The sequence below is a fragment of the Ruegeria sp. CDSA034 genome (assembly GCF_059612275.1).
In genome coordinates this window covers 1-55,097 of the sequence record NZ_JBXWQH010000020.1, presented here as the reverse complement: position 1 = coordinate 55,097, position 55,097 = coordinate 1, and the positions used below count along the sequence as shown (strand labels likewise).

The following is a 55,097-nucleotide window of genomic DNA, read 5'->3' as shown; positions in this document are numbered from 1 at the left end:
CGTCTCCACCGTCTCTCCGATGCGTCCGGCCGTCTCTCCGACCCGTCAGCGCCGCCTCAGCAGCGCCGGTGAAGGGGTATTTACGGATTAGGTCTGGGACCTGCAACCCCCATTTTGAAAAAACTTCACATTTCTCTGCTGAAACTCGCCCATATTAATGAAAACAATAAGTTAGCTTAATAATTTGGGTAAGAAACTCGATCGGGCGCTGCGTGATGCGGGGGTTTGTCAGAGCTTTAGGCGGAATCGTACCCAATGGTTGGTATGCCTGCGGGATCCGACCCAAAGAAAACGCCGCCCGAGTCCCCTCGGGCGGCGCTATCTCTGCGATGATCGTCGATTTACTTCAGATCAAAACGATCCGCGTTCATCACCTTGTTCCAGGCCGAGACAAAGTCGCAGACAAATTTACCCTCGGCACCCGTCTGACCGTAGACCTCGGCGAGCGCCCGCAGTTGCGAGTTGGAACCGAAGACCAGATCGACGCGTGTACCGGTCCATTTGACCTCACCGCTGGCGCGGTCACGACCTTCATAGACGCCCTTGCCGGCCGGTTTCCACTCGGTGTCCATATCCAGAATGTTGGTGAAGAAGTCATTGCTGAGTACACCCACACGATCCGTGAACACCCCATGCTTGGCGTCACCGAAATTGGCACCAAGAACTCGCAGGCCACCGACAAGTGCCGTCATCTCTGGTGCGGACAAGGTCAACAATTGTGCGCGATCGACCAGCAACTCTTCGGGCGAGACGGTGTAGTCGGCCTTTTGGTAGTTGCGGAAACCGTCTGCTGCGGGTTCCAGCACTGCGACACTGTCCACATCGGTCTGCTCTTGCGATGCATCGGTGCGGCCCGGGGTGAACGGAACCTCAACATCCTGACCGCCAGCTTTGGCAGCCTGCTCGATGCCGACGGCACCGGCCAGAACGATCAGGTCGGCCAGCGACACTTTCTTGTTGCCTGACTGCGCGCCGTTGAACGCCTCTTGAACGCCTGCCAGCGCATCCAGCGCCTTGGACAGTTTCATTGGCTCGTTGACGTCCCAATCCTTCTGAGGCGCAAGACGGATACGGGCGCCGTTGGCACCGCCCCGCTTGTCCGACCCACGGAAGGTCGAGGCCGAGGCCCATGCGGTCGAGATCAGCTCGGACACCGACAGACCGGATGCAGCGATCTTGGCTTTCAAATCCGCTACATCGGCATCATCAACCAGGTCGTGATCCACCGCAGGCACGTTGTCCTGCCAGATCAACTCTTCGGTCGGGGCTTCCGAACCGATATAGTTCGAACGCGGACCCATGTCGCGGTGAGTCAGTTTGAACCAGGCGCGTGCGAAAGCATCTGCGAACTCTTCCGGGTTCTCGTGGAAGCGTTTCGAGATCGGGCCATAGATCGGATCCATGCGCATCGCCATGTCGGCGGTGGTCATCATGGTCTTGACCTTCTTGGTCGGATCACCGGCCGCCGGGGCCATGTCTTCTTCTTTGACGCCGATTGGTTCCCAAATCCATGCGCCTGCGGGGCTTTTGGTCAGATTCCACTCGTATCCGAACAGCAGATCGAAATAGCCGTTGTCCCATTTGATCGGGTTTGCGGTCCATGCGCCCTCGATGCCCGAGGTCGTGGTATCGTCACCCACGCCCGAGCCGAACTTGTTGATCCAGCCAAGGCCCATCTCTTCGATCGGGGCCGCTTCGGGTTCGGGGCCGACCAGATCAGGATCGCCCGCGCCGTGCGCCTTACCAAAGGTGTGGCCACCAGCGACCAATGCGACGGTTTCTTCGTCATTCATCGCCATCCGGCCAAAGGTGTCGCGGATATCACGGCCCGAGGCCAGCACGTTTGGTTCACCATCCGGGCCCTCGGGGTTCACATAGATCAGGCCCATCTGAACGGCGGCCAGTGGGTTTTCCATGTCGCGCTCACCAGTGTACCGGCTGTGCGGGTTGTCGGTGGGGGCAAGCCACTCAGTTTCGGAACCCCAATAGATGTCTTCTTCTGGCGCCCAGATATCTGCGCGACCACCAGCAAAGCCAAATGTTTTGCCGCCCATGGTTTCAATGGCGCAATTGCCGGCAAGGATCATCAGGTCGGCCCAGGAAATCTGGTTGCCGTATTTCTGCTTGATCGGCCACAGCAGACGGCGCGCCTTATCAAGGTTGCCGTTATCCGGCCAGCTGTTCAGTGGCGCAAAGCGCTGGTTCCCGGTCGAGGCACCGCCACGGCCATCCGCCGTGCGATATGTACCGGCGCTGTGCCAGGCCATCCGGATGAACAGACCGCCGTAATGACCATAGTCGGCAGGCCACCAATCCTGAGAATCGGTCATCAGCGCGTACAGGTCTTCTTTCAGCGCCTTCATGTCCAGCTTCTTGAATTCTTCAGCGTAGTCGAAATCAGGCCCCAGCGGGTTCGACGCGGGCGCGTTCTGATGTAGGATCGAAAGGTTCAGCTGGTTCGGCCACCAATCCCGGTTCGACCGGGTTCCTGCGCCGTGCATTACAGGGCATCCGCCCGTTTTGGGGTTATCACTTCCGTCCATGTCGATCTCCAATCCTGGCTAAAATCCGGCTCGTTCGCGCGGTGAGAAACGCGGGCGATCAAGAACATATATAGATGACACTTTTACCTCTTTTAGATGCGCGGCTTGGATTGCGCGCATTCTGTCAAAGGTATCGGCGACTCTTGTCTTGTCGCCGCCAGACCTAGCAAATTCGAGCCATGCAAATAAGTTTTCTTTATGGATGGTTATGATAACCAAAAACTATCACTAAGCACCCAGTGCGCATCGCCGGAAATCAGGCCGATAGCTCAGTCATCGGTCATCAGCGACCTCAATCCGACCCGATAGTTCGGATACATTAGGTTTACACCCAGCTCATCCTTGATCCGATCGTTCCTGACCCGCTTGTTCTCATTGTAAAAGCTGCGCGCCATGGGGGTCATGTCGGCCTCGTCGAACGGTACTTCGGGCGGCAATGGCAATCCCTGCAATTCGGCCGCATAGGCGATGACATCCTGCGGTGGAACGGGTTCATCATCACATACGTTGTAAATCGCCCCCGGATTAGGCGCGGACATGGACGCGGCAAGAACCTGGGCAATGTCGGCGACATGAATTCGGGAAAAGACCTGCTCGGGCTTGATGATACGTCGCATACCCACGCGCTTGAGCTTGGAAAACGGCCCACGACCGGGACCGTAGATGCCCGCAAGGCGAAAGATGTGTGTCGGCAAGCCGGGGATACTCTGCCACTGCTCCTCTGCCTGCACCCGCCATTTGCCGCGCTGCGCCGTTGGCGTCGCAGGGGTGGCCTCGTCGACCCAGTTGCCCTGATGATCGCCATACACGGCCGTGGTCGAAAGATAGCCAACCCATTTGAATTGCGCCGCCCGTTCCGCAATCTCATCCGCCAATGCAGCCAGAACCGGATCTCCGTCCGCGTTTGGCGCAGCCGAGATCAAAAGATGCGTCACCCCATCCAGCTGTGGCACTTGCCCCGGCCAAATCACCGGCTCTGCGCCGGACGCCTTGACCACCTGCGATTGGGCCGGATCACGCGTCGTGCCCAAGATACGCCAACCATGGGGTTGCAACTGACGGGACAAAGCCTGTGCCGAGTACCCGTGACCGAAGGAAAATAGTGTGCCTGTCATACGTTCTTAGATGATCCGCAATTTCGCCAGATGCAAGAACTCTGCCAAGGATACTTGATTCGAATCCCCCAATGCGCCTTTCTTTTGGGTATGAGTGACAAAACACCAGACCTGCATGCCGCCTACGCGCTGGATTCCCCGGAAGACCACAAGCGTCTCTATGCTGAATGGGCCGGGGATTACGACGAAGGCTTTGCCACGCGCGAGGACTATCAGCTGCACATCCATACCGCCCGCGCCTTTGTCGGCGCCGGCGGGCAAGGGCCTGTGCTTGATGTAGGTGCAGGCACTGGCCTGTGCGGTGCGGTTCTGGCCCGGCTGGGCGTGGGACCGATTGATGCCACCGATATCAGCGCCGAGATGCTGGATCAGGCCATGCGCAAGGATATCTACCGCGACGCCATTGAGGCCGATCTGAACGAAGGCATCCCGGTGCCGCGCGAAAGTTACTCCGGAATCGTTTCATCCGGTTCGTTCACCCATGGTCACCTCGGGCCAGAAGCTTTGACTGCACTGCTGCGTGCGGCCCGCCCCGGTGCACAATTCGCGCTGTCGATCAATGCCCAACATTATGAAAAGCTGGGATTTGCCGAAGCCCTGCACCGGTTAGCGCAAGGCCAGATTCGGAACCTGACCCTGCCCGAAGTTCGCATCTATGGCGATCTTGCATCTGGCCCCAACAAGGATGACACAGCGCTGATAGCCCTGTTCGAACGCGCTTAGGCCGACTTACCGCCCCTTCCACACAGGATCACGCTTTTCAGCAAAAGCGCGGGCGCCTTCCAGATTGTCTTCAGAGCCATAGAGGGTATCAACCGTCGGCAATTGCCGCCCGGTGATCCGGTTCATGGCATCCTGAAATTTGGAATCTTCGGCATCGCGTACGATTGCCTTGATCGCGGCATAAACCAAGGGCGGGCCGCTGGCCAAAAGACGCGCCAGTTCCCACGCCCGATCCATCAGTTGATCACCCGGAATGACCTCGTTCACCAACCCCCAGTTCTTTGCCTCATGCGGATCGAACCAGCGCCCGGTCAGCAGCAGTTCCATCGCCACATGATACGGAATGCGTTTGGGCAGTTTTACGCTGGCGGCATCGGCCACTGTGCCTGAGCGGATTTCCGGCAGCGCAAAACTGGCGTGTTCCGCAGCAAGGATCATGTCGGCGCTCAGGGCCAATTCTAACCCGCCGCCGCAGGCGATCCCGTTGACGGCTGCGATGACCGGCTTGTTCATGTCCCGCAGCTCCTGCAGCCCGCCAAAGCCACCAACGCCATAGTCTCCGTCGACTGCGTCTCCGTCAGCGGCTGCTTTTAAATCCCAGCCAGGGCAAAAGAACTTCTCGCCACCCCCGGTCAGGATCGCGACGCGCAGATCAGGATCATCACGGAAGTCACGAAACACCTCGCCCATGACGCGGCTGGTCGCCAAATCAATCGCGTTCGCTTTGGGACGGTCCAAAGTGACTTCCAGAATTGCGCCATCACGCTTGGTTTTGACTGGGTTCATATACTTGCCTTTCGGATTAGAGCATCCACCGCTATGGCACGGTCCGGTGTGCAGATCAGTGGGTTTATTTCAACTTCGCTGACATGGGATGCATTGGCAATGACGTAGGCCTGCACCGCATCGACAGCGTCCAGGATGGCCTCAATCTCTGCCGCTGGATTGCCGCGATATCCCGCCAGCAAAGGGGCGCAGTTCAAATTACCCAGCGCCTCTTTCACCGCGGTGCGAGAGGATGGGATCAAAAGTGAAACCGTGTCGCGCAGGATTTCAGTCAACACACCCCCTGCACCCAGCGTCAGAACGAACCCGTGGGCCGCGTCTCGGGTCACGCCGACCAACAATTCTGCCACGCCGCCAACAGCCATTTCCTCAATAAGGACCTCTTCGGTTCCGATATCCGCCGCGACTTCACCCACAGCGTCAGCGTGAACCTCAAGGCGCACGGCCGCATGTTCCGACTTATGCGCCAGCCCGACGCCCTTGATCGCAAAAGGACCAGTCAGCGCGGCAGAGGCTTGTTTCGCCAGATCTGCCGACACAACAACGTTGTGCGGTACACGCACACCGAATTCCGCAAGAGCCTGCTTGGCTTCTGCTTCGGTCAGAACATGATCCGCAACGGTATCCGAGGGCAGCAGAACCGGTTCGGCCTCCGTTGCTTGCGGCCGCGCGGCCGCCTCAATTGCCGCAAGCGCTTCGTGCAATCCGGCAAAAGGGACAACACCGCCATCGAGTAACCGCTGCGCAACGTCTTCGGGTAAAAGCTCCGGCAGGGTCGCCGTTACTGCAAAGGGACGCCCCGTCTGAGCGACGCAGTTCAACGCAGCCTGCGTGGCGCATTCCCAATCGGTGGCGTCCGTGTGCGGATAGTCGAGAATCGCCATAGTCAGGGCCTGTTCAGGGTTCATCATTGCGGACCACGCCCGTGTCATGGCCTGCGTATCCCGCCAGATATAGGTGTGATAATCCAGCGGGTTCGCCAGTGCTACCATCGGTCCCAAGGCATCGCGCAGGTCAGCTTTTTGTGCTTGCGACAACGGCGGGAAGTGCAGATTGCGCCCCTCGGCCATGTCGGCAGCCAGACTTGCCTCACCACCCGAACAACTGATCGATCCCAAACCGTTCGTATCCAACCGCCCGGTCACGTGCAGCAGCTTGAGGCATTCCAGGAAACTGGGAATGTCATCCAAACGCGCGATCCCGAGCCGATCCAGAAATGCCTGCGCGCCCGCATCACCACCCGCCAACGAGGCTGTATGGGAAATCGTCGCCGCCTGTGCATGGGCGGACCGGCCCACTTTCAGCGCAACAATCGGCACGTTACGATCCCGAGCCTTTTTGGCCAGCGCCTCCCATTTACGCAGGTCACCGAACCCCTCGATATGGACGCCAATCGCTGTGATCCGGTCATCATCCAACAGGGCCGAGGCGATGTCGGCCTGATGGGTCTGCGCCTGGTTCCCACTGGTCAGCATAAAGGCCAGCGGCAAGGCCCGGCGCTGCATCGTCATATTGATCGCTATGTTCGAACTTTGCGTCAGGATCGCCACACCGCGATCTACCGGTCGCATGCCGTGCTGATCGGGCCAAACAGCGGCACGGTCTAGCCCGTTGACGAAGCCATAACAGTTTGGCCCGAGGATCGGCATCTCGCCTGCGGCCTGCACCAAACGGACCTGCAAATCTGCACCCTGATCGTCCTCGGCATGCGCTTCGGTAAATCCCGAGGCAAAACACACTGCACCCCCGGCCCCCATGGCCGAAAGGATCGCGATCGTCTCGATCGTTGCATGACGGTTGATGCCAACAAAGGCTACGTCGGGGGCCGCTGGAAGGTCCTCAAGGCGTGCAAAGGCACTCAGACCCGCGATTTGACCGGCTTTTGGGTGGACCGGCCAGATGTCGCCCTGAAACCCGAATTTCCGGGCCTGTTCGATCACTGAGACGCACCAGGCGCCGCCGCCAATCACGGCGATCGATGTGGGGTGCAAAACGCGTGACAGGGAAGACATCAGGCGGGCCCCACCATCACGCACCGAGTGCCCTCAGAAGATCGCGACTGATAATGTGGCGCTGAATTTCGCTGGTCCCGTCCCAGATACGTTCGACACGCGCGTCGCGCCAGAACCGCTCAAGCGGGTAATCGTCCATCAGACCCATGCCGCCGTGAATTTGGATGGCGGCATCGGTGACCCGCGCGAGCATTTCCGAGGCATAGAGCTTGGCCGAGGCGATTTCGCGGTTTGCGGGCAGGCCTTTGTCCAGGCGGTCGGCTGCGGCCAGCGTCAACAAGTCCGCTGCGTCAATCTCGGTGATCATATCCGCGATTTGGAAGGACACGCCCTGAAACTTGCCGATCTTCTGGCCGAACTGTTCGCGCGTGGCGGAATAATCCAGCGCATAGTCGAAAGCCCGGCGCGCCCGACCTACGGACATGGCGGCCACCGTGATACGGGTCGCATAAAGCCATGTGTTCATCACCTCGAACCCGCCATCAACCTCACCCAGAACCTGAGCGTCCGGCAGACGGCAATCGTCGAAATCAAGAACCATGTTCTTGTAACCGCGGTGACTGACCGACTTGTACCCGTCCCGGATGGTGAAACCGGGCGTTCCGCGATCCACCAGAAACGCCGTAATCCGCTTTTTGGGGCCTTTCGGCGTCTGATCCTCTCCGGTCGCGATGAAAACGATGATGAAATCCGCGTGCTCCGCACCCGAGATGAAGTGCTTGGTGCCATTGACCACCCAGTCACCGCCATCCCGCACCGCGGCGCATTTCATTCCACGAACATCTGACCCGGCACCGGGTTCGGTCATTGCCAGCGCGTCCATCCTTTCGCCACGCACGGCGGGCATCAAGTATCGTTCGACCTGCTCGCCCTCACACGCCATCAGGATGTTCTGAGGACGCCCGAAGAAGTGATTCAGCGCCATGGATCCGCGGCCCAGCTCACGTTCGACCAGCGCGAACTCCAGATGGTTCAACCCTGCACAACCGACGCTTTCGGGAAAGTTACAGGCATAAAAACCCAGTTCAATCGTCTTGCGTTTGATCTCATCCGCGATCTCCTCCGGGACTTCGCCGGTGCGCTCGACCAGCGCCTCATGCGGGTAGATTTCGTTTTCCACAAAGCTGCGAACGGTAGAGACGATCATCTCTTGTTCGTCGGACAATCCATATTGCATCGGGCGTCTCCACATCTGGCGTTGCGGCATATTCTGACGCGGCTTGCCATTTGAAGCGTGCAGAAATAGAAGTTTACCATGCAAGAATGGACTAAATCACCCTCTGCACCGCAGCAAATCGGGGTTCTTCTGTTCGACGGATTCTCGAACCATTGCCTGGCCAACACGGTCGAGCCGCTGCGCGCTGCAAACACTCTGGCCGGACGCAATTTGTACGATTGGCAGTTCCTTGCGTTGGAGGGTGGTCCGGTGACATCCTCATCCGGGCTGCAGGTCGCGCCGCATCGCCCACTCCAGATCGCCAGTGGGGACATGCTGATGGTCATGCCATCTTATGGATTCCGCGCGCATGGCGGGTGGCGCACCCTTTCAGGCCTGCGTTCTGCGGATCAGCGGTTCAAAGTGCTGGCGGGCCTCGACACTGGCAGCTGGCTTTTGGCTCAGGCAGGGCTGCTGGACGGGCATCGCGCCACGATACACTGGGAAGAGCTGACCGGATTTACAGAAAGGTTCCCCGATGTCGAAGCCCACCGCGAGCGCTATGTCATCGACCGCAATCGCATCACCTGTTCCGGGGCCATGGCGGCCTTTGATCTGGTGCTTCATCTGATTGCACGGGATCAGGGACAGGCCCTGGCGCTGGAAGTGTCGCAACTGTTCATGACCCGCGATTCAGCGCGCTCGCATGCGGGCGGTGCCGGCGCGACCAGCGGTTACGTGAACAAGGCGCTGGCCTTGATGCAGGAACACCTTGAGATCCCCTTGCCAGTGTCCGAAATCGCAAGCCGGGTTGGCCGATCGCAGAAAGCCTTGTCCGTCCGCATGCAGTCCGAGCTGGGCGCGGGTCCCGCGCAGGTTTACCGCCGCCTGCGCCTGAACCTTGCGCGCAAACTGGTGGCAGAAACCGACCTGAGCATCGGTGAGGTTGCCCTGCGCGCGGGCTATGACGACCCCAGCGCCCTGACCCGTGCCTTCAAAGCCGAATTCGGGGTCACGCCGCGCGCGCTTCGGGCCAGCTAGGTATACATCTGTTTCTTGTAGGCCCTTGTCCGGGTCGTCGCCTCGGCCGATCCGTCATGATATGTGCCAAACCACTTGTCGAACGGAATTTCAGAGGTGCCGTAGTTGCATTCAAAATACCGGTGGTGAAGCTGGTGAAAGAAATCACCGGCACGGGCGGCATCCGTGTCTCCGGCCTTTAGTTTTTCAAACCCGGAATGAGACAACACAGGGCTGATCTGCTGGAAGGAGGCGTGGAACAGCACATGCAACGGGTGCGACGGAACGATCAGGTGGATGAAATAGGTCGTGAAGTACAGCAAGTTCTCGTACCAGTGGTTCGAGATTCCCGACCAAGGCCCAATGTTCACGTTACGATGATGCACAGCATGCACGTATTTGTAGAGCTTCGGGTGATGTTCCAGCCGGTGCACCCAGTAAAAGTGCAGACCTGACCACATCGGGATAAACACCATCCACACAACGAACCAGACCGGCGCGCCGGACCATGTGATGGTTGGCACATAGCCGTTGGCCATCGCCCAGTAGATGATCCACTGATAAACGGTCGCGACGGTCATCGCACTGCCCAGCGTCCACCAGATATTGTCCAGAACCTGATTGCGGAATGTGAACGTACCATTGTTGCGGGTCAGGTCGCGGCGGTCGAACTTTTTGTACATGCCCTGCCCTTTTCGCATGTACAGCCACCAGTGCAGCCCACCTGCGACGAGTATTTGGGGCACCATGTTCAGCAGCCAAATGCGAAACATCCAACCCGGGGCAAAGCTTTGCATACTTTCCAAAGGCGGAAAAAAGAAAGCATAGGCGGTAACCGCCAGCGCAAGGCACAAGGTTAATGCCGTGATCTGCAGCCACGCCCCGCTGTACCATTTCAGCACTTCAGCTGGGCGCGGCGGCCACTTAAACAAAGGGTTTAAACTTACCGGGCCGTCGGGGTGATAGTGCCAACGGGCGGATTCGGGGTTCTGAGTCGTGTCGGTCATGGCGGTTACCCAGTTGAAGTGGTCAGGTGGCGTAGTCCGAGCCTTCGTCATCCAGCAAGGCTTTGATCTCCCGCAGATGTGCTTCGGCCTGATCAGGATAGTCTTCCAACTCTTGCGCGGTCTTCTCGGCAACCTCTTCCGACAGCACGCGCAATCGTTGTCCCGTCTGCAGCGCGCGGATGTAGGTTTCCGCTGCGCGTTCAAAATAATAGAGTCTATTAAAGGCATCTGCCGGATCACTGCCGATCACTAGGACACCGTGATTGCCCATGATCATGACCTTTTTCTTGGGGTCCGACAGCATCGACGCGCAGCGTTCACCTTCGCTTTCAAAGGCGAGGCCTCCGAACTCTTCATCCACGACGTATCGGTCGTAGAACGTGGCCGTATTTTGATCGATCGGCGGCAAGGTGCTATCCGCCAAAGATGCCAGGACCGTCGCAAAGATCGAATGCACGTGCATCACACAGCGCGCATGCGGACAGTGGCGGTGGATTGATCCGTGCAGACCCCAAGCCGTCGGATCCGGGGCACCGGGTTGGTTCATCACATCGGCAACATTTGCGTCCAGAAACAGCAGATTTGACGCTTTGACCCGTGCAAAGTGCATCTGGTTCGGGTTCATCAAAAATTGCGTACCTTCCGGGTTCACCGCAAGGCTGAAATGATTGGCAACGCCTTCGTGCATGTTCAATCGCTCGACCCAGCGAAAGGTTGCAGCCAGATCAACTCGTTCGGCCCAGTGGTCGATATTGGCGCGCAGGTTTGTAACAGTCATTCCGGGCTCCTTTGCGGATAGCTGAGAACTTTCGGAAATCGTGCCTGTAGCGTCAAAAATTGACCAACGAAAAAAACGCAACTATTCCATTAGCTGAACTAATGGCAAGGTTATACGCATGCAAAAACCACTTCCTCCGCTGGGTTGGCTCCGCACGTTTGAAGCAGCGGCGCGGCACTTGTCCTTTACCGGCGCAGCCCGGGATCTGAACATGACGCAAAGCGCGGTCAGCCAACAGATCAAGTCCTTGGAAGGGTACCTTGGCCAGCCTTTGTTTTTGCGTCGACCACGTGCGTTGGAACTGACCGAAGCGGGCATCACGTATCTTCCGGTGGTGCGCGAGGCATTTCGGACACTGGTACGTGGAACTCAGGCCGTGACCGGCGCCCAGCAGAACGCGGTTCAGGTTCAAAGCAACATCACCTTTGCCGTGAATTGGTTGGCGCCCAGACTGCCGAAATTTCGGGTACAGCATCCCGAGGTGCAACTGAATATCTTTACTGAGCTTTGGGAGCCGCGCGAAATGGCCGAAGGGGCCGCCGTGGAAATCCGTTATTCACTACGGCCGTCAGATACGGTTAGGACCGAATTGCTGAGAACGGATCATTATTATCCAGTCTGTGCGCCGGGCTATCACGTGACGTTGGACAACCTGCAACAGCACCCGCTTTTTGACTGCTCAAACCTTCTGTCGAATTGGCTGGGGTGGACCGAGGAACAGGGTCTAAATTGGGAAAATCCTGCAATTACTTATTCGACCACCTACTTGGTCAGCCTGTCCGTAGCCATGGCTGGCGGAGGGCTGTGTCTGGCGCATGACACAATTGCCAGTGACCTGATTGCGCAAGGTCGTTTAGTAGCCCCGTTCGCCCATCGCGCACCCATGCCTGAAGCCTATTATCTGCTTCTGTCACCGCGCGCCGAAGAAAGCCCCGGTGCTATAGCGTTTGCCAATTGGGTTCGCCGCGAGCTGGAGCATGATACACAGAAATAACCGAGGCTTGCTCCCGCCCATCATCGATGCCTTGCCGGGCGTCTCTTCTGGTTGGACAGTGCAGCGCTGACGCGCTGCGTGACGGTTTGATGATACCTGTTCACAAGGGGTTGAACCTTCCTGCGCATTCGGGAAAGTTGGGCCATGGAACACACACCCTTCCCTAGTTGGCCCGATGTCGCCCCCCGTCTGATTGCCGTAGCCGCAGGTCGTGAAGCTGCAGATTCGGTCATTCGCGGCGGAATCTGGGTAAATGTGCACAGCCGCGAAACCCTTCCGAACCATGACATTGCGATCGCTGATGGGCGCATCGCTTACGTCGGACCCGATGCATCACATTGCACCGGCCCAGAGACTCAGGTCATCGAGGCCACCGGGCGTTATATGATCCCTGGCCTGTGTGATGCCCATATGCATATCGAATCGGGCATGCTAACCCCGGCTGAATTTGCCCGCGCTGTCATTCCGCATGGAACCACCAGCATGTTCACCGACCCGCATGAGATTGCAAATGTCCTTGGCCTGGACGGCGTGCGCATGATGCATGACGAGGCGATGATGCAACCGGTGAACATCTTTACCCAGATGCCGTCCTGCGCCCCATCTGCGCCGGGACTAGAAACGACGGGGTACGAAATCACCGCCGAAGACGTGGCCGAAGCGATGAACTGGCCCGGCATCATCGGCTTAGGCGAGATGATGAACTTTCCCGGTGTCATCAATGGCGACCCAAAGATGCTAGCGGAAATCGCCGCAACGCAACGCGCCGGGAAAACCGTAGGAGGACACTACGCTTCGCCTGATTTAGGGCCTGATTTTGCCGCCTATGTTGCTGGGGGTCCGGCGGATGATCACGAAGGTACCTGCGAGGCAGACGCGATCGCACGTGTTCGGCAGGGGATGCGGTCGATGATGCGGCTGGGCTCGGCCTGGTATGACGTGGAAAACCAGATCACTGCGGTCACGAAAAAAGGGTTGGACCCGCGCAACTTTATCCTGTGCACCGACGATTGCCACTCAGGCACGCTGGTTAGTGACGGCCATATGAATCGCGTGGTTCGGCACGCCATCGCTTGCGGATGTGATCCGCTGATTGCCCTGCAAATGGCGACGATCAACACGGCGACCCATTTCGGGCTGGAACGTGAGATCGGCTCGATCACACCGGGGCGGCGCGCGGATATTATCCTTAGCTCGGACCTGAAAGAACTACCCATCGACACCGTGATTGCGCGCGGTCAGATCGTCGCCGACAGCGGCAAAATCACCGTGGATTGCCCGCACCTCAACTGGCCTGATACCGCCCGGAACACCGTGCATCTGGGGCATACGCTGACCGCTGCTGATTTCGAAATTCAAGCACCTGCAGGGGCAAACCGCGTGCAGGCCAACGTGATCGGCGTGGTGGAAAACCAGGCTCCGACCAAAGCTCTGAAAGCTGAACTGCCGATCATCGAAGGATTGGTCGAGGGCGACGACGATGTCTGCCAGATCGCGCTGGTTGAACGGCACCAGGCGACGGGCGGCGTGACGAACGCTTTCGTTTCCGGATTCGGATATCAGGGCAAAATGGCCATGGCCTCGACCGTGGCACATGACAGTCATCACATGATCGTAGTCGGCACGGACCGCGAACAGATGGCACTGGCGGCAAATCGGCTGGCCGAGGTGGGTGGCGGCATCACCATCTTCCGCGATGGAGAAGAACTGGCGCTGGTCGAATTGCCCATTGCGGGCCTGATGTCTGACAGCCCTGCATCACAGGTTGCTACCAAGGCCGACGACATGGTTGCCGCGATGGTGGCCTGCGGCTGCACCCTCAACAACGCATATATGCAGCACTCATTGTTGGCGCTGGTCGTGATCCCGGAACTCCGGATTTCTGACCTGGGTCTGGTGGATGTGCGCACTTTTGAAAAGATTGACCTTCTGGAACCACTTGCATGACAATAATAAAAACACCCGACGCACCTAAACCGGAACAATTCACCGACCCCAAGGCAGCGGTCGCTCGGTTGGAAGCGCTCTATGAACAAGCAACCCGCTTTCTGTGCGACAGTTTCTCGGCAGCCATTGAGCACGGCACACCAACGGCGCGGTTCAGAGCCTATTACCCGGAAATTCGCATCAGAACGTCGTCCTATGCGCATGTCGACAGCCGCCTGAGTTTTGGCCACGTCTCAGAACCCGGCATTCATGCCACGACCGTTACACGGCCGGATTTGTTTCGGTCTTATTTGACCCAGCAGATCGCGTTGCTGATCAAGAACCACGACCAGCCGGTTACGATTGGGCTGTCCGACACACCAATCCCGGTGCATTTCGCGGTTGCCAACAATCCCGATCTGCACGTTCCGCAACAGGGCGCGGCCGGGTTCACGTTGCGCGATGTCTTTGACGTTCCCGACCTGACCACGACCAACGATGATATCGTCAACGGGGTGTACGACCACGAAGATGATGCCGGTCCGCTAGCCTTGTTTACTGCCCAACGCGTCGACTATTCGCTGGCCCGGCTTGCGCATTATACCGCGACGGATCCCAGCCATTTCCAGAACCATGTCCTGTTCACGAACTACCAGTTCTACGTCTCTGAGTTCGAGAATTACGCGCGTGCGCAATTGGCCGATCCGGACAGCGGTTACACCAGCTTCGTTTCGACCGGGAATGTCGAGATCAAGGGCTCCGAGGAAGAGTTGGCCCAACCGCTGAAGCTGCCGCAAATGCCGACCTATCACCTGAAACGCGAGGACGGGTCCGGGATCACGCTGGTCAATATCGGCGTTGGGCCTTCGAACGCTAAAACGGCCACTGACCATATCGCCGTTTTGCGGCCCCACGCCTGGCTGATGGTCGGCCACTGTGCCGGGCTGCGTAACACGCAGGCGCTGGGGGATTTCGTTCTGGCCCACGCCTACCTGCGCGAAGACAAGGTGCTGGACGATGACCTGCCGGTCTGGGTTCCGATCCCGCCGCTGGCCGAGGTTCAGGTCGCGCTGGAAAGCGCCGTGGCCGAGGTCACCGAGTTGGAAGGATACGAGCTTAAGCGGATCATGCGCACAGGCACCGTCGCCTCGGTCGACAACCGCAACTGGGAACTGCGGGATCAGTCCGGCCCGGTGCAGCGGCTCAGTCAATCCCGCGCCATTGCACTGGATATGGAAAGCGCAACCATCGCCGCAAATGGCTATCGGTTCCGGGTTCCCTACGGCACGTTGTTGTGTGTTTCTGACAAACCGCTGCACGGCGAATTAAAGCTTCCGGGCATGGCATCTGCCTTTTATACCACCCAGGTCAGTCGCCATCTTGCAATCGGAATTCGGGCGATGGAACATCTGCGCGGCATGCCGTTAGAGCGTCTGCACAGCCGGAAATTGCGTTCATTCGACGAAACAGCCTTTCTCTGACGCAAAAAAGCAACGATTTCCTCATATTTTTAGGGTTTTCGGCGCTACTATTCGTTGTGTTCGACCACAATATCCCGTTACAGTTACGCGGTGAGGCCCTATGTATCGGGCACGTTAAGGAGACCAAGAAATGGCAAAGCCTATGACAAAGACTCAGCTGGTGGCTGCTCTCGCTGAGGAAATGGGAACCGACAAGAAAGCTGCAAACGCAGCGTTGGAGGCCATGACCGGCCTGATCACCCGCGAAGTTTCAGCCGGCGGCGCAGTGACCCTGCCTGGCGTTGGCAAAATCTACTGCCGCGAGCGCCCCGAGCGCATGGTGCGCAACCCCGCCACCGGCGAGCAGTTCAAGAAAGAAGCGGACAAAGTGGTCAAAATGACCATTGCGAAAGCTCTGAAGGACAGCGTGAACGGCTGACCTCAGCTTTCACTGCAAACGATTGAGGGCCGCCGCTTGGGGGCCCTTTTTCTTTGCCTGATCTCAATTGACTTAATCAGAGCACCAGTATGCCCACTTTCACAGATGGGTATGAACAACCTTGAGCGCATGGTTCAGCATTGCTCGGTTGACCTCTTCATCAGCTAGAGAATTCGGAGCCAGCGTCGGCGTAAGTGAGGCTTTTTGCGTTCGCTCACCAACCGGAAGAACACGCCCCTCCATAACGGTTCCCCAAACATTAATGTCGCGGATCATCGCCGGGTCCACACTGAGGGGATTTTCATCCAGTATAGTCAGGTTAGCCCTTTTGCCTGGTTCGATACTTCCGATCTCATCACTCAGCCTAAGGGCATAAGCCGCCTCGATTGTGACTCCGCGAAGCGCCATTTCAGCGGGCACCCTCTGATCCGCGCCAGCGATGCGGCCGGAAGTGGTTTCTCGATTTACAGCACACCACATCAGAAACAGCGGGTCCGCAGGTGCCATCGGCATGTCGGAATGCAGCGACCATGGAATTCCGGTGAGTGATAAGTCGCCTAAGCGAACCATCGAATCCGCTCGTTCCGAGCCGAGACCAACTTTTGAGTACTGATCCGCCAGCGCGGTAACGTAATATGGATTCCCGCTGACGATGGCTCCCAGCGCTCTGATCCGTTCGACTTGATCCGAAGCGCTGACTGCAAAATGCACTAATACGGTTCGGTGATCATATCTTGGGTTCCGGCGTAGATTCGATTCGAGCGTATCAAGAACCCGATCAAGCCCGGCATCACCATTGACGTGAATATGAATCTGATAGCCCGCGTCCCAGTAAATGCGGAACGCACGTTCAAACAAATCGCGGTCCATCATCCATTCACCGTCATGGCCATCAAGATAAGGATCACGTACCTGCATCAGCAGCGAATAAATTGCGCCATCTGCAAAAAGCTTTGCCTGCTTTGGCGCTAGACTTGTCATGCCACCATACCAAGAAGCCAGCTTTTCGGTTTCAGCAATGACTTGCGCATCATCCGAGTAGGTCGCGACCATCGACTTTGCATCCACGATAAATGACCAGCGAAATGGCATGTCCGGGTTCGAGAAGACTTCGTTAACGCCGTCCTGAACCGGCTTAGACAGAATCCCGCCCGGCTCATTGCCGAAGGTAATGCCTTTGGCGTGCATATAGTCGCGCGTGATTTCCAGACCGGATCGCAGGCGTTCGGGGGTTGCGACCATATTCGCGATGTTAGGCAAAACTGCGAACAGGCCCTGTTCCCAAAACCGCGCCTCTTCAAAACTGCTTTGCTCTTTTGCTGACGGGCTGAAAGTTTCAAACTTGTCCCGGGTGACACCGCCACGTTCCATTGCCGCCGAGTTCAGTACCATCTCGTGACATGAGCGCGCCCAAACAAGAATAGGACGTGTTTCGCTGATTGCATCGAGGTCAGAACGCGTCAACGGGCCGTAAAATGCCGGATGATACCCCCAGCTAAGCAAAGGTTCGTCTGGATCCGACTTTTCAGATTCCGCTTTGGCAAGACGCTCCATGAATTCTTGTTTGTCCGTGACACGCGGCACTGTTCCGCTCGGCAAAACCCAATCCTCAATTGCGAGGATTTCTGACGACATTGTTAGGGAAGCAAGCACCGGATGGTCATGTTGTGCAATAAACCCAGGAACGATCACGTTATCAGCGAACGTCGTATCGATTTCGTAAGGTTGGTCGCCTAAGACGCGCTGTACATCTTCCAGTGTTCCCGCCCAAAGAATTCTGTCACCGACAATGGCAACCGCTTCGGCCGTCGGGCGCGCATCATCCAGCGTGATGATTTCTCGCGCAGTGTAGATCGTTGCCTGAGGCAGCGAGACGATCGATCCGCCGATATCTTGTAATGATCCGGTTTCCGCCAAAACATGCTGCAAGGGTGTCAAAGTTGCAGCAGAAGCAATTCCAGCACCCACGAATCTCCGGCGGCCGATATCTTTCATAGTGAAGTTCCTTCAGACAGTACGGTTGGAATGGAATTCGGATTCAAAAAATGAACTACTTCCATTACATTATCTGAATTTCATTTATTGTCTCGCTCTGACACGAAAAAACCCCACAGAACATTCTGCGGGGTTTGATTTTTAGCGGCGCATCCGCCGCCTGTCGAAATTCAGGTTTTGGCTTAGTGAACAGTCTCAACCTTATGGAAGTCCAGATCACGATCTTCCGGCATTGAATCGATGCTCAGCACCTCTTTGCGCTTGGTGATCAGAATATAGACCACGCAGGCCAAGTACAGACCGACGACCACGGCTCCGATCCACTGGATCTGCAGCCACTGGCTCTGGAACAGCAGGGTGAGGACAAACAACAAAGCGACGTTGCCTGCGACGTAGATCGCCTTGCCGAACCGCTCGACAGTCAGGTTCAGGTTGTCGGTATAGAGGCGGATCAGGGAGTCCAGCGAGTTGATCACAAAGGTCACGCCCACGATCACCATCGCGATGTTGGTGATGCCCGCAGTGCTGATGCCGTTCAGGTGATAGTAATAGAGAACGGTGAACCAGATCGCCAACGGGATCGACGGGAAGATCAGCAGCGCCGCCAGCAATTGCCAGGTTTTCAGCCCACCAACAAAGCGCGAGGTGAACTGGCCAATCATGATCGACCACGCAAACCACCAGAACAGGTAGAAGGCGTGATAATCAGTCAACGGCAACACAAACTTGTGCAGATTGGCGAAATAGGCACCGATATTGCTGCCGGTTTCAACAATTCCGGTCATGCCCATCCCCGCGGCAATCCACATTCCGAGGATCAGCGTGAGGAACAGGATAGTCGAACCTACAGAAAGGATACGGACGTATTTCAGGTCGGTTGACGAATAAGCCGCCGCCAAAATGACAACAAATACGATGACATAGAAAGTGGTGACCACGGATTCGCCATCTCCGACCTCGGGCAGATAGCCGGGCAGGTAGATCAGGAACAGGCTGGCGGTGAAGGCACAGGTGCCAATGATGACCACGTTGTTTATCAGCTTGACCAGCGGGATCTCAAAGAACTTCACTCGGGGTTCGATGACGCAGAAATAGAACGCTGTCAGGAAGTAGAAGGCCCAGATTAGGAAACCCCAGAAGCCGAACTCGATGGCCAGCGGGTTTGCGAAGGCATAGGCTGGTTCCTCGGCATAGCCGCCAAACTCGGTCAGCGGGAACATGATCAGGCCGACATCCAGACCGGATGTGAACAAGATCGCAATGAAGGTGAACAGATGCACTGGCGTGACGCCCACACAACGCAGGTTCCACCATTTCACAACGAAGAAAGCGACCAGGCCCAATGCCAGTAGGACGCCGAAAGACAGAATATACTCCAAAAGCACCAACATTCCTCCCTTGGTTAGTCAGAGTGCGGATCGTATAGCTTTAATTGACTGGTCAATCAACAAAACTGCCAATGCTGAATGCAACTGGCGAAACCTGTGTTTATTTTGACGCGCGGCGCTTGCGCGTTTCACATAATTCGGGAACAGTCGCGGCGTTTGGGAAAGGGTCACCATGGATCTGCGCGCCATAGCCATGGGGCTGGCATTTGCCTTCATTTGGTCGTCAGCCTTTACCTCGGCGCGGATTATCGTCGCCGATGCCTCGCCTCTGTTTTCACTGGCATTGCGGTTTCTAATTTCGGGGCTGCTAGGCGTCGCGATTGCGTGGGCCATGGGCCAAAACTGGAGGCTGACCCGCCCGCAGTGGTACGCGACCATCCTGTTCGGAATATGCCAAAATGCCCTTTATTTGGGTCTGAACTTCTACGCAATGCAGACCGTACAGGCGTCTGTTGCGGCGATTATTGCATCAACAATGCCCCTGATCGTCGCGCTGGCCAGCTGGGCTCTTTTACACGAAAAACTTCGACCGTTGGGCGTGTTCGGGTTGCTGGCCGGTTTCGCTGGCGTCGCGTTGATCATGAGCAGCCGGATAAGCGCGGGCGCAGACCTGTTTGGCGTCATGTTATGCGGGCTTGGGGCACTTGCGCTCAGCTTTGCGACCTTGGCTGTGCGCGGGGCAACGTCTGGCGGTAATTTCATGATGGTGGTCGGACTTCAGATGCTTGTGGGCGCGGCGATTCTGTTCCTCGCAGCCCCCATATTCGAGACGATCTATATTCACCCTAACGGTCCGTGGGTTCTGGCGTTTGCCTATACAACGCTGTTCCCGGGACTGTTAGCCACTCTGATCTGGTTCCTGCTGTTGAACCGAATCGGCGCGATCCGGGCTGCGACTTTTCACTTTCTGAACCCGGTGTTTGGTGTGGCCGTCGCCGCAGTTTTCCTGGGCGAAAAACTTGGGCCCATGGATGCAGTAGGTGTCGGTGTCACAACGCTGGGTATTCTTGCGGTGCAGTTGTCCCGGCAAACCGATCAGCGGAGCAAGGCCTCAACCTGACGCAACAGTTTCGGTGAATCCGGCTTGACGTTCGACCCATAGGTCGCAATCACTTCACCCGCTGGATCTATCAGGATCTTGTTGAAATTCCACTTGGGTACGAATCACGTCTGCTGAGCAACCGCACGGTAGAACGGATGGGCCGCAACGCCCTTTACCGACGTGATGTCGGTCATGGGCAAGGTCAAGCCATAGTTCATCTCGCAGAACTGTTTGACCTCTGCCGCCGTGCCTAATTCCTGATTGAACGAATCCGAGGGGACGGCCAAAACCACGAGACCTCGATCAGCATAAATGTCATGGATCTTTTGCAAGCCAGCGTATTGCCCTGTGAACCCGCAATGGGATGCCGTGTTCACAACCAATACCGGCTTGCCTCGCCAATCCTCAAGGGACAAAGTGCCACCGTCGATCGAGACAAATTCACCGGTCAAAGGTGCTGCTTGAACCACGCGGGCAACCAGCAATAGGACGGATAACAGAAGCAGTCTGAACATGGCGTCACCTCCTTTATTGTGAATTACGTACGCGTCTGGCATTCGGATCACCTGCACGAGAACGCGAGCCGATTGAAATATGATTTTGATTTCCGCGCCAGTATGCCCAAATAAAGGCCCAAGTCACATCAACACCGGAGAAGCCATGACCCGCTACACCAAAGACCCCGAGGCCATTGCCGCTCTCTCACCCGAAGAATACCACGTCACCCAGCGCAGCGGTACAGAACGCCCCGGCACCGGAAAACTGCTGAATAACAAGGAACCGGGTATCTACGTCGATATCGTCTCGGGCGAACCGCTGTTTGCCTCGGCCCACAAATACGAATCCGGGTGCGGTTGGCCCAGCTTTACCAAACCCATCGTGCACGAGCATGTCGAAGAAATCGAAGATCGCACGCTTGGCATGATCCGGACCGAGGTCCGCTCGAAACATGGGGATAGTCATCTGGGTCATGTGTTTCCCGACGGTCCGCGCGAACACGGCGGGCTGCGTTACTGCATCAACTCTGCCTCCTTGCGGTTCATTCATCGCGATGAAATGGAGGCCGAAGGGTATGGCGAATACCTGATCCATGTGGAGGACATCCAATGAACACTGAACGCGCTGTTCTTGCCGGAGGTTGCTTTTGGGGCATGCAGGACCTGATCCGCAAACTGCCCGGCGTTTCCAGCACCCGCGTCGGCTATACCGGCGGCGACGTGCCAAACGCCACCTATCGCAACCACGGCACCCATGCCGAAGGGATCGAAATCATTTTCGACCCCTCGCGGATCACCTATCGTGACCTGCTCGAGTTCTTCTTTCAGATCCACGACCCGACAACTGTGAACCGTCAGGGCAACGACCGTGGAATGAGCTATCGCTCGGCCATTTACTATGTAAATTCTGCGCAAAAACAGATGGCCGAAGACACGATTGCCGACGTGAATGCCAGCGGTATTTGGCCGGGCAAAGTCGTCACAGAGGTCGAACCCGTAGGCGATTTCTGGGAAGCCGAACCTGAACATCAGGATTACCTTGAACGTATCCCCAACGGCTATACCTGCCACTTCCCACGCCCCGATTGGGTTCTGCCCAAACGCGACGCAGCTGAGTAACCGGTTGGCCCCCTTCCTAGCGGGGGCTAACCAGACGCCATCCTAGGGCGCCCGCTGGCTTCGACCGTGATCATCGCTTCGACAAACACGTCCTGCGCTTCGATGCGCGCAGTGCGGATGTCGCGATCGACAACCACCCGGATATCTGCTGCTCCGGCCTGTCGCACTGCACCCTCGGCCTGATCCGTCAGAACCGTTTCCAGCAACGCCAAGGCCTTGTCGGATTCTGTGAAGTCCTGGGGCCCTTCTTCCAGGTGAACCCGGTAGCGGCCTTCTGACGGAGACGTCACCGTTCCCGATCGGCGCAGAGTAAGTCGTCCAACAACCGCCCCGATCGCGTTGGCCACGCCTGCGTGTTCCGGCAGGATCATAGTGCAATGCAAACGATCCCCGACAGCCGGATAATAGCTTGGAGCCGAAGCGCCAAGACCTACCACATCCACGTTCAGCGATGCGTCCAGTGCCAGCAAACCGCGATGCCGCGCCAGCCCCTTCTGCATCAGGACATGCCGAGCAAGGTCGGCGGGTGAGAGGCAAAAACTCTCGGATTCTTCTGCGAAAGCGGTCTCTAACAAGGTCAAAGATGTCTGTTCGGTCAGTTGATCCACAATCATCTGCGCCAACTGTTCCGGGGTGGCGGCCAATCTATCGCCAGTCCCCACCCGCTTGCGCGCAACCAGCTCCAACGCCTTGTGGGCTGCGTCCGCATCCCAGGTATCCAATCGGCCCAAAACATGGCTGGCATCCGATGGCGTCACACCCGAAACCTGAACGACACCGCGATCCACCAGACGCGACAAAGCTCCGTTTTCCATACGGGTGCGCAGCAGGTCGCTTAGGGGCATGACGTTCTCGCCCAGCCTCTCCAACAGCGACTCTTCGCGCGCACCCAACCCGTCGGCGTTGATGCCGGGAACACGGCGGGCGAACCGCGTGTCATGCTCACCCACAGTCGTCGCCCTTAGTTGGGTATCCAGAACGGCGTGAACGACCTCAGGTGCCTCTGCGGCAATCAGGGAAACCGGCAGCACCCGTCGCGACCCCAAAAACACACCGCCACCCAGCCCTTCGGTGACCACATGCACCTGGCTGTCTCCACCCAATCCGTGGGTGCGCATGGCAACCGCCTCAACCATCGTACGAAACCCGCCGACTTGCGCGCCCGCTGGGTCAATCGCCGGTTTGCCGTCCCGGATCAGCGCGACATCGGTGGTCGTACCGCCAATATCTGACACCAGCGCGTTTTGAACCCCAGTCAGCCAGCTTGCACCGACGATCGAGGCCGCAGGACCACTAAGGATGGTTTCAATCGGCCGCTCCCGCGCCTGTTCTGCGCTCATCAGCGCGCCGTCACCACGCACAACCATCATCGGGGCCGTGATCCCCAGATCAACCAACCGATCCTGCGCCCGCCCGATCAGACGGTCGATCATGCCGATCAAACGCGCGTTCAAAACCGCCGTGACCGCGCGTTTCGGACCGTTCAGCTTGGCCGACAACTGATGAGAGCACGTTACCGGAGCCCCGGTTTTCTCGGCAATGACACGCGCGGCATGCAATTCATGCGCCGGGTTCCGCGTTGCGAACTGCGCGGCAACCGCAAACCCAGAAACATCTTTGTGCGACGCCAAAAATGCTTCCAACGCATCGACATCCAATGGAGCAGCCTCACCCCCGGCGTGGCTATGCCCACCGCCAATCACCAGCGCTGGATCACCCTTCAGCGCATCCCGCAGCCCATGTTTCTCAAGGTCTGCTTCCTTGAACCCGATGTAAATCAATGCGACTCGACCACCCTGCCCTTCGACCAAGGCATTCGTCGCCAACGTCGTCGACAAAGACGCCATTGAGATCTGCTCCGGCGACACCTGAGCTTGATCCAACACTGCCGAGATCGCCTGACCAACCCCAATGGCCAGATCAGCGCGTGTTGTCAGGGATTTGGCCGAGGCGATCACCTCTTTCTCATCCCGGATCAGCACTGCGTCCGTATAGGTTCCACCTGTATCCACCCCCAAAGCCAACGCCATCGGGATCTCCTTCCTGTTCGCTGCCGATGGGTGTAGCGGTTTGGACCGACACGTCCAGCCTGTTTGCGTCACTTAGGATAATCGTTTCACCGCCCAGCGCGCGGCGTCCGCCACCGTTGGGTCAGGATCATCGGCAAGCGCCTGCGCGACGGGCATCAAATCCGACTGTTCCGAGTTGCCAATCGCGTAAAGCACATTGCGCACAAACCGATCCCGCCCGATCCGCTTGATCGGCGAGCCCGAGAATTTCGCGCGAAACGCCGCATCATCCAACACAGCAAGCTCGGCCAACGGCGGCGCTTTCAGATCATCACGTGCGGCGTATCGCACATCACTCGCGGCGACCGCAAATTTGTTCCACGGACACGCGGCCAGGCAATCGTCACACCCATATATCCGGTTACCCAGTTTGGGGCGCAATTCTTCATCGACCGGCCCTTTATATTCGATCGTCAGATATGAAATGCAACGCCGCGCATCCAACTGATACGGGGCGGGAAACGCCTGCGTCGGACAGGCGCTCAAACAAGCTCGACAATTGCCGCAGTGATCCGTTTCAGCCATGTCCGCAGGCAGGTCCAACGTCGTGAAAACAGACCCTATAAAGGCCCAATTTCCCCAGTCGCGGCTTACGAGATTGGTGTGTTTTCCCTGCCAGCCCAGCCCTGCCGCATGGCCCAAAGCCTTCTCCGGAACAGGCGCGGTATCAACAAAGACCTTTACCTCTCCACCCGCTTCCGCAATCAGCCAGCGCGCCATTCGTTTCAGCCGCTTTTTTACCAGATCGTGGTAATCCCTGTTCTGCGCATAAACAGAAATCGCTGCCTTGTCCGGGTGGTTCAAAACATCAGTCGGATCATGCTCGGGCGTATAGCTCTCGGCCAACATGATCACCGACCGCGCCTCGGGCCACAATGCGGCCGGATCGCCACGCCAATGGGTCCGTTCGTCCATCCACCCCATCTGCCCGTGGTACCCGGCATCCAAAAACGCCTGCAAGCGCGACGGCACTTCGGGCACGTCCCAAGGTCGGCAAATGCGACAGGATACAAACCCCTCGCTCAGCGCCTGCGCCACAAGCATTTCTTTTAGACCTGATCCGCTCTTCATCTGGCTGCAAATATCCTCGGGGGTGAATTGGCACACCGGGCCAAGAGGGGGCCGACAGCCCCCTGAACCTTCACCCTATCAGAAATCCAGATCGGCGTAATGCGGCGGTGGCCGGAACCCAGGAACCTGATCTGCCAATATAGACCGGAACGCAGGTCGTGACTTGATCTTGGCATACCAATCCTTGACCGCCTGAGAACGGTTCCAATCTACGTCCGAGATGTAATCCAGCGCAGACAGATGCGCAGCAGCGGCAAAATCGGCCAGTGTCATCTGATCCCCCGCCAGCCAGCGCCGATGATCCAGCAGCCATGCCATATAATCCAGATGATACTTGATCGCCTTCGCGCCTGCCTTGACGTTTTTGCTGTCGGGATACCCCTCGCCCGTCACCTTCTTATTTACCCGTTCATACAGCAGCCTCGATGTCACTTCGTGATGGAATTTGTCATCAAACCACCCTACCAGACGCCGTACCTCGTAACGCGCTTCAGGTTTTTTGGGCATCAGCGGAGGTTCAGGGCGGGTTTCTTCGATATACTCACAAATGGCGGCGCTCTCCGCCATGACCTGCCCATCAAGACGCAATACCGGTACTTTTCCGGCAGGGTTGCGGCGCAGGAAATCCGGGTCTTGTTCCCAGTATCGTTCCTCGACCAGCTCAACCTCGATCTTCTTTTCCGCAAGCGACAGGCGCACCTTGCGGCAATACGGGGACAGGGGAACATGAAACAGACGCGCCATAATCTTCCAATCGAACCAGTGAATACCCCTCAGCTTTAGCCTTGAGAGGCATAGGGTTTCAATCCTCGAAACAATCCGCGCGACCATCTGCGCGGATGGTGGCCGCCCCATCCAGTATGGATGCTGCCCGTCTGCGGGTCCGAACCGATGGGTCTGTGACGGATCTGTTTCGAGGCGAAGGCAGGATCGCCGCCAGCCGTGCCGCCTGTACTGGGGACATCTTGGCCGCACTTGTTCCGTAATACCGCTGTGCCGCGGCCTCGACCCCGAATACCCCCTGTCCGGTCTCGGCAACGTTCAGATAGACCTCCAGAATCCGCTGTTTGCTCCAGAAGATTTCGACGACGGGCGTAATCGACGTTTCAAACGCTTTGCGCACCCAACTGCGCCCCTGCCACAGGAACACGTTCTTCACGACCTGCTGTGTAATGGTCGAGGCCCCTCGACTGCCGCCATCTTCCAGCGCATCGCGGATTGCTTCAACGTCAAAGCCCCAATGCAGGCAGAAATTAGCATCTTCGGCGGCGACAGCAGATCTGCCCATAACCGGGGCAATTTCCTCTATCGGCACCCAATCACGCTCAACCTTTCCCAATCGTCGCCATTCTGACCAGATCGTATGAGTCACCGGCGGATTGACCACCGAGTACAGCAGGACCAACCCAACGATGAAGGCCACGACACCCAAAGCGGCGCGTGTGACCCAACGACGAATCCGCGGGATCAGTGGCCTTTTTGACTTTGACGCCTTGCTTTTCTTTTTGCTCGACTTGCGCGCTGCTGTTCTTGCCATTTTGTTGCTATACGACGCTGTGGCCGGGTTTGGAACGGTTTATCTTGCCTGATCTGAGCGTTGCGCGGGTATGCAATCTTAAGCAAGGCCGGTCCGTAAATTGAAAACCCCGCGTGTCCTTGGTGACACGCGGGGTTCTGATTTAGTCTAACTATTTCCGCTTACTCGGCGGGAACAGCAGTTGCCTCGGTTGTCAGAGGATGGCTGAGCTTGTTCAGCATCTCTTTCGGGCAAACCTGAAGGAAGTTGGCCTTTTCGACCTCCCAATGTTGCAGAATGTCGGCGGCCTTGCGGCTGTTGGTTTCAGCCTGATGTGTTTCGATCAGCGATTTCAACTGATCTTCCCAATGGTCGACGGCCACCGGACAGGTCACCAGCGTTTCCATGTTCATCAGCTGCTCGGCCTTTCCTTCGGGGTCGTACAGATAAGCCATACCGCCCGTCATGCCTGCGCCAAAGTTGGCACCGATGCCGCCCAGGATCACCGCGATACCACCGGTCATGTATTCACAGCCGTTCGAGCCACAGCCCTCGATCACCACAGTGGCGCCCGAGTTCCGAACCGCGAACCGCTCACCCGCGCGGCCAGCCGCAAACAGGTGTCCATCGGTTGCGCCGTAAAGAACGGTGTTGCCGATAATGGTGTTCTCGTCCGCTTTCAGGGGGCTAACCTGCGGCGGACGCACGACGATTGTGCCCCCGGACAGGCCTTTACCGACATAGTCGTTGGCATCACCCGACACCTCGAGCTTTAGACCCGGGGCCGCGAAGGCCCCCAGCGACTGACCGGCCGAGCCCTGCAGTTTCACGTGCAAGTGGTCCGGCTGGAACGTGTTCCGCATCCCGAAATTCTGCACGATATGGCTGGACACTCGCGTGCCCACGGTCCGATGCGTGTTCTGAACCGCATAGGACAGCTGCATTTTCTCACCGTCTTTCAGGAACCGTGCAGCATCGCGCACAATCTCCGCATCAAGCGTATCGGGCACTGCATTGCGATCTCTGTCGCGGTTGTAGACGATGTTATGGGCACCATCGACGGTGATCAGCAGCGGGTTGAGGTCCAGATCATCCAGATGCGCTGAACCGCGGCTGACCTGCGCCAGCAGATCTGCCCGTCCGATGATATCGTCAATCGACCGTGCGCCGAGGCTGGCCAGCAACTCGCGCACTTCCTGTGCGTAGAAGGTGATCAGGTTGACGACCTTATCGGCATTACCGGTGAACTTTGCCCGCAGGGATTCGTCCTGAGTACACACACCGACCGGGCAGGTGTTCGACTGGCACTGACGCACCATGATACAGCCCATCGCGATCAGCGCCGCGGTGCCAATACCGTATTCCTCGGCTCCCATCATCGCGGCCATGACGATGTCACGACCGGTGCGCAAGCCACCATCGGTTCGCAGGGTCACGCGGTCGCGCAGGTTGTTCATCGCCAGAACCTGATGTGCCTCGGTCAGGCCCATCTCCCACGGCAGACCGGCGTATTTGATGCTGGTCGCGGGGGACGCACCGGTGCCGCCATTGTGCCCCGAGATCAGGATCACGTCCGCTTTGGCCTTGGCCACACCGGCGGCAATCGTGCCAACGCCCGAGGACGCCACCAGTTTTACCGTCACTTTGCAGCGCGGGTTGATCTGTTTCAGGTCATAGATCAGCTGCGCCAGATCCTCGATCGAGTAGATATCGTGGTGCGGTGGTGGCGAGATCAGGGTCACGCCCTTGGTCGAATGACGAAGACGTGCAATCAGGTCGGTGACCTTCATGCCCGGCAGCTGACCGCCTTCACCGGGTTTTGCACCCTGGGCGACCTTGATCTCAAGCTCTTCACACTGGTTTAGGTATTCGGCAGTCACACCGAACCGGCCCGAGGCCACCTGTTTGATCTTGGCCGACGGGTTGTCGCCATTGGGCTCCGGCACGAAATGCGCCGGGTCTTCGCCACCCTCGCCGGAGTCGGATTTCGCACCGATCCGGTTCATCGCAACGTTCAGCGTCTTATGCGCCTCGGGCGACAGCGCGCCCAGCGACATGCCTGGCGTGACAAAGCGTTTACGGATCGAAGTGATCGATTCCACTTCTTCAATCGGGATTGGTTTGCCCAGCGGTTTGAAATCCATCAGGTCACGCAGATGGATCGGCGGGTTCGACTGCATTTTGGCCGAGTACTGCTTCCACAGCTCATAGGACGCCCGGTTACAGGCCATCTGCATCATATGCATCGAGGTCGCTTCCCACGCGTGGGTCTCACCCGATTTCCGCGCCTTGTAGAACCCACCGATGGGCAGCACGTCCAGACCATTGACCCATGCCTTGGCGTGGATTTCCTCGGCCTTGGTCTGAATACCGGTAACCCCGATGCCGGAAATCCGGCTGGTCATTCCAGGGAAGTATTCGGCCACCATCGCACGGCTCAGGCCAACGGCCTCAAAGTTCAGACCGCCGCGATAGGACGAGATTACCGAGATTCCCATCTTGGCCATGATCTTCAACAGGCCCTGATCGATCGCTTCGCGGAAGCGGGCGACATTTTCGGTCAGGCTCCCGTCCAAAAGGCCGCGATCAATACGGTCGGCCAGCGAATCCTCGGCCAGATAGGCGTTCACCACTGTCGCACCACAACCGATCAGAACGGCAAAGTAATGCGGGTCGACACATTCCGCCGAGCGTACGTTCAACGAACAGAACGTCCGCAGGCCCTGACGGGTCAGGTGCGAGTGCACCGCACTTGTGGCAAGGATCATGGGCATCGCCACACGACCTTCGCCCGAGTTCATGTCGGACAGAACCAGATGCCCAGCGCCAGATCGGACGGCCTCTTCTGCTTCGGCTCTAACACGGGCTAATGCGTCGCTTAGTGCGCCTTGGCCGGGCTCAAAGCTACAATCGATCTCGGCCAGCGGTGCATCAAAGCTTTCAACCAGCTTGTCCCATTGCGCGTTGCCGACAAAGGGGCTTTCCAGAACCACAATCTCGGTCTGGCTGCTGTCTTCATCCAGCACGTTCTTGAGGTTCGCAAATCGCGTTTTCAACGACATCACGCGGTATTCGCGCAAAGAGTCGATCGGCGGGTTGGTCACCTGGCTGAAGTTCTGCCTAAAGAAATGGCTGAGTGGGCGGTATTGCTTGGACAGAACTGCCGAGGGCGTATCATCGCCCATCGAGGCCAGCGCCTCTTTGCCGTCCTCCGCCATCGGGGCGAGAATCTGTTCCAATTCTTCTACCGAATACCCCGCTGCAATCTGGCGCTTGCGCAGTTCTTCACCCGAAAAAATCGGGGTTTCGGTCACGCCTGCCAGCGTGGCATCCAGATCGTGAATCTTGCCGACCCATTCGCCAAATGGCAGCGCACGGGCCAGTTTGTTCTTGATCTGTGTGTCGCGGAACAACTTGCCCTTCTTCATATCGACGGCCAGCATCTGACCCGGGCCAAGCGCGCCTTTTTCGGTCACAGTGGCCTCATCAATCGGCACCATCCCGGCCTCGGACCCTGCAATGACAAGACCGTCGCCAGTTACTACGTAACGCATCGGACGCAGACCGTTCCGGTCCAGACCCGCACAAACCCAACGGCCATCGGTCATCGCCAGTGCGGCGGGGCCGTCCCACGGCTCCATCACCGAGTTGCAGTAAGAATACATGTCGCGCCACGCCTGCGGCAGCTCGACCGCCTGTTTGGACCAGCTTTCCGGCACCAGCATAGTTTTCGCCATTGGAGCCGAACGACCCGCACGCACAAGAACCTCGAATACCGAGTCCAGAGCCGCCGAATCCGACGAACCACCCGCGATGATCGGCTTGATGTCCTCGGCATAATCACCAAAGGTCCCGCTGGCCATGCGGATCTCATGGCTTTTCATCCAGTTGATGTTGCCCTTCAGCGTGTTGATCTCGCCGTTATGGGCCAGCATGCGGAAAGGCTGTGCCAGCCACCACTGCGGGAACGTATTGGTCGAATATCGCTGGTGGTAGATGGCAAAGGCACTTTCAAAGCGCTCGTCCATCAAATCGGGGTAGAACACCGCGACCTGCTCGGCCAGCATCATGCCCTTATAGATGATCGACCGGCAGCTGAGCGAGGCCAGATACAGATCAGAAATCCCGGCAGCCAGTGCCGCCTTTTCGATGCGGCGACGGATCACATAAAGCTCACGCTCAAACGTGTCTTCATCCACACCTTTTGAGTTCGAGATCAGGATCTGCTCGATCTCAGGGCGGGTGGCGTTGGCTTTTTCACCCAAGCAGGTCACATCGACCGGCACATGACGCCAGCCATATATGTAATAGCCCATGCGCAGGACTTCGGTTTCCACGATGGTCCGGCACTGTTCCTGCGCACCGAAATCGGTGCGTGGCAAAAAGACCTGGCCAACCGCAATCAGTTGATCCAGTCGCGGCTCATGCCCGGTGCGGCGGATCTGGTCATAGAAGAACGGAACCGGGATCTGCACGTGGATACCCGCGCCGTCACCGGTCTTGCCGTCTGCGTCCACCGCGCCGCGGTGCCAGATTGCCTTGAGCGCATCGATCCCGGCATCCACCACCTTACGCGACGCTTTGCCGTCAATCGAAACCACAAGACCTACGCCGCATGAAGAATGCTCTTCATCCTCGGAATAGAGACCATTTTCGGCCATCCATTTGCGCTTGGCTTCTACTGCCCGCACCCAATCGGCATCATATTTGGTCATTGGCTGTCTCCTTCTTCCGGCGGGGCATACATGGCTTCGACCTCGGCTTTGGTCATCTGCCGGCGCTCTCCTGCGAACGCGTAGCCCTCGGGCTTTTTATCTATGTAAAGTTCAAGTTTCAGCAGGTTGCCGGTGTCGTCAAAAAGACCGGCAGCCATTTGCGTTTGTCCGTGCATCTCGCCCGGCAAAGTGATCCGATACCACAGCGCCGAACCACAGTCCGAGCAAAACGCCCGCTCGGCCCATTCCGACGAGGTGTAGGTCTTGACCGGTCCTAAGGCGGCATAGCCGGGCTCGGCCGCGAAGGTTACCAGCATCGAACTGGTCCAGCGACGGCATTGATCACAATGGCAGGCACCCAGCGAATCCCGCGCCGGGGTTGCGGTCACCGTGACCGCGCCGCACATGCATTGACCTTGCAATTCGGGCATCAGACCCTCCTGTCGCTGGGCTAGGGTTATTCGGCTGCGATGGCAGCCTTGGCGTTGAAGCGGTCAATAATCGCATCGGCGCAGTCGCGACCATCACGAATGGCCCAGACCACCAAAGATGCACCGCGCACGATGTCACCAATGGCATAGACGCCGTCCATCTCGGTCGCGCCAGTCTCAAACGCTGCTTTGACGGTGCCCCAACGGGTGACGGGCAGGTCGGGCTGGCCGAACAGGGTGGGCAGGTCTTCAGGCTCAAAGCCCAGCGCCTTAATCACCAGATCGGCATCTTCGACATAATCCGCGCCTTCGATCACTTCTGGCGCTTGACGGCCGGTCGCATCGGGCTGACCCAGACGCATCTTCTGCACCATCACGCCTGCAACGGTGTCGTCGCCGGTAAAGCCCTTGGGCGCGCTCAGCCATTCGAACACCACGCCTTCTTCTTCGGCGTTTTGGGTTTCGCGCTGCGAACCCGGCATGTTCGCCCGGTCACGGCGATAGAGGCATTTGACCGACGTGGCACCTTGCCGGATCGAGGTCCGCACACAATCCATCGCGGTATCACCGCCACCAATAACGACCACCTTCTTGCCTTCGGCATTCAAGCGGCCATTGTCGAAATCTTCGACGTCATCGCCAAAACTTTTGCGGTTCGAGGCGGTCAGGAAATCGATGGCTTTTTCGATTCCAGCCAGACCGCTGCCGGGCATAGACAGATCGCGCGATTTGTACACACCTGTCGCAATGATCACCGCATCATGCTTGGTGCGGATTTCTTCGAACTTGGCGGCGTCCACATCGCAGTTCAGCACAAACTCGACTCCGCCATCGGCCAGCAGGTCATTGCGGCGCTGCACGATGTCTTTTTCCAGCTTGAACCCCGGAATGCCGTACATCAGCAGACCACCTGCGCGATCATAACGATCATAGACTGTGACCTGAATGCCCGCCCGGCGCAGCATGTCCGCGGCAGCCAGGCCGCCGGGGCCGCCACCGATGATGCCAACGCTTTCGCTGCGCTCGGCACCAGGAGCGGTGGGTTTCACCCAGCCTTTGTCCCAGGCGGTGTCGGTAATGTACTTCTCAATCGTGCCAATAGTGACCGTGCCGTGGCCCGATTGCTCGATCACGCAGTTGCCTTCGCACAGTCGGTCCTGCGGGCAGATTCGGCCACAGATCTCGGGGAATGTGTTGGTGGCTTGGCTGGTTTGATAGGCCTCTTCCAGACGCCCCGTCGCGGTCAGGTGCAGCCAGTCAGGGATATTGTTGTGCAGCGGGCAATGCGACTGGCAGTATGGAACACCACACTGACTGCATCTGCTGGCTTGTTCCTTGGCTTTTTCTGCTGCGAATTCGGCGTAGATTTCATCAAAATCTTCTCTGCGGTCATCGGCGGCACGCTTTTCGGGCATGACGCGGTCGATCTGCACAAATTTCAGCATCGGTTGCTTGGCCACGGGTCAAACTCCATGAATTGGCTTGGTCACGTCTCTTTAAGAGATGCGACATCGGATGAAAAGTCAACTGTACTGACCTAATTTCAAAAACTGGAGAGAAATTTAGTGGTCGTTTGAATTTAAATGCGATTTTTAGTTCCGATTCGGACCTATATGCACGCTTTCCTTTTCCACAGAGCACTTATACCCATTGGGCAAACAAAGACGTGACCACAACACGGCGGGGCAGATGGGTCTTTTTCAATTGATTCTCGCGGCGATTATTCAGGGTATCACTGAGTTTTTGCCGATCTCTTCATCTGGTCACTTGATACTGCTGCCCAGCCTGACCGGGCTGGACGATCAAGGTCTGGCCATCGACGTGGCCGTGCATGTGGGCACTTTGGGTGCCGTGGTTCTGTATTTCTGGTCCGATGTGAAACAGGCCGTCTCCGGTCTTTCCCGGGCGTTGACCGGCCGGGTCGACACACCACAGGCGCAGCTGGCCATGGGTCTGATCATCTCCACGATTCCCACAGTGGTTGTCGGGGCTATCCTGTTCAAAACCGGCCTGATCGAGGCCTTCCGGTCAATGGCGGTCATTGGCTGGACCATGCTGGTTTTTGGCCTTGTCCTGTATTGGGTCGATCAAAAAGGGCCACAGACCAAAGAAGCAAGCGAATGGGGTCTGCGCGATGCGTTGATCATGGGGCTGTGGCAGGTTCTCGCCCTGATACCCGGAACATCCCGATCAGGCATTACGATCACCGGCGCGCGCCAACTGGGCTATACGCGAGAGGATGGCGCGCGGATCGCGATGTTGATGTCGATCCCGACGATTCTTGCCTCAGGCGTTTTGTTGTCGGTAGACGTGATCCGCGAAGCAGACGCCCAATTGGCCCGAGACGGGGCAATCGCGGCATTCTTTGCTTTTATTTCAGCTCTGCTGGCTCTGGCCCTGATGATGCGCCTGTTGCGCAGTGTCAGCTTTACACCTTATGTCATCTACCGTGTGATCCTGGGCGCCATCCTGCTTGTAATCGCCTATAGCTGATCAGGTCCGCAGGTTGTTGGCCGAGTTCTGAATGTCGTCGTACTGACCCGATGGGCGAAACTTCCAAAGGTAATCTGGCAGCACCGATTCCAACGTCGCTGGCTCAATCCCAAGATCCGCGAACCCCTTGGCCCCTTCGGACACAACATTGTCGCGGCGGAGGTTCTTCAGCTGATCGCGCGTCAGGATGTGGTTCGGGAACAGTTGGAAGCTGACGAATTTCACAATGTCCAGAACGCCCGCCATGATCCGGGCCACAAAGAAGGGCATTCCGATGATCACTCGGCGCCGGTAGATCACATCAAGCATCTGCTGCATCAGCGCGCGGAAGGTTTTCACCTCGGGCCCTCCCAGCTCATACACACCGGCTTCAGCTTGGCCCAGGACGCCCTGAACAGCGGCCTTGGCCACATCATCCACATAGACCGGCTGGAATTTGGTTTCGGCTCCGACCAGCGGCAGGAATGGTCCCATCCGGGTCATCCCGGCAAAACGATTAAAGAACTGATCTTCGGTTCCGAAAATCACAGACGGCCGCAGAATAATTGCATCTGGCATATGGGTCAGCACACCGGCCTCACCATGCGCCTTGGTTCGCGAATATTCGCTGTCGGACTCGGCGTCCGCTCCGATGGCCGAGATATGAACCATTTGGGAAATGCCCTGTTCGGCTGCCAAACGCGCGATCCGCTCGGCCCCATCAGCCTGCACGGCGTCAAAGGCGTTCTTGCCCAGCTCGTTCAAAACACCGACGCAATTCACCACCGCGTCTGCCCCGTGCATCGCCGCCGCAACCGAGGCATCATCACGGATGTTGCACAAAATGGGTTCGACCTGGCCGACCACACCGTAGGGCCTGACAAACATCGCCTCATTCGGGCGCCGAACTGCCACCCGGACACGCCACCCTTCATTTGCCATGCGCCGCGCAATATACCGGCCGACAAATCCCGATCCGCCATAAATCGTGACCATTTTAGACATGAGAGGGCTCCTGCTTGTGGGTCCTCTTTCGATCTAGCGCTCTGAGGCTTGTCAAACAAGGCGCAATAACGCCGCGCGTCAGTGAAAAGACCAACCAATTCAAGCTGAATTTGAATGTGTGAAAAAAACTTTCAAAAATCTTCCCGAATCTGGTTGACCCTCCCTGCCAGTGGGCTTAAACGCCCCTCCACGACACCTGCCCAGGTGGCGGAATTGGTAGACGCGCTAGCTTCAGGTGCTAGTGTCCGTATGGACGTGGAGGTTCGAGTCCTCTCCTGGGCACCAAATCTCCTTAAAATCAAACCACTGATATTCTCTTACCGGAATTGAGTTTCCGTGGGATGTGATCTGACGCGGGCCGGTCCATTCACCGGCCCTGTCACGCGCCTTAAGTGACGGATTGTTCTGAAACAACTTCGCCAAACCGGGTAAAAAATTTGCCCGACAGCTTTTTCGCCGTACCAGCGATTAGGCGGCTGCCCAGTTGGGCGATTTTTCCACCAACCTCGACCTTGGCTGTATAAGCCAGAACGGTTTCGTCCCCATCTTCGGTCAGCGTCACGTCTGCACCACCCTTGGCAAATCCTGCGGCACCGCCCTTGCCTTCCCCGGTCAAAGAAAACCCGTCCGGTGCATTGGCAGTGTCCAGCGTCACAGCGCCCGCAAACCGGGCTTTGACGGGGCCGATCTTCAAGACCACCTTGGCTTCCAGATCTTCGGGTGAATTTTGGATCAGCTCTTCGCACCCTGGAATGCACTCCTGCAGGATTTCGGGATTATTCAGAGCCTTGTAAACCACATCCCGCGGCGCAGAGATGCGGACTTCGTCACTCAGTTCCATTCAACTTTCCTTTGTTCAACAGCATCTTGGATAAACCAGAAGCGCGGTCTCTGTCGCCTCTTCCGGAGTTTGTTCGGGACGCGCGGGCCACAGGGACCTCAGGCGTTTAAGCACGTTTCTCATCATGGGACTCCGTTTTGGATTTGTCACTGTTTCGCCAAAGCACAATTTCAGCCAGGATCGACACGGCGATCTCATGCGGGTCGATCGCGTGGATGTTCAGACCTGCCGGTGACTTCAGCCGCGCAGCTCGTATCGGGTCCAAACCTTGCGATATCAGCTTGGCCACCAGCGTTTCGGCCTTGCGATGGCTGGCCACCATCGAAACCCGCTTGGCGTCCGTTTGCAGGGCCCCGGCCAGGGCCGCGGCATCGCCCTGTCCTTGCGAGGCCACGACAACGAAATCCCGCGGCTCGACCCCTAGGTTTTGGACGGAGTCCAGAGTGAACCGTTGAAAGTCACCTTCTGTCTCTGACGCGTCACTGAGACAGACGCGAAACCCGGCCAGTGCCCCATGGGCTGCCAGTGCCACTGCAATCAGCGACTCGCCAAAAATCACCAACCGCGGTGCGTGCTGATACGGTTCGACAAGCAGATCGACCGTGCCACCGGACGGACAACCGCTTTTGAACGTCTGAATGCCATCAGGATCGGCCATGTTCACCACCTTTTCCGAAGGTTTGACCCGGATCATTTGCGGCGTTCCACTGGCCAACGCCTGCTGGGCCGAGGATCGAACCGCACGTTGAACGCAGCCCCCGCCCAAATGGCCCAGGATCCGTCCATCTTTTGTAATCGCAGCCTTGCCCCCGGCTTTCGCCGAAGTTGCATCCGCAGTCCGCAGCACCGTGGCCACGCAAAAGGCTTCATCAGTTTTGCGCAGCTGCTCAATCGTGTCGAATATGTCGAAGCTTGCCATGTGGGCTCCTTTCACAGCTTACGGAATTGCGGCTCCAGCGCCGCCAGCGCCTCAAGCGTGTTTGCGGGCAGGTGCGCGTCCAGATACGGCTCAGCGGCTTGCATTGCGGCCGCGATAGGCTGGTAGTCGTGCCAGCCCTTCAGCGGGTTCAGCCAGACAATCCGCCGGGCTTTGCGTCGAATCCGAGCCAATACATCGCCCAAAGCTTGCGGGTCCGAGCTGCAATACCCGTCAGACAGGATCAGTACGATGGTCCGACCGTTCAGCGCGCGCGCGCCATATCCATTTAGAAAATGCTCAAGACTGCCTGAGATATCCGTGCCTCCGCCAAACCCTTCGGCCATCAGCGACAACCGCCCTGCTGCGCGCAGCGAATCGTGGTCGCGCAACGCATCCGTGACGCGCATCAAGCGCGTATGGAACAGATATGCGTCCGCTTCGGTTCCTGTGCCAATCAAGCCTTTCAGGAAAGCCAGAAAGACGCGCGAATATACCGTCATCGAACCGCTTACATCGCACAGTGCAACGATCCGCATCGGACGCGGTGGGCGGGAGCGACGATACAGGTCCATCGGTTCGCCGCCTCGTGCAAGGCTGGCGCGCTGTATCCGGCGCATGTCCAGAGCAGGCCCCCTTAGCGCTTTTTTCCGCCGGCGCGAGCGGCGGTCGCGGATGGCGCGCGCCAGCGCTGTCGCCGCTTGTTCGGCCTGCTTCAGTGCGTCTTCATCCACCAGTTCACGCAAATCCCGACGCGACAGGTTGGCCGTACGGGTCGCAATCAGCTTACCGTCTCTCCCCACGGCCTCTCCGTCGCCCGGATCAGGGGTTGCGTCCTGATCCGAACCGGAACTGGACTCCTGAATGTCATGGCTTTCTTGCTGCCAGATCATCGGCTTGGCGGATTGCACCCGAACATGCGCGGTTTGCGCCACTCCGGTGCGCTGCTTTCCGGCATTGAGCCAATAGGAATCGAAAAGATCGTCAAACCGTCGCCAGTCTTCCGCGTCACCGGCCAGCAAGACACACAGCGCTTGTCTGGCCTGCGGCAAATCCGTCGCCTCTACTTCCGCCAGCACCGCCAATGCATCCCCAGTCTCAGCCGGTCCGACGCGCATCCCGTTCATCCGCAAATGTGCAATGAAGCCAGACATGCGATCCGCCAGACCAGAGGCACGAGAAGGGAACCGGGTGACCTGCATCACGCCACCTTTCCAATCAGGCGATCCATCACTTCAGGCGGGGCCGCGTCATAATCGGCTGCGGTTTTCAGAAGACAGACAAGAGTCACCTGAACCTCTTCGCGGGACTGCGCCATGTCGTTAACACCCAATCCGGAAAGGGCTGCCGCCCAGTCCAGCATCTCGGCAATGCCCGGAGTCTTCTCCAAGTCTTCTTTGCGCAAAGCCTGCACAACGCCAACAATCTGGCGCGCCAACTGCCCTTCAACTTGGGGCATGCGGGCTTTCAGGATCGCCATTTCGGTTTCACGCGATGGGTAGTCGAGGAAACTGTACAGACACCGGCGGCGCAATGCATCGGACAAGTCCCGCGTGCCATTCGCCGTCAAAATAACGATGGGTTTTGAACGCGCCGGGATTGTACCCAGTTCGGGAATTGTGATTTGAAAATCCGAGAGGATTTCCAACAGATACGCTTCGAATTCTTCGTCGGCCCGGTCAATTTCATCAATTAGCAGAACCGGAGGGGCATCTTGCGAAATGGCCTCCAACAAAGGACGTTTCAGCAAATATTCATCTGAGAAAAGCTGTGCTTCGCTCGTTCCGCCCTGCGCCTCGCTCGCTCGGATCGCCAGAAGCTGACGCTGATAGTTCCATTCATAAATGGCATGACTGGCATCGAGCCCTTCATAACATTGCAGCCGGATCAGCCGGGCGTCCTGCCACGCGGCCAGGGCCTTTGCCACTTCGGTCTTTCCAACGCCAGCAGGACCTTCCAACAACAATGGCCGCCCAAGTTGCTGTGCCAAATGCAGCGCCATCGCCAACCGGTCATCGGAAACATAGCCCTGCGCGGCCAATCCGTTCTGAACATCACTCAAAGTCAAAACCAGGATCCAATCTTCATCTGGCCAAAAATATCCCGGGGGAGGTTCGGAGGGGGTTCTACCCCCTCCGTTCGGTCGGGCCGGCAACAGCCGGTTCGAAACCGTTTACCCGTGCATCCCCAACCCGTTGGCGATCTTCCAGATCCGCCAATGATCATGCGGCATATGGCTTTGCACCAATCCAAAGGGCCGGAACGCATCATGCACCGCGTTCGAGAACGCAGGCACGCCGCCGACATTCGGACTCTCGCCCACGCCCTTGGCACCGATCGGGTGGTGCGGAGATGGCGTGACCGTGTGATCGGTGGTGTAGTTCGGCGTCTCCCATGCCGTAGGCAGGAAGAAGTCCATCAGCGTCGCGGTCTTGACGTTGCCCATCTCGTCATAGGCAATCTCCTGCCCCATCGCGATGGCCAGCGCTTCGGTCACACCGCCATGGACCTGCCCTTCGATGATCATCGGGTTGATCCGCGTGCCGCAATCGTCCAGCGCATAGAACTGCCGAACATCCCATTCCCCAGTATCCACGTCGATCTCCATGACACAGATATAGGCCCCGAATGGGTAAGTCATATTTGGGGGGTCATAGTAGCTGACGGCCTCCAGACCGGGTTCCAGCCCCGGAATAGCCTGGTTGTAAGCGGCGAAAGCGATCTCTTTCATGGTCTTGAACCGCTCAGGCGCGCCTTTGACGGCAAACCGATCGACATCCCATTCGACATCATTGTCATGGACCTCGAGCAGATAGGCCGCGATCATCTGCGCCTTGGCGCGGATTTTGCGCGCGGCCATGGCTGTCGCGGCACCGGCAACCGGTGTGGACCGAGACCCGTAGGTTCCAAGCCCGTACGGTGCGGTATCGGTATCGCCTTCCTCCAACGTGATATCGTCCGCAGGAAGCCCGATCTCACTGGCTATGATTTGGGCAAAGGTCGTTGCGTGGCCCTGACCCTGGCTGATTGTTCCCAGCCGCGCGATGGCGGAACCCGTCGGGTGAATCCGGATTTCGCACGAGTCGAACATGCCCAGCCCGAGGATATCACAATTCTTCACCGGTCCGGCCCCGACGATTTCGGTGAAATGCGTCAGGCCGATGCCCAGCAGTTTGCGAGTCTTTCCGGCTTTGAAGTCCTCTATCCGTTGCGCCTGTTCCGCCCGCAGACCTTCATAGTCCACGGCCTTCAGCGCTTTGTCCCAAGCGGTGTGATAATCGCCCGAGTCATACTCCCAGCCCAGCGCGGACTGATACGGGAACTGGTCGGCCTTGATGAAGTTGATCCGGCGCAGCTCGGCCGCGTCCATGTTCAGCTTGATGGCCAAAACCTCAATCATCCGTTCGATGAAATACGCAGCCTCGGTCACCCGGAACGAACAACGATAGGCAACACCGCCCGGTGCCTTGTTGGTGTAAACCCCATCCACAGCCAGATAAGCAGTTGGGATGTCATAGGACCCAGTGCAGATGTTCATGAAACCAGCCGGGAATTTGGTCGGGTCGGCACAGGCGTCAAATCCACCATGATCCGCCGTGGTATGACACCACAGGCCGGTGATCTTGCCGTCTTTAGTGGCCGCGATCTTACCTTGCATCCAGTAGTCGCGGGCAAAGGCGGTGGACATCAAGTTTTCCATCCGGTTCTCAACCCATTTCACAGGCTGGCCGGTGACGATCGAGGCGACGACCGAGCAGACATAGCCCGCATAGGCGCCGACCTTATTGCCAAAGCCACCGCCGATATCGGGGCTGATCACCCGGATATTGTGCTCGGCCAGACCCGAGATCAGCGACACGACGGTCCGGATCGCGTGCGGGGCCTGGAACGTGCCATAAAGCGTCAGCTTGCCGGTCACCTTATCCATCGAGGCAACACAGCCGCATGTCTCCAGCGGGCATGGGTGGGTCCGATGGTAATAGACCATCTCTTCGGCCACGACATCGGCCTCACCCAGAACTGCTTCGGTGGCGTCCTTGTCGCCCTGTTCCCACGTGAAGATGTGATTATGATGTTTACGCGGACCGTGGGCACCCTCGGTTTGACCCGCAAGGTCTTCACGCAGGACAACATCTGATTTTAGCGCCTCGAACGGGTCGGTCAGAACGGGCAGCTCTTCATAGTCAACCTCGACCAACTCTGCCGCATCTGCTGCGATATACCGATTTTCAGCGACGACATAAGCAACTTCCTGGCCCTGGAACAGAACCTTGCCATCGGCCAGCACCATTTGCTTGTCGCCCGCCAACGTCGGCATCCAATGCAACCCCAATGGCGCAAGGTCTTCGGCGGTCAGAACGGCAACAACGCCAGGTATCGCCAGCGCAGCCTCTTTGTTCACGCTGACGACGCGGGCATGGGCATAGGGAGAGCGGACAAAGGCGCCAAACAGCATCCCGTCCATCTTGATGTCATCGACGTAGTTGCCCTTGCCCTGGGTAAAGCGCACATCTTCGACGCGTTTGCGCGAACTGCCCATCCCTTTGAGGTTGGCGACGCGTTCTTCGGGGGTCAGAGTCTGGTCGTTCATTCCGCAGCCTCCTTCTGAGCGTTCAGCATGTCGGCAGATGCCGCGATCGCCTTAACGATGTTCTGATATCCGGTGCAGCGGCACAGGTTGCCGGACATGCCAAAGCGGATGTCTTCCTCGGTCGGGTTCGGGTTCTCTTGCAGAAGACGATGCGCGCGGGTGATCATGCCCGGCGTGCAAAAGCCGCATTGCAGCCCGTGATGTTCGCGGAACATCTCTTGCAGAACCCCAAGGCTGCCATCGTCGTTGGTCAACCCCTCAACGGTGGTGACGTCGGCGCCGTTCACCTGCGCCACAAAGGTTGTGCAGGATTTGACGGACTTGCCATCAATATCCACGGTGCAGGCCCCGCAATGACTTGTTTCGCATCCGATATGCGGGCCTGTGATTTTCAAATCTTCCCGCAGAAAATGGATCAACAGCGTGCGCGGCTCGGCCAGACCTTCGACCTGCTTGCCGTTCACGGTGAGTTTTACGTGCATTTTTGACATCGTTGTTCCTCCCCTCAATCCGCGCGGCTTTGCGCGCGTTCGATGGCGCGGCGCAGCATCACAGCGGCCACGTGTTTCTTGAATTCGACCGGGCCGCGATTGTCGGCCACCGGGTCGATCGCATCGAGCATCGCGGCGACACAACCGCTGACATCCCCATCCGCCAGCGCATTGCTTGCGCTTTCAGACCAGACGGGTGTGTCCGCCAGATTGGTCATCGCTACCGAGGCCTGACCATTGCCAACCATCACCGCAGCTGCCGCTGTCGCATAATCACCGATCTTGCGTTTCTGCTTTTCATAGGCCTGACCCACACCCGCGCCCGGCACCGGGATCGAAATCCGGGTCAGGATTTCCTCATCGTCACGCGCAGTGAAGTAAGCGGCCTCATAAAACTCACGCGCGGCGACACTGCGGCGACCATCGGGGCCAGACAGTTCGAACGTCGCGTTCAGACATTGCATCAACCCCGGCATATCATTGCCCGGATCACCATTGGCGACATTCCCACCAACAGTTCCCACATATCGCACCTGAGGATCCGCAATCTGCAGCGCGGCCTCTCGGATCAACGGAATGGCTGTAGCCAAGCCGTCATGAGTGATCAGCTCATGCTGGGTCACCATTGCGCCAAGCGAAACCGTGTCGGCACCAACCTCGACGCCCTTCAGCTCCTCGATAGCTTGCAGATCGACTAGGTGGCCCATTTCGGCCATGCGCAGCTTCATCATCGGGATCAGGCTGTGCCCGCCCGCGATCACGCGCGCCTCATCTCCGTGTTCCTGCAAAATGCCAATGGCCGAGGCGATATCGCCTGGCCGGTGATACTCAAAACCGGCTGGTATCATGTTTTTCCTCCCTGGGTCCAAGCGGTATGCCTTGGGGGACCTGCGGTAAGGAAAGAACGCTGAAGCCATCCGTTCCAGCCAGTGGAAACGGAGAGCGCGGCTTATTTCACGAAATGCGAATGCGCTGCACGAGCTGCGATCAAAGGCCCAGCGCCTCGCGAATGTCCGTCAGGCGGGATCGGCTGACCGGCACCTTGGCTAGCGCATCGACACTATCAAAATAGCAGGTGCCGTTATCCTTGTGCCTCTCGAACCGCGAGACCTGTTTGGGGTTCACCAGATAACTGCGATGAGCCCGCAAAAACCCTTCAGGCACCAGGCGCGATTCAGCTTCGGTAATGGACCACGGGCAAAACAGTTTCTCGGCGTTCATATAGAGAACGGTGTAGTGCCCTTCGGCCCGGATGGCTGCGATATTGGAAGGCAGGGCGAAAAAGGTCTGCCCCTCCCGCTCAAATGGAACCCCAGCCCGCAATGTGGGCTCTGGTTCCAGGGCAGGTTCCGGCGCGCTGGGCGATATGTCTGCTGCCGCAGGTTCGATGAAGGTGATGCCCGTTAGCAGGAATGCACCACAGATCAGGAACACGGAAACAGTGACCCCCATCGCCAGCACCTGATTGTTTAGCGCCGGCCCGGCGCGACCGGCGGTATCGCTTGCGACAAAATCAGTCAGGCCGGTGGCGACAAAATGCATGGTGAAGACCGCCAACCCGAAACACACCGTTCCCAGCAGAATGTTGCGTTGCGTTCGGTTATCATAGGCAACCCAGATTGCCAGCACCGACAAAACGACCGAGGCCAGGGTCGAAATCACCACGTCCCAAACATTGTAAACGGGGCGGCACAGCTCCATCCCGGCCATGCCGACGTAGTGCATAACAACAATCCCCAAACCCACGATCACGCCTGCACTGACAATTGTACCCATCGTGCGGGGGCGGAAATGTAGGATCAGCAGCGCCAGACCAACCATCAGGATCGCGACCAGCGCTGAGATCAGGGTGATCAAAGCATCGTAGTAAAACAGGATCGGCAGTTGCAGGCCCAGCATGGCCACGAAATGCATCGACCAGATACCACCGCCCAGAATGATCGCAGCCAACGCCACGACCAGTTTGCGTTTCTGATCGTCCAGTTTTGAGGCCCCATGCGTTAGATAAAGGCCGGTGAATCCGGCCATCATCGCAACAGCGAGAGACGCCGCCACAAGCCAAGCGTTATGAGAATAGTCCAACATTTGGATTTACACGCCCTCCCCGACGCGTGGGTGACGTTAGCAAACGGAATTGATTGCGACAATTGATGTTGAAAAGGAATTACAACAGCATCGGCGCTGGTTTCGGTTTTTACCGACCAACCAGGCTTAGGTGACGGTCTTATTACTGAATAACGGCATCTTCCCATGCAGAAAGAAACTTTGTTCGTTTCAACCCGTCAAGAAAGGTCAGTAACGCGGGATCAAGTCCGATTGTCTCGCGCCCGTCAGAACCATCACTCGGCTGCAAAAGAGGAAGCGGGCTGGCCTCTTCAGCCACTGCTGGCCGCTCAGTTACGAGGTATCGCAGCAGCAACTCAGCTGCTTTGGGTTCTGGCGTGGCTTTCGAAACCATCGCTGTGCGCATCATAATTGTTTGAAAATCAGACGGTAACACGACCTCAAGGGCGTCTTTGCCCTCGGCTCGGACGGCGGCGTAACTGCCCAGAACATTGTAAGCAACCAGGATCGAGCCATCCGCTAGGTCATTGATCATTTCGCCCGAGCAGCAATAAAGCCGGACATCCAGGCCGCCCATAACCTCCATCAAGCGCCAATACGTCTCAGACGCGCGCGCATCCTGGGTTGCAAACAGATATCCCAGACCAGATTGGCGCACATCATAGGTGCCAACTTTGCCCCGAAATTCTTCGGGTCGTTTCCGCAATGCCTCGATCAGGCTTTGCCGGGTCTGGGGGATGGGCTGCCCTTCAAACGCGGTTCGGTTTATCACGATTGTCGCGGGTTCCGAGGTGAATGCGAAAAGGCTGTGGTGCCATTGCGCCCAGTGCGGGACGGGCACATCGTCGATAGACAGGGCAAAGCCGTCATTTGCCAGTTTCAACTGCAGGTCCATCGCGCTCGAGATGATCACATCGAAGGCATCGGGCGTTGCGCGGACTCGACGGTTGATGTCGGCGGTTCCGGAAACGAGGTATTCGACACTAATCCGGGGGTTCTCCGCAACAAACCCCTCGATCACCGGCGCGAACAAAACAGTATCGGTGCTGGAAATCACCCGAAGGCGCGGACCTTCGGCGCTTTCATTAAAGACCAGACGGTCTTCCCAATCGTCGGCCCATCCGAGGCAGGGAGCCACCAACAAAACTAGAGCGATAAGATAACGCATGCGCCCCCCTTTGACCGGTTCTTTAGGATCAATGCGCCCCCATGCGCCGTTGCCACATCCTGTGCGATCGTCAACCCCAGCCCGGACCCGATGGTCCCAACGGCGTTCTGTCCACGTTCGAACCGGCGCGTCAGGGTGTCGATTTCATCAGGCGGAAAGCCTGGACCCGAGTCGCGCACCTGAATCTGGGGGTCGGGATGTGCAATGATCGTGATCTCAACAGCACTGTCAGATGGTGCATATTTCATCGCGTTATCGACCATATTTCGCACAGCATTCTGGATCAGGATCGAGTCGCCCGAGTAAGGAACCGACGGCTCACCCGACAATGAAAGCGTCAGCTCTTTCATTTCGGCAATCGGGATCAGGCGCTGCACCAGATCGCGGATCAGAACGACCAGATCAATCTCTTCTCGTTCCAGATGATCCGCTCGGAAGGTGATCATCGCGTGATCCAGCAACTGCCCTGCCGCGCGCGAGCTTTCGTCGATGGCACGTACCATGGCCTTCAAGGCCTCGCGGTTGTCTTCCCGTTCCACGCGGTGAAGTGTTGCCTCGGCATAAGACCTGACCGTCGCCAAAGGTGTTCGCACCCGGTGCGCGGCTTCGGCGATAAAGTCCTCGGATTGGCTAAGCGATTGGTCCAGACGGCCCATGAGCGAATTCAGCGACGTCACCAGCGGCGCCATCTCTTTTGGCACGGGTTTCTTGAACGGGCTTAGATCCTGCGGACCTCTGCGTGTGACCGAGGTCGTCAGTTTGTTCAACTGGCCGATCGTTGATGATGTCACCCAGAATGACAGCGCGGCGGTCAGCAGAAAGAACCCGATCCCCAAATACGCTGCATTGCGTGAAATCTGATCCAGCGTGTCGGATAACGCGTCCTGCGTTTGCCCCAACGCGACCTCAATCTCGGTCTGGCGGCCCAAACCGACCAGCGTTCGGCTGGCGCTGACCTGTCGGACACGCTCGCCGCGGACCTGACCGGTTTGAAAGGCCCACCTGCCTTCAATCGGGCCGTCTGCGAGGCTCAGATCCTCATATCCGGACAAGAATTCTCCATCCTGATAAATGGCATAGAACACCCGGTCATCCGACGGCGTGCTGAGCATGGAAAACGCGGCATAGGGGATGTCCACCTCTAGGTGACCATCCCTAAGCGCTGCGGCATCAAGGATCGACGAGACGGACGCCCCCAATATATCGTCCTGTCCCTGTTGGGCGACTTTTGCGGCATAACTGCGCACCGTCAGGAACAATAGGATCGCCAGGACCGCCGCTCCGCCGATCAGCGTCAACACCAGCCTATTTCTTAGTGATCCCGAAACAGTTGGGCTAGTCGTCATGATCCAACCTGTATCCCAGCCCGCGCAACGTAGTAATTTTCATGCCGGATTTTTCAAGATGCTTGCGCAGGCGTCCGACATAGACCTCAATCGCGTTGTCCGACACGTTGTCATCATAAGAAAACAACCTATCCGCCAGCTTCTGCTTGGAAAACACCTGACCCGGCGCGTTTATGAACAGCTCGATCATTCTCAACTCGCGATTGCGTAGGGAGAGCGTGACACCATCGACAGTCAAATGACCAGCAACCGGATCAAAGATAATTCCGCCAACTTCAATCGTCGACTTTGAGCTTCCGGACTTCCGACGCAGAACAGCGCGGCAGCGGGCCTCAAGTTCCGCATGATCGAAAGGCTTGGTGACGTAGTCATCTGCCCCCAGATCAAGCGAACCGATTCGATCCGAAACCTGACTGCGCGCGGTCAGAACGATCACCGGCGTGTCCAAACGGCTTGCGCGGTGCTGCCTTAGGAACTCGCGGCCATCCCCATCGGGTAACATGATATCCAGCAGGATAAGGTCGTATTCTTCGGTCGCAACAAAGGCGCGCGCATCCTCTAAATTTGCTGCGTGATCAACAACATGACCATCCAGCTGCATGCGGGAACTGATCGCGTTCGCGAGGTCGAGATTGTCTTCGACAAGCAGAAATTTCATGGGCGAAAATCAGTTTCTTTTTGCATGACAGGTTGATGTCAGGTTGGCGTGTTTAGGTGCAGGATAATCTGTGCCGCTGAGCGGCCAGTTGTCAAATGGGAGGACATAATGACAACATTTAACCTGGGCCGTCGGGCCCTGATCGCAGCTGTTGCAGCAATTGGTCTGGTTGGACCTGCCGCATCCGAAGAAGTCGTCGACAGCATCCACTTTCTGATCCCCGGCGGCGCCGGCGGTGGCTGGGACGGTACCGCCCGCGGAACTGGCGAGGCCCTGACCAATGCTGGTCTGGTCGGCACAGCATCTTATGAGAACATGTCGGGCGGCGGCGGCGGTAAAGCCATCGGCTTCCTGATTGAAAACGCGGACAGCAACCACGGCACGCTGATGGTCAACTCGACCCCCATCGTGATCCGCTCGCTGACCGGTGTGTTCCCGCATAACTTCCGTGACCTGACACTGGTCTCGGGCACAATCGGCGACTACGCAGCGATTGTTGTAGGCAAAGATAGCCCGATCAACTCGATGGCGGACCTGCTGGCCGCCTATGACGCTGACCCGGGCGCAACCGCGATTGGTGGCGGCTCGGTACCTGGCGGCATGGACCATCTGGTCGCCGCAATGGTCATGGAAGCTGCAGGCAAGGACGCGCTGGGCGTAAAATACATCCCTTATGATGCGGGCGGAAAAGCTATGGCTGCCCTGTTGTCGGGTGAGATCGCCGCACTTTCGACCGGTTTCTCCGAAGCTGTCGATCTGGCCAACGCGGGTGAGGTTAAAATCATTGGCGTAACCGCAGAAGAGCGGGTCGATGCAGCACCTGACGCACAGACCATGAAGGAACAGGGCATCGACACCACTTTCGTGAACTGGCGTGGATTCTTTGCTGCCCCCGGCCTGCCCGAGGACAAGCTGGCTGCCTATCAGCAAGCCATCGCCAAGATGTATGACACACCCGAATGGGAAGAGGTTCGTGCCCGTAACGGTTGGGTCAACATCCACAACTCGGGTGCCGATTTCGAAGCGTTCCTGGAAGGTCAGGAACAGCAGATCAGCGACCTGATGAAGAAGCTGGGCTTCCTCTAAGGCAATCTACGGCAGAGCGTTTGGTCGCTCTGCCGTCCCAAAAAACCAAGATACATGGGAGGGGACGTTATGGCGCTGGATCGCTGGATCGCGCTTATTTTACTGGGTGTTTGCCTGACATATGGGTACACCGCCTGGTTCACGATGGACGGAAGTCTTCCTCCTTTCATGCAGAGAAATCCGATTTGGCCCAGCACGTTTCCAAAGGTGCTGTCGATTCTGGGCGTGGTCGCGTGTTCGATCATCCTGCTTGGCTTTGAAAAGAGCGAAGTCAAAGAGGCCGATATCGATTACCGCAGACTTGGGGAATATCACCTGGGTCAGGCAATTTCTCTTCTGGTGCTCATGGTTGTCTATGCCCTGTGCCTGCGCCCGGTCGGTTTTCTGATCGCGACATCCAGTTTCCTGATCCTCGGGTCTTTCATTCTGGGTGAACGCAAGTGGCACATCATGCTGCCTGTCGCGTTCGTGGCAACCGGATCCGTCTGGTATCTGGTTCAGGAAGTTCTTGGAATTTATATGCGCCCCCTGCCGGGCGTGTTCGGAGGCTGACATGCTAGAAGGACTTCTGATCGGCCTGCAAACGGCATTCTCAATTCAAAACCTGCTAATGGTCGTTGCCGGATGTCTGATCGGCACGTTTATCGGCATGCTTCCGGGTCTGGGCCCAATGTCGATCATCGCAATCATGATCCCGGTTGCTATTTCGATGGGCGATCCATCGGCTGCGCTGATCCTTTTGGCAGGGGTTTATTATGGCGCGATCTTCGGCGGCTCGACGTCGTCCATTCTGCTGAATGCGCCGGGGGTCGCGGGCACCGTGGCCTCAAGCTTTGACGGTTACCCAATGGCCCGGCAGGGCAAGGCGGGCAAAGCCCTGACCATCGCAGCAATCGCCAGTTTCGCAGGCGGCACGATAGGGGCAATCCTGCTGATGGTCTTTGCTCCGGCACTGTCTTCGGTCGCTCTTCTGTTCCATTCAGCCGAATACTTCGCGCTGATGGTGGTGGGTCTTTCGGCCATCGCAGCCTTTGCCGGTTCGGGGCAGGTGGCAAAGGCCATCATCATGACGACCATGGGATTGATCATGGCCACCGTCGGAGAGGGCGCGCTGTTCAATCTTCCGCGGTTCACAATGGGCATCATGGACCTGCAATCCGGGTTTGGCTTCATCACCCTGGCCATGGCGATGTTCGCCCTGCCCGAAGCGTTGTTCCTGGTGCTTAAACCCAAGGACCTGAAAGGTGATGACGGCAAGATCAAGGATCTGCGCATTACCAAGGCCGAGGCGAAGGCCATCACCCCGGTCATCGGTCGCCAATCGGTGCAGGGCTTCTTTATCGGCGTCCTGCCCGGCGCGGGCGCGACAATTGCAAGTTTCCTCGGCTATGCGGTGGAACGGAACATTGCCCCCAAGGATGAGCAGGAGGAGTTCGGTAAAGGCTCGATCAAAGGTCTGGCCGCACCCGAATCGGCGAATAACGCGGCCTGTACCGGATCTTTTGTGCCGCTGCTGACACTGGGCATTCCCGGTTCCGGGACAACGGCGATCCTTCTGGGTGCTTTGATTGCCCTGAACGTCACCCCGGGTCCGCGTTTGATGTTGGATGAACCTCAGATCTTCTGGGCGGTAATCATGTCGATGTTCATTGGCAACCTCGTCCTGCTGATCCTGAACCTGCCGCTGATCCCCTACATTGCCAAAGTGCTGGCCGTTCCGCGTAACTATCTGATCCCGTTCATTTTGTTCTTCACACTGATGGGGGCCTATATCGGGCAGAACAATGCCACCGAATTGCTGATCCTGGTGGGTTTCGGCGTATGCGCAACGGCCTTAAAGTTCGCAGACTATCCGCTGGCACCCCTGCTGATCGGCTTCATCCTTGGCGGCATGATGGAGGATAACTTTTCGCGTTCGATGCAGCTGTATGATGGCATCGCCTTTATCTGGGAACGCCCGATGACCCTGGGACTGCTTGCCATTGCCGTCCTGCTGGTTCTGCTGCCCAGCTACCGCGCACGTCGTGCACGGGCGCGGGCCGCTGGTGTGGCTGATGGGGACTGAACCGCTTAGGGGTGTTCGGGTCCTTGATCTGACAAACGTGCTGGCCGGCCCGTATTGTTGTTACCAACTGGCCCTCATGGGGGCCGAGGTGATCAAGGTCGAACGCCCCAAAAGCGGTGATCTGGCCCGTGTATTGGGGGCTGATCCTGACCGGAACAACGCCGGTATGGGGGTCAGTTTTCTGGCGCAGAACGCGCAGAAGAAATCGGTCACGCTGGATATGAAATCCAGTCGGGGCAAGGCTCTGCTAAAGCAGCTTGTTAAAACGGCGGATGTTCTGGTTGAAAACTTCCGGCCCGGCGTGATGGATCGGTTGGGTCTGGGGTATGACGTTCTGCGTACCGAAAACCCTGCCTTAATCTATTGCGCAATAAGCGGGTTCGGGCAGGACGGTCCGCGCCGCGACGACCCGGCCTATGACCAGATCGTTCAGGGCATCAGCGGGGTCATGTCGATCACCGGCGCGGCGGACACGGCACCCTACCGCGTTGGCTATCCGCTGGCTGATACGGTCGGGGGGCTGACGGCCGCCTTTGCGGTGAGTGCCGCATTGAACGCAAAACCCCGTGGCGCGTTTCTGGATATTGCCATGTCCGAGGCCGTGATCTCGACCATGGGATGGGTTGTGTCCAACTACCTTGTCGGCGGTGTGATGCCCGGCGCGCATGGCAATGAAAACACAACCTCGGCACCGTCCGGTACCTTCGCCACATCCGACAGCCCAATCAACATCGCCGCCAATCGCGATGAACAATGGCAAGCCCTCGCCCGGCATCTTGGCCGCGAGGACCTGTTGGATGACCCCGACTATGCAACACGCGAAGATCGCAAACGAAACCGCCACGCTTTACGGGACGAGTTGGAGAGATCCCTAAAATTGCGTCCCGCGAGCGAGTGGGTCAGCGAATTGAATGGCTTGGGCGTACCCACCGGGCAGGTTTTGACGGTGCCTGAGGCTTTGGCCGATGAGCAGTTGGCCAGCCGGGGACTGATCGGTACGCTACCGGTGCACAGTGAGGACATGCAACTGGCAGGCAGCCCGGTGGTGATGGACGGGCAGCGAAGTATGCCGAAAGTCTCACCGCCGGAATTGGGCGTGGATAACGATTCAATCTGGTCCGAACTTGGCTTGTCAGCGGATGAGATCAAGGAACTGGCCAAGGATGGTGTGATATGAGCGATGTTTCCGACTGGTGGAACACATCCATCATTGACATGGAACCCGGACGCATCGCCCTGCGCGGTGAACCCATCGAGGACCTGATCGGCAACCTCAGTTTCGCCGAAATGATCTGGTTTCTGGTTCGCGGCAACCGCCCGTTACCCGCGCAGGCAGATCTGTTCGAAGCGGCCCTGGTCGCCGCCGTAGATCACGGACCACAGGCACCTTCTATTGCGACGGCCCGGATGGCTGTAACTTGCGGTTTGCCTTTGAACAACGCAATGGCCAGCGCGGTGAACATGCTGGGCGACATCCACGGCGGCGCCGGTGAGCAGGCGGTTGAGCTGTATCACTTTGTCGGGTCCCACTCGGGCGGGATCGGTGCAGCGATTGACGACTGGATCGACGACCACGGAAAGATACTGCCGGGTTTCGGCCACCGGTTTCACACACCGACCGATCCACGCGCACCGCGGTTGATGGCCCTGGTCTCTGAGGCAGTAGAACGCGGCGCGTGTGACGGACGTTTCCGGAAAATCGCGTTGGATATCGAAGCAGAGCTTGCACGTCGCAAAGGCAAACCCGTCCCGATGAACATCGACGGGGCCACGGCCGTCATCTATGCAGAGCTTGGGTTCGAACCACCGCTTGCGCGTGGTTTGTTTTGCCTCTCCCGGTCAGTCGGCATACTGGCACATGCGTGGGAGCAAATGCAGCAAGGTGGCCGCAACAAAGGCCCCACACCTCCGACGTACCGCTGGACTTATGTCAGGAACTCGCCTGAGGAATAGCGCGTCAGGCCTGTTTCTCGACCACGGGTTCGACGTCGGGGCGGACTGGTTCCACATCCAATTCGATGATCTCGGGATCACCCGGTTCCTCGACGTCTTCCACTTCAACCTCGACCTCAGCTTCCGGCTCGCTGCTGTCTTCCAGCGCACCAACGATCAGAGGCAGCATATGGACACCCGTCGCGCTTGCGATTTCCGGCGTTTGCGGTGTTTGCCAGCTGAGCGTGTCAAAGCTGCTGCAGTTCTGACAGACCGGAGCCCACTCGGGCTGGATGTCATGACAATTGTCGCAGACCCATTGTGGCCCGCGCGGTGCAGTCAGCGCCTTGGCCAGCCAACCCTGTACTACCGCGTCCGAGGACCCCTCGCCCCGTTCAATAGCGGCCATCAACGTGTAACCGCGCGCATCCGCCTGCTTTTCGACCACATCGCCCAGTGCGCGACGCGCCTCGGGGAAGTCTTCGGCCACGATGTTCAGCTCCGCCAAAATCAGACGGGTTTCCATATTCTCAGGGTGAATACGGGTCAGCGCAGTAAAGCGTTTGATCCGTTCATGTGGCGTTTCATCCGGCGCAATCTCTGCAAAGACATGGGCGAGGTCGGGGTGCGGCTGCACCTCCCACGCTTTTTTCACTATTTTGGTCGCATTGCGCGGTTTGCCTTTTTCAATGTAAGCGCGCGCTGCCATTGCGGCCGCAGGAACCAGATCAGGAGACAGGCGGTTCGCCTCAATCGCGCGCTCTTGCTGTTCGACCGTGGCGTTCTCGTCCAGAATCCCCTTGGCCTCGGACAGGGCCAGCACAGCATCGCGGCGCTTGAACACGTCGCGCGGCAGGTGGCCGGATTTCAACTTGGCTGTCAGTGTAGACCGCGCGCCTGCCCAATCCTGCGCCTTGGTCTGAAGACCTAACAAAATGTCCTGTGTTTCCAGATGGCGCGGCTTCATGGCCAACGCTTTTTCGGCCAGTTTGCGGGCGGTTTCGTCATCCCCTTCGGCCAATTTCTGTTTCATGATACCGCGCACACCGACAAAACGGGTTGCATTGTCCGTCACCAGTTTCTTGTAGGTGTCAGCCGCCTTTTGGGTGTCACCGTTCATCTCGGCAGCCTGGGCCACCAGAAGGTTGGTCAACTCAGGTTTGTTCAAAAGCCGCTCCGCTTTAGTGGCCTTGTTCAAAGCCACGCGCCCTTCGCCCGAGGCCAGCGCCATCAGACCATCGGACAACGCTTGATACCCGCGCTGCTCGCGGCTGCGGTCAAAATAGCGCGACAGGGCGGTTTCGTCTCCGTTGAGGAACTTCAACGTGGCGATCAACAGGGTCAGCAGCTTGAACAAAAGCCAAACTGCAAAAACCAGAACGCCCAACGCGATGACCGATTGCAACGGCCCCAGAGTGTATTCTGTTCCGCCGGCTGTGATCTGTACACCACCGCTGGTTTCCATGAGGGAACCCGCACCCACGGCCAGAAGACCGATAATCGCAACAAAAACTAGAATCTTAAACAGTGACCACAGCATGGCAGGTCCTTCAGTTCGAGTTCACGCTAGGCTGAAGCTCATTGGCGGCATCCACCGCGGAAACCCGCGCCTGGGCTGCCTGCTCCCAATCAGCCATAGCTGCCTGCGCCGCTTCGGGCAGGGATTTAAGTTCGGTCAGGGCCGTTGAGACGTCGCCACTGGACAGAGCCGACTCGGCACGAGACAGGATCGCATCCGGGCCATCGCCATCTTGTGGGGTGACCGAACGCGCCCCGGTCTGTCGCTGCAGGAACGCCACCAGACCGGTGGCTTTGTCCGCATCCCGTGCTTCCGCCAACGCGGTTCGCGCAGCGGGTGAGAACGATGCCCGCAAGGTCGACACGCTTGCAACACCTTTATCGGCGGGGCCCGATAGCGCCTCAGGCACATCAACGCCGCCTGCCTTCAGTTCGGCGACAAGGTCTGCGTAAGGCTGACCGGCATCCAGTTGACCATGCAGGCGCGACAGGATCGCCGCGTTGGTCGCTGCCAAAGCCTCTGCCGAGGCTTTCGCCTCAAGCGTTTGTGCGTCCGACACCATTTTTTCTACTTTGGCCCGCTGCGCCGCCAGTGAGTCCTGTAATTTTTTCAGTTCGGCCTCAAAGGCTGCCGACGCTTCGGGGGACGCGCCTTGGGTCAACGTGTCGCTTTCAAGTTTACTTAGGCGGCTGGCCAAAGGATCAATCTTGCCCGCCAGCTCATCGACACTGGATTTGAGCGTATCCAGGTCAGAGGTGATCGGTGTCACCTGATCGGTCAGCGCTGCAATCTTGCTGTCGACGCCAGATGTGTCGGACAGGGATTTGGTCAGTGCCTCGATCCGGGTGGACTGATCGTTGAGCTTCGCCTCAAGCGTCGTAAGCGCATCTGTATCGCCAGATCCGAACAAGCCCGCGCTGCCGGCCGCAAATCCGATTCCCGCCGCGATAACACCGCCGAGCAAAGCGGGGACGAATCCACTGCGTTTTTCTTCCTGCTGCAGCTCTTCCCGATGCGCTTCTTCCGGCGGAGTGGAGTTCTCTTCCTGGGTCAGTTCCACAGCCGCTTCGGCTTCGGCTTCGGCTTCGGCTTCGGCTTCGGCTTCGGCTTCGGCTTCGGCTTCGGCTTCGGCTTCGGCTTC

Annotated in this window: 46 protein-coding genes and 1 tRNA gene; 16 read left to right on the top strand and 31 right to left on the bottom strand. The window is 57.9% G+C overall.

Features of this window, described 5'->3' with window-relative positions; translation table 11 throughout:
• Positions 1–341 precede the first annotated feature (341 nt).
• Together katG and AC2FLJ_RS22085 are read right to left on the bottom strand one after the other, a co-directional pair.
• Positions 342–2,543 (bottom strand): catalase/peroxidase HPI, encoded by a 2,202-nt coding sequence (gene katG, locus AC2FLJ_RS22090; RefSeq protein ID WP_496707686.1) that lies wholly within the window; start codon positions 2,541–2,543, stop codon positions 342–344.
• A gap of 269 nt (positions 2,544–2,812) precedes the next feature.
• Positions 2,813–3,658 (bottom strand): SDR family oxidoreductase, encoded by an 846-nt coding sequence (locus AC2FLJ_RS22085; protein WP_108860443.1) that lies wholly within the window; start codon positions 3,656–3,658, stop codon positions 2,813–2,815.
• Between the two features lie 90 nt (positions 3,659–3,748).
• Here AC2FLJ_RS22085 and AC2FLJ_RS22080 point away from each other — a divergent pair, with 90 nt between their 5' ends.
• On the top strand, positions 3,749–4,381 hold the full coding sequence (locus AC2FLJ_RS22080; protein WP_496707685.1) for a class I SAM-dependent DNA methyltransferase: 633 nt from the start codon (positions 3,749–3,751) through the stop codon (positions 4,379–4,381).
• A 6-nt stretch (positions 4,382–4,387) separates the two neighbouring features.
• Here AC2FLJ_RS22080 and AC2FLJ_RS22075 read toward each other — a convergent pair whose 3' ends face one another.
• The 3 genes from AC2FLJ_RS22075 to AC2FLJ_RS22065 are packed head-to-tail and all read right to left on the bottom strand — an operon-like array spanning position 4,388 to position 8,356.
• Positions 4,388–5,167 carry a carnitinyl-CoA dehydratase gene (locus AC2FLJ_RS22075; protein ID WP_496699979.1) on the bottom strand — a complete coding sequence of 260 codons (780 nt, stop codon included), beginning with the start codon at positions 5,165–5,167 and terminating at the stop codon, positions 4,388–4,390.
• Positions 5,164–7,179 carry an acetate--CoA ligase family protein gene (locus tag AC2FLJ_RS22070; protein ID WP_496699978.1) on the bottom strand — a complete coding sequence of 672 codons (2,016 nt, stop codon included), beginning with the start codon at positions 7,177–7,179 and terminating at the stop codon, positions 5,164–5,166. The genes AC2FLJ_RS22075 and AC2FLJ_RS22070 overlap by 4 nt, the downstream gene beginning before the upstream one ends.
• Positions 7,180–7,195: 16 nt before the next feature.
• Positions 7,196–8,356, bottom strand: coding sequence for an acyl-CoA dehydrogenase family protein (locus AC2FLJ_RS22065; RefSeq protein ID WP_109313076.1), 1,161 nt, complete (start codon positions 8,354–8,356; stop codon positions 7,196–7,198).
• Between the two features lie 78 nt (positions 8,357–8,434).
• Here AC2FLJ_RS22065 and AC2FLJ_RS22060 point away from each other — a divergent pair, with 78 nt between their 5' ends.
• The gene (locus tag AC2FLJ_RS22060; RefSeq protein WP_282154114.1) at positions 8,435–9,376 is read left to right on the top strand and encodes a GlxA family transcriptional regulator; all 942 of its coding nucleotides are present in this window, start codon (positions 8,435–8,437) and stop codon (positions 9,374–9,376) included.
• Here AC2FLJ_RS22060 and AC2FLJ_RS22055 read toward each other — a convergent pair.
• Complete coding sequence (locus tag AC2FLJ_RS22055; protein WP_108860643.1) at positions 9,373–10,362, bottom strand: sterol desaturase family protein; 990 nt, start codon at positions 10,360–10,362, stop codon at positions 9,373–9,375. The genes AC2FLJ_RS22060 and AC2FLJ_RS22055 overlap by 4 nt on opposite strands.
• 22 nt (positions 10,363–10,384) lie before the next feature.
• Positions 10,385–11,140 carry a class II aldolase and adducin N-terminal domain-containing protein gene (locus AC2FLJ_RS22050; protein WP_496707681.1) on the bottom strand — a complete coding sequence of 252 codons (756 nt, stop codon included), beginning with the start codon at positions 11,138–11,140 and terminating at the stop codon, positions 10,385–10,387.
• A gap of 118 nt (positions 11,141–11,258) precedes the next feature.
• Here AC2FLJ_RS22050 and AC2FLJ_RS22045 point away from each other — a divergent pair, with 118 nt between their 5' ends.
• From AC2FLJ_RS22045 to AC2FLJ_RS22030, 4 genes are all read left to right on the top strand, one after another.
• A complete protein-coding gene (locus tag AC2FLJ_RS22045; RefSeq protein WP_108860449.1) occupies positions 11,259–12,134 on the top strand; it encodes a LysR family transcriptional regulator in 876 nt (291 codons plus the stop codon).
• A gap of 144 nt (positions 12,135–12,278) precedes the next feature.
• The gene (ade, locus tag AC2FLJ_RS22040) at positions 12,279–14,081 is read left to right on the top strand and encodes an adenine deaminase (RefSeq protein WP_496707679.1); all 1,803 of its coding nucleotides are present in this window, start codon (positions 12,279–12,281) and stop codon (positions 14,079–14,081) included.
• The gene (locus AC2FLJ_RS22035; protein ID WP_496707677.1) at positions 14,078–15,541 is read left to right on the top strand and encodes an AMP nucleosidase; all 1,464 of its coding nucleotides are present in this window, start codon (positions 14,078–14,080) and stop codon (positions 15,539–15,541) included. The genes ade and AC2FLJ_RS22035 overlap by 4 nt, the downstream gene beginning before the upstream one ends.
• Positions 15,542–15,671: 130 nt before the next feature.
• A complete protein-coding gene (locus AC2FLJ_RS22030) occupies positions 15,672–15,959 on the top strand; it encodes an HU family DNA-binding protein (RefSeq protein WP_039533371.1) in 288 nt (95 codons plus the stop codon).
• 99 nt (positions 15,960–16,058) lie between these two features.
• Here AC2FLJ_RS22030 and AC2FLJ_RS22025 read toward each other — a convergent pair whose 3' ends face one another.
• Together AC2FLJ_RS22025 and AC2FLJ_RS22020 are read right to left on the bottom strand one after the other, a co-directional pair.
• Positions 16,059–17,954: an amidohydrolase gene (locus AC2FLJ_RS22025; RefSeq protein ID WP_496699974.1), complete on the bottom strand. Its 1,896-nt coding sequence runs from the start codon at positions 17,952–17,954 to the stop codon at positions 16,059–16,061.
• Positions 17,955–18,136: 182 nt separating this feature from the next.
• Positions 18,137–19,345: a BCCT family transporter gene (locus AC2FLJ_RS22020; RefSeq protein WP_496699973.1), complete on the bottom strand. Its 1,209-nt coding sequence runs from the start codon at positions 19,343–19,345 to the stop codon at positions 18,137–18,139.
• Positions 19,346–19,514: 169 nt separating this feature from the next.
• On the opposite strand from AC2FLJ_RS22020, the gene AC2FLJ_RS22015 reads away from it, so the two are divergent.
• Positions 19,515–20,402 (top strand): DMT family transporter, encoded by an 888-nt coding sequence (locus tag AC2FLJ_RS22015; protein ID WP_282171090.1) that lies wholly within the window; start codon positions 19,515–19,517, stop codon positions 20,400–20,402.
• A 104-nt stretch (positions 20,403–20,506) separates the two neighbouring features.
• Here AC2FLJ_RS22015 and AC2FLJ_RS22010 read toward each other — a convergent pair whose 3' ends face one another.
• Complete coding sequence (locus AC2FLJ_RS22010) at positions 20,507–20,899, bottom strand: glutathione peroxidase (protein ID WP_496707674.1); 393 nt, start codon at positions 20,897–20,899, stop codon at positions 20,507–20,509.
• A gap of 145 nt (positions 20,900–21,044) precedes the next feature.
• Here AC2FLJ_RS22010 and msrB point away from each other — a divergent pair, with 145 nt between their 5' ends.
• Positions 21,045–21,494 carry a peptide-methionine (R)-S-oxide reductase MsrB gene (msrB, locus tag AC2FLJ_RS22005; protein WP_058279328.1) on the top strand — a complete coding sequence of 150 codons (450 nt, stop codon included), beginning with the start codon at positions 21,045–21,047 and terminating at the stop codon, positions 21,492–21,494.
• On the top strand, positions 21,491–22,000 hold the full coding sequence (gene msrA, locus AC2FLJ_RS22000; RefSeq protein WP_496699969.1) for a peptide-methionine (S)-S-oxide reductase MsrA: 510 nt from the start codon (positions 21,491–21,493) through the stop codon (positions 21,998–22,000). Before msrB ends, msrA begins: the two co-directional genes overlap by 4 nt.
• 26 nt (positions 22,001–22,026) lie before the next feature.
• On the opposite strand, the gene AC2FLJ_RS21995 is transcribed toward msrA, so the two are convergent.
• From AC2FLJ_RS21995 to AC2FLJ_RS21965, 7 genes are all read right to left on the bottom strand, one after another.
• The gene (locus AC2FLJ_RS21995; protein ID WP_496707671.1) at positions 22,027–24,030 is read right to left on the bottom strand and encodes a hydantoinase/oxoprolinase family protein; all 2,004 of its coding nucleotides are present in this window, start codon (positions 24,028–24,030) and stop codon (positions 22,027–22,029) included.
• A 72-nt stretch (positions 24,031–24,102) separates the two neighbouring features.
• Entirely contained in the window at positions 24,103–25,140 is a 1,038-nt protein-coding gene (gene queG / locus AC2FLJ_RS21990) for a tRNA epoxyqueuosine(34) reductase QueG (protein WP_496707669.1), read from the bottom strand.
• 78 nt (positions 25,141–25,218) lie between these two features.
• Complete coding sequence (gene fzlA / locus AC2FLJ_RS21985) at positions 25,219–25,884, bottom strand: FtsZ-binding protein FzlA (RefSeq protein WP_058275204.1); 666 nt, start codon at positions 25,882–25,884, stop codon at positions 25,219–25,221.
• Positions 25,885–25,942: 58 nt separating this feature from the next.
• Complete coding sequence (gene mtgA / locus AC2FLJ_RS21980) at positions 25,943–26,677, bottom strand: monofunctional biosynthetic peptidoglycan transglycosylase (protein ID WP_496699966.1); 735 nt, start codon at positions 26,675–26,677, stop codon at positions 25,943–25,945.
• A 161-nt stretch (positions 26,678–26,838) separates the two neighbouring features.
• The gene (gene gltB / locus AC2FLJ_RS21975; RefSeq protein ID WP_496699965.1) at positions 26,839–31,371 is read right to left on the bottom strand and encodes a glutamate synthase large subunit; all 4,533 of its coding nucleotides are present in this window, start codon (positions 31,369–31,371) and stop codon (positions 26,839–26,841) included.
• Complete coding sequence (locus AC2FLJ_RS21970) at positions 31,368–31,802, bottom strand: GFA family protein (RefSeq protein ID WP_496699964.1); 435 nt, start codon at positions 31,800–31,802, stop codon at positions 31,368–31,370. The genes gltB and AC2FLJ_RS21970 overlap by 4 nt, the downstream gene beginning before the upstream one ends.
• A 26-nt stretch (positions 31,803–31,828) precedes the next feature.
• Positions 31,829–33,262 (bottom strand): NAD(P)-dependent oxidoreductase, encoded by a 1,434-nt coding sequence (locus AC2FLJ_RS21965; RefSeq protein ID WP_108860463.1) that lies wholly within the window; start codon positions 33,260–33,262, stop codon positions 31,829–31,831.
• Between the two features lie 229 nt (positions 33,263–33,491).
• Here AC2FLJ_RS21965 and AC2FLJ_RS21960 point away from each other — a divergent pair, with 229 nt between their 5' ends.
• Positions 33,492–34,295, top strand: coding sequence for an undecaprenyl-diphosphate phosphatase (locus AC2FLJ_RS21960; protein ID WP_496707666.1), 804 nt, complete (start codon positions 33,492–33,494; stop codon positions 34,293–34,295).
• On the opposite strand, the gene AC2FLJ_RS21955 is transcribed toward AC2FLJ_RS21960, so the two are convergent.
• On the bottom strand, positions 34,296–35,279 hold the full coding sequence (locus tag AC2FLJ_RS21955) for a complex I NDUFA9 subunit family protein (protein ID WP_496707664.1): 984 nt from the start codon (positions 35,277–35,279) through the stop codon (positions 34,296–34,298).
• Between the two features lie 198 nt (positions 35,280–35,477).
• Here AC2FLJ_RS21955 and AC2FLJ_RS21950 point away from each other — a divergent pair.
• Positions 35,478–35,564, top strand: a tRNA-Leu gene (locus AC2FLJ_RS21950).
• 103 nt (positions 35,565–35,667) lie between these two features.
• Here AC2FLJ_RS21950 and AC2FLJ_RS21945 read toward each other — a convergent pair.
• From AC2FLJ_RS21945 to AC2FLJ_RS21895, 11 genes are all read right to left on the bottom strand, one after another.
• Complete coding sequence (locus AC2FLJ_RS21945; protein ID WP_109313033.1) at positions 35,668–36,120, bottom strand: SRPBCC family protein; 453 nt, start codon at positions 36,118–36,120, stop codon at positions 35,668–35,670.
• A gap of 106 nt (positions 36,121–36,226) precedes the next feature.
• Positions 36,227–37,039, bottom strand: coding sequence for an XdhC family protein (locus AC2FLJ_RS21940; protein WP_496707662.1), 813 nt, complete (start codon positions 37,037–37,039; stop codon positions 36,227–36,229).
• Between the two features lie 11 nt (positions 37,040–37,050).
• Positions 37,051–38,238 (bottom strand): vWA domain-containing protein, encoded by a 1,188-nt coding sequence (locus tag AC2FLJ_RS21935; RefSeq protein ID WP_496707688.1) that lies wholly within the window; start codon positions 38,236–38,238, stop codon positions 37,051–37,053.
• Positions 38,238–39,104, bottom strand: coding sequence for an AAA family ATPase (locus AC2FLJ_RS21930; RefSeq protein ID WP_496699960.1), 867 nt, complete (start codon positions 39,102–39,104; stop codon positions 38,238–38,240). Before AC2FLJ_RS21930 ends, AC2FLJ_RS21935 begins: the two co-directional genes overlap by 1 nt.
• Before the next feature lie 105 nt (positions 39,105–39,209).
• Positions 39,210–41,627 carry an aerobic carbon-monoxide dehydrogenase large subunit gene (locus tag AC2FLJ_RS21925; protein WP_058275192.1) on the bottom strand — a complete coding sequence of 806 codons (2,418 nt, stop codon included), beginning with the start codon at positions 41,625–41,627 and terminating at the stop codon, positions 39,210–39,212.
• Positions 41,624–42,118: a (2Fe-2S)-binding protein gene (locus AC2FLJ_RS21920; RefSeq protein WP_058279311.1), complete on the bottom strand. Its 495-nt coding sequence runs from the start codon at positions 42,116–42,118 to the stop codon at positions 41,624–41,626. The genes AC2FLJ_RS21925 and AC2FLJ_RS21920 overlap by 4 nt, the downstream gene beginning before the upstream one ends.
• A 14-nt stretch (positions 42,119–42,132) precedes the next feature.
• Positions 42,133–42,966: an FAD binding domain-containing protein gene (locus AC2FLJ_RS21915; protein WP_496707659.1), complete on the bottom strand. Its 834-nt coding sequence runs from the start codon at positions 42,964–42,966 to the stop codon at positions 42,133–42,135.
• A gap of 139 nt (positions 42,967–43,105) precedes the next feature.
• The gene (locus tag AC2FLJ_RS21910) at positions 43,106–44,203 is read right to left on the bottom strand and encodes an MHYT domain-containing protein (protein ID WP_496707657.1); all 1,098 of its coding nucleotides are present in this window, start codon (positions 44,201–44,203) and stop codon (positions 43,106–43,108) included.
• Between the two features lie 142 nt (positions 44,204–44,345).
• A complete protein-coding gene (locus AC2FLJ_RS21905) occupies positions 44,346–45,350 on the bottom strand; it encodes an ABC transporter substrate-binding protein (RefSeq protein ID WP_282171102.1) in 1,005 nt (334 codons plus the stop codon).
• Positions 45,329–46,696 (bottom strand): sensor histidine kinase, encoded by a 1,368-nt coding sequence (locus AC2FLJ_RS21900; protein ID WP_496707655.1) that lies wholly within the window; start codon positions 46,694–46,696, stop codon positions 45,329–45,331. The genes AC2FLJ_RS21905 and AC2FLJ_RS21900 overlap by 22 nt, the downstream gene beginning before the upstream one ends.
• A complete protein-coding gene (locus AC2FLJ_RS21895) occupies positions 46,686–47,354 on the bottom strand; it encodes a response regulator transcription factor (RefSeq protein WP_282154090.1) in 669 nt (222 codons plus the stop codon). The genes AC2FLJ_RS21900 and AC2FLJ_RS21895 overlap by 11 nt, the downstream gene beginning before the upstream one ends.
• Positions 47,355–47,462: 108 nt before the next feature.
• On the opposite strand from AC2FLJ_RS21895, the gene AC2FLJ_RS21890 reads away from it, so the two are divergent.
• The 5 genes from AC2FLJ_RS21890 (at position 47,463) to AC2FLJ_RS21870 (ending at position 52,458) form a co-directional block, all read left to right on the top strand.
• Entirely contained in the window at positions 47,463–48,440 is a 978-nt protein-coding gene (locus tag AC2FLJ_RS21890; RefSeq protein ID WP_058275185.1) for a tripartite tricarboxylate transporter substrate binding protein, read from the top strand.
• A gap of 69 nt (positions 48,441–48,509) precedes the next feature.
• Complete coding sequence (locus AC2FLJ_RS21885) at positions 48,510–48,992, top strand: tripartite tricarboxylate transporter TctB family protein (RefSeq protein ID WP_058275184.1); 483 nt, start codon at positions 48,510–48,512, stop codon at positions 48,990–48,992.
• Position 48,993: 1 nt separating this feature from the next.
• The gene (locus tag AC2FLJ_RS21880; protein WP_058275183.1) at positions 48,994–50,505 is read left to right on the top strand and encodes a tripartite tricarboxylate transporter permease; all 1,512 of its coding nucleotides are present in this window, start codon (positions 48,994–48,996) and stop codon (positions 50,503–50,505) included.
• Positions 50,495–51,682, top strand: a complete 1,188-nt coding sequence (locus tag AC2FLJ_RS21875; protein ID WP_496707651.1) for a CaiB/BaiF CoA transferase family protein — start codon at positions 50,495–50,497, stop codon at positions 51,680–51,682. The genes AC2FLJ_RS21880 and AC2FLJ_RS21875 overlap by 11 nt, the downstream gene beginning before the upstream one ends.
• Positions 51,679–52,458: a citryl-CoA lyase gene (locus AC2FLJ_RS21870; RefSeq protein ID WP_496707649.1), complete on the top strand. Its 780-nt coding sequence runs from the start codon at positions 51,679–51,681 to the stop codon at positions 52,456–52,458. The genes AC2FLJ_RS21875 and AC2FLJ_RS21870 overlap by 4 nt, the downstream gene beginning before the upstream one ends.
• A 4-nt stretch (positions 52,459–52,462) precedes the next feature.
• Here the strand turns inward: AC2FLJ_RS21870 and AC2FLJ_RS21865 are convergent, their stop codons facing one another.
• Positions 52,463–53,977, bottom strand: coding sequence for a heme biosynthesis protein HemY (locus AC2FLJ_RS21865; protein WP_472722467.1), 1,515 nt, complete (start codon positions 53,975–53,977; stop codon positions 52,463–52,465).
• 10 nt (positions 53,978–53,987) lie between these two features.
• Positions 53,988–55,097 (bottom strand): COG4223 family protein (locus AC2FLJ_RS21860; RefSeq protein WP_496707647.1); only part of this gene is annotated, 1,110 nt, incomplete at its 5' end.

Excerpts from the sequence above, each read along its gene's own strand:
- katG (WP_496707686.1), bottom strand. The coding sequence starts at position 2,543 with ATGGACGGAAGTGATAACCCCAAAACGGGCGGATGCCCTGTAATGCAC.
- AC2FLJ_RS22085 (WP_108860443.1), bottom strand. The coding sequence starts at position 3,658 with ATGACAGGCACACTATTTTCCTTCGGTCACGGGTACTCGGCACAGGCT.
- AC2FLJ_RS22080 (WP_496707685.1), top strand. The coding sequence starts at position 3,749 with ATGAGTGACAAAACACCAGACCTGCATGCCGCCTACGCGCTGGATTCC.
- AC2FLJ_RS22075 (WP_496699979.1), bottom strand. The coding sequence starts at position 5,167 with ATGAACCCAGTCAAAACCAAGCGTGATGGCGCAATTCTGGAAGTCACT.
- AC2FLJ_RS22070 (WP_496699978.1), bottom strand. The coding sequence starts at position 7,179 with ATGTCTTCCCTGTCACGCGTTTTGCACCCCACATCGATCGCCGTGATT.
- AC2FLJ_RS22065 (WP_109313076.1), bottom strand. The coding sequence starts at position 8,356 with ATGCAATATGGATTGTCCGACGAACAAGAGATGATCGTCTCTACCGTT.
- AC2FLJ_RS22060 (WP_282154114.1), top strand. The coding sequence starts at position 8,435 with ATGCAAGAATGGACTAAATCACCCTCTGCACCGCAGCAAATCGGGGTT.
- AC2FLJ_RS22055 (WP_108860643.1), bottom strand. The coding sequence starts at position 10,362 with ATGACCGACACGACTCAGAACCCCGAATCCGCCCGTTGGCACTATCAC.
- AC2FLJ_RS22050 (WP_496707681.1), bottom strand. The coding sequence starts at position 11,140 with ATGACTGTTACAAACCTGCGCGCCAATATCGACCACTGGGCCGAACGA.
- AC2FLJ_RS22045 (WP_108860449.1), top strand. The coding sequence starts at position 11,259 with ATGCAAAAACCACTTCCTCCGCTGGGTTGGCTCCGCACGTTTGAAGCA.
- ade (WP_496707679.1), top strand. The coding sequence starts at position 12,279 with ATGGAACACACACCCTTCCCTAGTTGGCCCGATGTCGCCCCCCGTCTG.
- AC2FLJ_RS22035 (WP_496707677.1), top strand. The coding sequence starts at position 14,078 with ATGACAATAATAAAAACACCCGACGCACCTAAACCGGAACAATTCACC.
- AC2FLJ_RS22030 (WP_039533371.1), top strand. The coding sequence starts at position 15,672 with ATGGCAAAGCCTATGACAAAGACTCAGCTGGTGGCTGCTCTCGCTGAG.
- AC2FLJ_RS22025 (WP_496699974.1), bottom strand. The coding sequence starts at position 17,954 with ATGAAAGATATCGGCCGCCGGAGATTCGTGGGTGCTGGAATTGCTTCT.
- AC2FLJ_RS22020 (WP_496699973.1), bottom strand. The coding sequence starts at position 19,345 with ATGTTGGTGCTTTTGGAGTATATTCTGTCTTTCGGCGTCCTACTGGCA.
- AC2FLJ_RS22015 (WP_282171090.1), top strand. The coding sequence starts at position 19,515 with ATGGATCTGCGCGCCATAGCCATGGGGCTGGCATTTGCCTTCATTTGG.
- AC2FLJ_RS22010 (WP_496707674.1), bottom strand. The coding sequence starts at position 20,899 with ATGTTCAGACTGCTTCTGTTATCCGTCCTATTGCTGGTTGCCCGCGTG.
- msrB (WP_058279328.1), top strand. The coding sequence starts at position 21,045 with ATGACCCGCTACACCAAAGACCCCGAGGCCATTGCCGCTCTCTCACCC.
- msrA (WP_496699969.1), top strand. The coding sequence starts at position 21,491 with ATGAACACTGAACGCGCTGTTCTTGCCGGAGGTTGCTTTTGGGGCATG.
- AC2FLJ_RS21995 (WP_496707671.1), bottom strand. The coding sequence starts at position 24,030 with ATGGCGTTGGCTTTGGGGGTGGATACAGGTGGAACCTATACGGACGCA.
- queG (WP_496707669.1), bottom strand. The coding sequence starts at position 25,140 with ATGAAGAGCGGATCAGGTCTAAAAGAAATGCTTGTGGCGCAGGCGCTG.
- fzlA (WP_058275204.1), bottom strand. The coding sequence starts at position 25,884 with ATGGCGCGTCTGTTTCATGTTCCCCTGTCCCCGTATTGCCGCAAGGTG.
- mtgA (WP_496699966.1), bottom strand. The coding sequence starts at position 26,677 with ATGGCAAGAACAGCAGCGCGCAAGTCGAGCAAAAAGAAAAGCAAGGCG.
- gltB (WP_496699965.1), bottom strand. The coding sequence starts at position 31,371 with ATGACCAAATATGATGCCGATTGGGTGCGGGCAGTAGAAGCCAAGCGC.
- AC2FLJ_RS21970 (WP_496699964.1), bottom strand. The coding sequence starts at position 31,802 with ATGCCCGAATTGCAAGGTCAATGCATGTGCGGCGCGGTCACGGTGACC.
- AC2FLJ_RS21960 (WP_496707666.1), top strand. The coding sequence starts at position 33,492 with ATGGGTCTTTTTCAATTGATTCTCGCGGCGATTATTCAGGGTATCACT.
- AC2FLJ_RS21955 (WP_496707664.1), bottom strand. The coding sequence starts at position 35,279 with ATGTCTAAAATGGTCACGATTTATGGCGGATCGGGATTTGTCGGCCGG.
- AC2FLJ_RS21945 (WP_109313033.1), bottom strand. The coding sequence starts at position 36,120 with ATGGAACTGAGTGACGAAGTCCGCATCTCTGCGCCGCGGGATGTGGTT.
- AC2FLJ_RS21940 (WP_496707662.1), bottom strand. The coding sequence starts at position 37,039 with ATGGCAAGCTTCGACATATTCGACACGATTGAGCAGCTGCGCAAAACT.
- AC2FLJ_RS21935 (WP_496707688.1), bottom strand. The coding sequence starts at position 38,238 with ATGCAGGTCACCCGGTTCCCTTCTCGTGCCTCTGGTCTGGCGGATCGC.
- AC2FLJ_RS21925 (WP_058275192.1), bottom strand. The coding sequence starts at position 41,627 with ATGAACGACCAGACTCTGACCCCCGAAGAACGCGTCGCCAACCTCAAA.
- AC2FLJ_RS21920 (WP_058279311.1), bottom strand. The coding sequence starts at position 42,118 with ATGTCAAAAATGCACGTAAAACTCACCGTGAACGGCAAGCAGGTCGAA.
- AC2FLJ_RS21915 (WP_496707659.1), bottom strand. The coding sequence starts at position 42,966 with ATGATACCAGCCGGTTTTGAGTATCACCGGCCAGGCGATATCGCCTCG.
- AC2FLJ_RS21910 (WP_496707657.1), bottom strand. The coding sequence starts at position 44,203 with ATGTTGGACTATTCTCATAACGCTTGGCTTGTGGCGGCGTCTCTCGCT.
- AC2FLJ_RS21905 (WP_282171102.1), bottom strand. The coding sequence starts at position 45,350 with ATGCGTTATCTTATCGCTCTAGTTTTGTTGGTGGCTCCCTGCCTCGGA.
- AC2FLJ_RS21900 (WP_496707655.1), bottom strand. The coding sequence starts at position 46,696 with ATGACGACTAGCCCAACTGTTTCGGGATCACTAAGAAATAGGCTGGTG.
- AC2FLJ_RS21895 (WP_282154090.1), bottom strand. The coding sequence starts at position 47,354 with ATGAAATTTCTGCTTGTCGAAGACAATCTCGACCTCGCGAACGCGATC.
- AC2FLJ_RS21890 (WP_058275185.1), top strand. The coding sequence starts at position 47,463 with ATGACAACATTTAACCTGGGCCGTCGGGCCCTGATCGCAGCTGTTGCA.
- AC2FLJ_RS21885 (WP_058275184.1), top strand. The coding sequence starts at position 48,510 with ATGGCGCTGGATCGCTGGATCGCGCTTATTTTACTGGGTGTTTGCCTG.
- AC2FLJ_RS21880 (WP_058275183.1), top strand. The coding sequence starts at position 48,994 with ATGCTAGAAGGACTTCTGATCGGCCTGCAAACGGCATTCTCAATTCAA.
- AC2FLJ_RS21875 (WP_496707651.1), top strand. The coding sequence starts at position 50,495 with ATGGGGACTGAACCGCTTAGGGGTGTTCGGGTCCTTGATCTGACAAAC.
- AC2FLJ_RS21870 (WP_496707649.1), top strand. The coding sequence starts at position 51,679 with ATGAGCGATGTTTCCGACTGGTGGAACACATCCATCATTGACATGGAA.
- AC2FLJ_RS21865 (WP_472722467.1), bottom strand. The coding sequence starts at position 53,977 with ATGCTGTGGTCACTGTTTAAGATTCTAGTTTTTGTTGCGATTATCGGT.